The organism is Shewanella sp. SM95, from assembly GCF_025653595.1.
Lineage (GTDB): Bacteria > Pseudomonadota > Gammaproteobacteria > Enterobacterales > Shewanellaceae > Shewanella > Shewanella oncorhynchi.
On the sequence record NZ_JAKKSE010000014.1, the window covers coordinates 57,672 to 115,342 of the forward strand.

57 protein-coding genes (2 of these 57 cut by a window edge) are annotated in these 57,671 nt (G+C 45.9%); 32 read left to right on the forward strand and 25 right to left on the reverse strand.

What is annotated here, in order from left to right; translation table 11 throughout:
• Together L5M29_RS15175 and L5M29_RS15180 are read right to left on the reverse strand one after the other, a co-directional pair.
• Positions 1–118 carry the start of a DUF4145 domain-containing protein gene (locus L5M29_RS15175; RefSeq protein WP_263168533.1) on the reverse strand. It extends 1,361 nt beyond the left edge of the window, so only the first 118 of its 1,479 coding nucleotides appear in the window; the start codon lies at positions 116–118; its stop codon lies off the left edge, out of view.
• Positions 119–151: 33 nt separating this feature from the next.
• Entirely contained in the window at positions 152–859 is a 708-nt protein-coding gene (locus L5M29_RS15180; RefSeq protein WP_105250588.1) for a hypothetical protein, read from the reverse strand.
• A gap of 190 nt (positions 860–1,049) precedes the next feature.
• Here L5M29_RS15180 and L5M29_RS15185 point away from each other — a divergent pair, with 190 nt between their 5' ends.
• Together L5M29_RS15185 and L5M29_RS15190 are read left to right on the forward strand one after the other, a co-directional pair.
• Complete coding sequence (locus tag L5M29_RS15185; RefSeq protein WP_263168535.1) at positions 1,050–1,580, forward strand: DUF2780 domain-containing protein; 531 nt, start codon at positions 1,050–1,052, stop codon at positions 1,578–1,580.
• Positions 1,581–1,680: 100 nt separating this feature from the next.
• Positions 1,681–2,142, forward strand: a complete 462-nt coding sequence (locus tag L5M29_RS15190) for a TerB family tellurite resistance protein (RefSeq protein WP_263168537.1) — start codon at positions 1,681–1,683, stop codon at positions 2,140–2,142.
• Between the two features lie 177 nt (positions 2,143–2,319).
• Here L5M29_RS15190 and L5M29_RS15195 read toward each other — a convergent pair whose 3' ends face one another.
• Both L5M29_RS15195 and yjeH read right to left on the reverse strand, forming a co-directional pair.
• The gene (locus L5M29_RS15195; RefSeq protein ID WP_173248173.1) at positions 2,320–3,144 is read right to left on the reverse strand and encodes an HDOD domain-containing protein; all 825 of its coding nucleotides are present in this window, start codon (positions 3,142–3,144) and stop codon (positions 2,320–2,322) included.
• A gap of 288 nt (positions 3,145–3,432) precedes the next feature.
• A complete protein-coding gene (yjeH, locus tag L5M29_RS15200; protein ID WP_113940284.1) occupies positions 3,433–4,695 on the reverse strand; it encodes an L-methionine/branched-chain amino acid transporter in 1,263 nt (420 codons plus the stop codon).
• 251 nt (positions 4,696–4,946) lie between these two features.
• Between yjeH and L5M29_RS15205 the strand changes: the two genes are divergently transcribed.
• Positions 4,947–5,378: an Lrp/AsnC family transcriptional regulator gene (locus L5M29_RS15205; RefSeq protein ID WP_006079646.1), complete on the forward strand. Its 432-nt coding sequence runs from the start codon at positions 4,947–4,949 to the stop codon at positions 5,376–5,378.
• A 269-nt stretch (positions 5,379–5,647) separates the two neighbouring features.
• Here L5M29_RS15205 and nrfD read toward each other — a convergent pair whose 3' ends face one another.
• The 4 genes from nrfD to L5M29_RS15225 all read right to left on the reverse strand — a co-directional run bounded on the left by nrfD (position 5,648) and on the right by L5M29_RS15225 (position 8,294).
• Entirely contained in the window at positions 5,648–6,589 is a 942-nt protein-coding gene (nrfD, locus tag L5M29_RS15210) for a cytochrome c nitrite reductase subunit NrfD (RefSeq protein WP_105250593.1), read from the reverse strand.
• Complete coding sequence (locus tag L5M29_RS15215) at positions 6,586–7,272, reverse strand: 4Fe-4S dicluster domain-containing protein (RefSeq protein ID WP_105250594.1); 687 nt, start codon at positions 7,270–7,272, stop codon at positions 6,586–6,588. The genes nrfD and L5M29_RS15215 overlap by 4 nt, the downstream gene beginning before the upstream one ends.
• A 4-nt stretch (positions 7,273–7,276) precedes the next feature.
• A complete protein-coding gene (locus L5M29_RS15220) occupies positions 7,277–7,741 on the reverse strand; it encodes a cytochrome c3 family protein (protein WP_263168539.1) in 465 nt (154 codons plus the stop codon).
• 76 nt (positions 7,742–7,817) lie between these two features.
• The gene (locus L5M29_RS15225; protein WP_105250596.1) at positions 7,818–8,294 is read right to left on the reverse strand and encodes a DUF2726 domain-containing protein; all 477 of its coding nucleotides are present in this window, start codon (positions 8,292–8,294) and stop codon (positions 7,818–7,820) included.
• Positions 8,295–8,703: 409 nt separating this feature from the next.
• Here L5M29_RS15225 and L5M29_RS15230 point away from each other — a divergent pair, with 409 nt between their 5' ends.
• The 5 genes from L5M29_RS15230 to menE all read left to right on the forward strand — a co-directional run bounded on the left by L5M29_RS15230 (position 8,704) and on the right by menE (position 14,899).
• Entirely contained in the window at positions 8,704–9,672 is a 969-nt protein-coding gene (locus L5M29_RS15230) for a LysR family transcriptional regulator (RefSeq protein WP_105250597.1), read from the forward strand.
• 185 nt (positions 9,673–9,857) lie between these two features.
• Positions 9,858–11,579 (forward strand): 2-succinyl-5-enolpyruvyl-6-hydroxy-3-cyclohexene-1-carboxylic-acid synthase, encoded by a 1,722-nt coding sequence (menD, locus tag L5M29_RS15235; protein WP_263168541.1) that lies wholly within the window; start codon positions 9,858–9,860, stop codon positions 11,577–11,579.
• Positions 11,579–12,367: a 2-succinyl-6-hydroxy-2,4-cyclohexadiene-1-carboxylate synthase gene (menH, locus tag L5M29_RS15240; RefSeq protein ID WP_263168544.1), complete on the forward strand. Its 789-nt coding sequence runs from the start codon at positions 11,579–11,581 to the stop codon at positions 12,365–12,367. The genes menD and menH overlap by 1 nt, the downstream gene beginning before the upstream one ends.
• A gap of 26 nt (positions 12,368–12,393) precedes the next feature.
• Positions 12,394–13,494: an o-succinylbenzoate synthase gene (gene menC / locus L5M29_RS15245; protein WP_263168545.1), complete on the forward strand. Its 1,101-nt coding sequence runs from the start codon at positions 12,394–12,396 to the stop codon at positions 13,492–13,494.
• Entirely contained in the window at positions 13,457–14,899 is a 1,443-nt protein-coding gene (menE, locus tag L5M29_RS15250) for an o-succinylbenzoate--CoA ligase (protein WP_411569044.1), read from the forward strand. The genes menC and menE overlap by 38 nt, the downstream gene beginning before the upstream one ends.
• A gap of 100 nt (positions 14,900–14,999) precedes the next feature.
• Here the strand turns inward: menE and rpoH are convergent, their stop codons facing one another.
• The 4 genes from rpoH to ftsY all read right to left on the reverse strand — a co-directional run bounded on the left by rpoH (position 15,000) and on the right by ftsY (position 19,375).
• Positions 15,000–15,857 carry an RNA polymerase sigma factor RpoH gene (gene rpoH / locus L5M29_RS15255; RefSeq protein ID WP_006079635.1) on the reverse strand — a complete coding sequence of 286 codons (858 nt, stop codon included), beginning with the start codon at positions 15,855–15,857 and terminating at the stop codon, positions 15,000–15,002.
• Between the two features lie 225 nt (positions 15,858–16,082).
• Entirely contained in the window at positions 16,083–17,048 is a 966-nt protein-coding gene (gene ftsX, locus L5M29_RS15260; protein ID WP_113940269.1) for a permease-like cell division protein FtsX, read from the reverse strand.
• Complete coding sequence (ftsE, locus tag L5M29_RS15265) at positions 17,045–17,761, reverse strand: cell division ATP-binding protein FtsE (RefSeq protein ID WP_105250626.1); 717 nt, start codon at positions 17,759–17,761, stop codon at positions 17,045–17,047. The genes ftsX and ftsE overlap by 4 nt, the downstream gene beginning before the upstream one ends.
• A gap of 3 nt (positions 17,762–17,764) precedes the next feature.
• Positions 17,765–19,375: a signal recognition particle-docking protein FtsY gene (gene ftsY, locus L5M29_RS15270; protein WP_263168551.1), complete on the reverse strand. Its 1,611-nt coding sequence runs from the start codon at positions 19,373–19,375 to the stop codon at positions 17,765–17,767.
• A 213-nt stretch (positions 19,376–19,588) separates the two neighbouring features.
• On the opposite strand from ftsY, the gene rsmD reads away from it, so the two are divergent.
• Together rsmD and L5M29_RS15280 are read left to right on the forward strand one after the other, a co-directional pair.
• Entirely contained in the window at positions 19,589–20,257 is a 669-nt protein-coding gene (gene rsmD, locus L5M29_RS15275; RefSeq protein ID WP_263168554.1) for a 16S rRNA (guanine(966)-N(2))-methyltransferase RsmD, read from the forward strand.
• Positions 20,232–20,516 (forward strand): DUF1145 domain-containing protein, encoded by a 285-nt coding sequence (locus L5M29_RS15280; protein WP_263168555.1) that lies wholly within the window; start codon positions 20,232–20,234, stop codon positions 20,514–20,516. The genes rsmD and L5M29_RS15280 overlap by 26 nt, the downstream gene beginning before the upstream one ends.
• Before the next feature lie 78 nt (positions 20,517–20,594).
• On the opposite strand, the gene L5M29_RS15285 is transcribed toward L5M29_RS15280, so the two are convergent.
• The gene (locus tag L5M29_RS15285; RefSeq protein ID WP_105250630.1) at positions 20,595–21,158 is read right to left on the reverse strand and encodes a NapC/NirT family cytochrome c; all 564 of its coding nucleotides are present in this window, start codon (positions 21,156–21,158) and stop codon (positions 20,595–20,597) included.
• Between the two features lie 434 nt (positions 21,159–21,592).
• Between L5M29_RS15285 and L5M29_RS15290 the strand changes: the two genes are divergently transcribed.
• The 7 genes from L5M29_RS15290 (at position 21,593) to L5M29_RS15320 (ending at position 29,695) form a co-directional block, all read left to right on the forward strand.
• Complete coding sequence (locus L5M29_RS15290) at positions 21,593–21,955, forward strand: hypothetical protein (protein ID WP_198572390.1); 363 nt, start codon at positions 21,593–21,595, stop codon at positions 21,953–21,955.
• Between the two features lie 100 nt (positions 21,956–22,055).
• Positions 22,056–22,511, forward strand: a complete 456-nt coding sequence (locus tag L5M29_RS15295) for a DUF2057 family protein (RefSeq protein ID WP_198572391.1) — start codon at positions 22,056–22,058, stop codon at positions 22,509–22,511.
• Between the two features lie 109 nt (positions 22,512–22,620).
• Entirely contained in the window at positions 22,621–23,058 is a 438-nt protein-coding gene (locus L5M29_RS15300; RefSeq protein ID WP_263168558.1) for a hypothetical protein, read from the forward strand.
• 278 nt (positions 23,059–23,336) lie between these two features.
• Positions 23,337–23,597: a heavy metal-binding domain-containing protein gene (locus L5M29_RS15305; RefSeq protein WP_198572393.1), complete on the forward strand. Its 261-nt coding sequence runs from the start codon at positions 23,337–23,339 to the stop codon at positions 23,595–23,597.
• 21 nt (positions 23,598–23,618) lie between these two features.
• The gene (locus tag L5M29_RS15310; RefSeq protein WP_263168561.1) at positions 23,619–25,160 is read left to right on the forward strand and encodes an efflux RND transporter periplasmic adaptor subunit; all 1,542 of its coding nucleotides are present in this window, start codon (positions 23,619–23,621) and stop codon (positions 25,158–25,160) included.
• Between the two features lie 9 nt (positions 25,161–25,169).
• Positions 25,170–28,310 (forward strand): efflux RND transporter permease subunit, encoded by a 3,141-nt coding sequence (locus L5M29_RS15315; RefSeq protein WP_263147443.1) that lies wholly within the window; start codon positions 25,170–25,172, stop codon positions 28,308–28,310.
• A 218-nt stretch (positions 28,311–28,528) separates the two neighbouring features.
• The gene (locus tag L5M29_RS15320) at positions 28,529–29,695 is read left to right on the forward strand and encodes a ribonuclease T2 (RefSeq protein ID WP_263147440.1); all 1,167 of its coding nucleotides are present in this window, start codon (positions 28,529–28,531) and stop codon (positions 29,693–29,695) included.
• A 76-nt stretch (positions 29,696–29,771) separates the two neighbouring features.
• On the opposite strand, the gene L5M29_RS15325 is transcribed toward L5M29_RS15320, so the two are convergent.
• The 3 genes from L5M29_RS15325 to plsB all read right to left on the reverse strand — a co-directional run bounded on the left by L5M29_RS15325 (position 29,772) and on the right by plsB (position 34,373).
• Positions 29,772–30,545: a VOC family protein gene (locus L5M29_RS15325; RefSeq protein ID WP_263168563.1), complete on the reverse strand. Its 774-nt coding sequence runs from the start codon at positions 30,543–30,545 to the stop codon at positions 29,772–29,774.
• Between the two features lie 148 nt (positions 30,546–30,693).
• Entirely contained in the window at positions 30,694–31,950 is a 1,257-nt protein-coding gene (mtr, locus tag L5M29_RS15330) for a tryptophan permease (protein ID WP_263168567.1), read from the reverse strand.
• Complete coding sequence (gene plsB / locus L5M29_RS15335; protein WP_263168569.1) at positions 31,950–34,373, reverse strand: glycerol-3-phosphate 1-O-acyltransferase PlsB; 2,424 nt, start codon at positions 34,371–34,373, stop codon at positions 31,950–31,952. Before plsB ends, mtr begins: the two co-directional genes overlap by 1 nt.
• A gap of 160 nt (positions 34,374–34,533) precedes the next feature.
• Between plsB and lexA the strand changes: the two genes are divergently transcribed.
• The 6 genes from lexA to L5M29_RS15365 all read left to right on the forward strand — a co-directional run bounded on the left by lexA (position 34,534) and on the right by L5M29_RS15365 (position 40,656).
• A complete protein-coding gene (gene lexA / locus L5M29_RS15340) occupies positions 34,534–35,154 on the forward strand; it encodes a transcriptional repressor LexA (protein WP_105250639.1) in 621 nt (206 codons plus the stop codon).
• Entirely contained in the window at positions 35,151–35,663 is a 513-nt protein-coding gene (locus L5M29_RS15345) for a cell division inhibitor SulA (protein WP_212599505.1), read from the forward strand. Before lexA ends, L5M29_RS15345 begins: the two co-directional genes overlap by 4 nt.
• Positions 35,664–36,066: 403 nt before the next feature.
• Complete coding sequence (gene coxB / locus L5M29_RS15350) at positions 36,067–37,599, forward strand: cytochrome c oxidase subunit II (RefSeq protein ID WP_263168572.1); 1,533 nt, start codon at positions 36,067–36,069, stop codon at positions 37,597–37,599.
• A gap of 9 nt (positions 37,600–37,608) precedes the next feature.
• Positions 37,609–39,201 carry a cytochrome c oxidase subunit I gene (gene ctaD / locus L5M29_RS15355; RefSeq protein WP_105250642.1) on the forward strand — a complete coding sequence of 531 codons (1,593 nt, stop codon included), beginning with the start codon at positions 37,609–37,611 and terminating at the stop codon, positions 39,199–39,201.
• Position 39,202: 1 nt separating this feature from the next.
• The gene (locus tag L5M29_RS15360) at positions 39,203–39,784 is read left to right on the forward strand and encodes a cytochrome c oxidase assembly protein (protein WP_198572399.1); all 582 of its coding nucleotides are present in this window, start codon (positions 39,203–39,205) and stop codon (positions 39,782–39,784) included.
• On the forward strand, positions 39,781–40,656 hold the full coding sequence (locus L5M29_RS15365) for a cytochrome c oxidase subunit 3 (protein ID WP_131524824.1): 876 nt from the start codon (positions 39,781–39,783) through the stop codon (positions 40,654–40,656). Before L5M29_RS15360 ends, L5M29_RS15365 begins: the two co-directional genes overlap by 4 nt.
• 4 nt (positions 40,657–40,660) lie before the next feature.
• Here the strand turns inward: L5M29_RS15365 and L5M29_RS15370 are convergent, their stop codons facing one another.
• Complete coding sequence (locus tag L5M29_RS15370) at positions 40,661–40,879, reverse strand: DUF2909 family protein (RefSeq protein ID WP_105250645.1); 219 nt, start codon at positions 40,877–40,879, stop codon at positions 40,661–40,663.
• Here L5M29_RS15370 and L5M29_RS15375 point away from each other — a divergent pair.
• From L5M29_RS15375 to L5M29_RS15395, 5 genes are all read left to right on the forward strand, one after another.
• Positions 40,878–41,642 carry an SURF1 family protein gene (locus tag L5M29_RS15375; RefSeq protein WP_263162685.1) on the forward strand — a complete coding sequence of 255 codons (765 nt, stop codon included), beginning with the start codon at positions 40,878–40,880 and terminating at the stop codon, positions 41,640–41,642. The two genes, L5M29_RS15370 and L5M29_RS15375, sit on opposite strands and share 2 nt — an antisense overlap.
• A 90-nt stretch (positions 41,643–41,732) precedes the next feature.
• On the forward strand, positions 41,733–42,278 hold the full coding sequence (locus L5M29_RS15380) for a hypothetical protein (RefSeq protein WP_263168575.1): 546 nt from the start codon (positions 41,733–41,735) through the stop codon (positions 42,276–42,278).
• On the forward strand, positions 42,278–43,255 hold the full coding sequence (locus L5M29_RS15385; protein ID WP_263168576.1) for a COX15/CtaA family protein: 978 nt from the start codon (positions 42,278–42,280) through the stop codon (positions 43,253–43,255). The genes L5M29_RS15380 and L5M29_RS15385 overlap by 1 nt, the downstream gene beginning before the upstream one ends.
• 14 nt (positions 43,256–43,269) lie before the next feature.
• Positions 43,270–44,175, forward strand: a complete 906-nt coding sequence (gene cyoE / locus L5M29_RS15390) for a heme o synthase (RefSeq protein WP_105250648.1) — start codon at positions 43,270–43,272, stop codon at positions 44,173–44,175.
• 47 nt (positions 44,176–44,222) lie between these two features.
• Positions 44,223–44,855, forward strand: a complete 633-nt coding sequence (locus L5M29_RS15395; protein WP_173497969.1) for an SCO family protein — start codon at positions 44,223–44,225, stop codon at positions 44,853–44,855.
• On the opposite strand, the gene L5M29_RS15400 is transcribed toward L5M29_RS15395, so the two are convergent.
• The gene (locus L5M29_RS15400) at positions 44,856–45,902 is read right to left on the reverse strand and encodes a polysaccharide deacetylase family protein (protein ID WP_168827212.1); all 1,047 of its coding nucleotides are present in this window, start codon (positions 45,900–45,902) and stop codon (positions 44,856–44,858) included.
• 22 nt (positions 45,903–45,924) lie between these two features.
• Here L5M29_RS15400 and L5M29_RS15405 point away from each other — a divergent pair, with 22 nt between their 5' ends.
• Together L5M29_RS15405 and L5M29_RS15410 are read left to right on the forward strand one after the other, a co-directional pair.
• Entirely contained in the window at positions 45,925–47,292 is a 1,368-nt protein-coding gene (locus L5M29_RS15405; protein WP_263168578.1) for an MATE family efflux transporter, read from the forward strand.
• Positions 47,293–47,372: 80 nt separating this feature from the next.
• On the forward strand, positions 47,373–49,310 hold the full coding sequence (locus L5M29_RS15410; protein WP_263168581.1) for an alpha/beta hydrolase family protein: 1,938 nt from the start codon (positions 47,373–47,375) through the stop codon (positions 49,308–49,310).
• Positions 49,311–49,393: 83 nt separating this feature from the next.
• Here the strand turns inward: L5M29_RS15410 and nfuA are convergent, their stop codons facing one another.
• From nfuA to L5M29_RS15445, 7 genes are all read right to left on the reverse strand, one after another.
• Positions 49,394–49,972 (reverse strand): Fe-S biogenesis protein NfuA, encoded by a 579-nt coding sequence (gene nfuA, locus L5M29_RS15415; RefSeq protein ID WP_006079591.1) that lies wholly within the window; start codon positions 49,970–49,972, stop codon positions 49,394–49,396.
• 239 nt (positions 49,973–50,211) lie between these two features.
• The gene (gene urdA, locus L5M29_RS15420; protein WP_263168583.1) at positions 50,212–51,960 is read right to left on the reverse strand and encodes a urocanate reductase; all 1,749 of its coding nucleotides are present in this window, start codon (positions 51,958–51,960) and stop codon (positions 50,212–50,214) included.
• A gap of 92 nt (positions 51,961–52,052) precedes the next feature.
• On the reverse strand, positions 52,053–52,817 hold the full coding sequence (locus L5M29_RS15425; RefSeq protein WP_212599498.1) for an outer membrane protein OmpK: 765 nt from the start codon (positions 52,815–52,817) through the stop codon (positions 52,053–52,055).
• 174 nt (positions 52,818–52,991) lie between these two features.
• Complete coding sequence (locus L5M29_RS15430) at positions 52,992–54,236, reverse strand: sensor histidine kinase (RefSeq protein ID WP_263168585.1); 1,245 nt, start codon at positions 54,234–54,236, stop codon at positions 52,992–52,994.
• Positions 54,223–54,900, reverse strand: coding sequence for a response regulator transcription factor (locus L5M29_RS15435; RefSeq protein ID WP_131524844.1), 678 nt, complete (start codon positions 54,898–54,900; stop codon positions 54,223–54,225). Before L5M29_RS15435 ends, L5M29_RS15430 begins: the two co-directional genes overlap by 14 nt.
• Positions 54,901–54,902: 2 nt before the next feature.
• Positions 54,903–55,649: a helix-turn-helix transcriptional regulator gene (locus L5M29_RS15440; RefSeq protein ID WP_263168589.1), complete on the reverse strand. Its 747-nt coding sequence runs from the start codon at positions 55,647–55,649 to the stop codon at positions 54,903–54,905.
• A gap of 178 nt (positions 55,650–55,827) precedes the next feature.
• Positions 55,828–56,610: a ComF family protein gene (locus L5M29_RS15445; RefSeq protein ID WP_263168591.1), complete on the reverse strand. Its 783-nt coding sequence runs from the start codon at positions 56,608–56,610 to the stop codon at positions 55,828–55,830.
• 32 nt (positions 56,611–56,642) lie between these two features.
• Between L5M29_RS15445 and bioH the strand changes: the two genes are divergently transcribed.
• On the forward strand, positions 56,643–57,437 hold the full coding sequence (gene bioH, locus L5M29_RS15450; RefSeq protein ID WP_263168594.1) for a pimeloyl-ACP methyl ester esterase BioH: 795 nt from the start codon (positions 56,643–56,645) through the stop codon (positions 57,435–57,437).
• A 61-nt stretch (positions 57,438–57,498) separates the two neighbouring features.
• Positions 57,499–57,671, forward strand: partial view of a hypothetical protein gene (locus tag L5M29_RS15455; protein ID WP_173248241.1) — the 5' end (the start) only. It continues 385 nt past the right edge of the window; 173 of the gene's 558 nt are visible here — the first part of the coding sequence; it begins with the start codon at positions 57,499–57,501; its stop codon lies off the right edge, out of view.

Consider the following 57,671-nt stretch of genomic DNA (forward strand, 5'->3'; position numbering starts at 1 on the left):
GCAGCGACTGTGTCGGTACATCCTGCACATAGCTTTTCGCCTTGAGGTAATCATCACTCAAGGAGACCGAAAAATCGTGGATAAACTCACTATCCTTAATGACTGTTTTCGTCCCCATGAGTGATTCCCTGCAGGCTGAATTGATGTTGCACTATTCGACGCTTGGTTTTTTCGACACCATATATAAGCGGAACAAAGCGACGTTAACGAATAATCCAATAAAAGACATAAAAGTATCCGCTAACATTTGCACAGGTAATCCGCCCATGGACGCTAACCCAGAAAGCTGGCTACCTATGACAGAGAGTGGTAAATATAACATCAATAATGCAATGGTTTTCAGTACGATAGGACCACTAAAACTAAAACTACCCTTAATCGCTTCTAGCGGTGTTAAGCGCTCAACCACAACCATAAAGTTCACATAGGCTAAACGTGCAAAGAGATAGAAGCTAATTACCAATCCTACCAGCCACACAGGACCGAAGGCGGCAAACAGCATCACTGGTGCTAAAATCGCTAGACCAGAAAACACCCCAGCCAATAATAATGGTGGAACAAAAGGTAAACTCGCCTTCAACACCACTCCCGCTGAAGGACTATGCCCTTGTGAGCGCAGTTCTAAAAACAGAGTCAAAGCGGCAATTAATACCGAAAAAGTAAGTAGTAACAGCATCATGGCGATCATATGCGGTGCGCCAAACTGTGGGTTTTCTAGATCAACTTTACTCATCTCTATACCAAGCCATAACTGGATCCCCACTTGGATCAAGAGTAATGGGATCGTCAGCATAGCGAGTTGCGCCAGATGATTACGGAAGAAGTTATAGGCTTCTGACAAAATTGCGGATAGTGACATGCGACTTTCCAAATAATTGAAATGAATTAACACTTAGAATTGCCGCTAAGGATACCGAAAATCCCTTGGCAATGCACAGTAGAAATCACCAGTGTGAACCGTAAATCACAGAAAACTACTGCAACAAAAGTGACAAACCCGCTAAACTGTCCAGCGAACTCGTGCGCAAACCATCAAAGGACGCTTCCATATGAAACACACTCTGACCTTCTCTATCCTCCTCAGCACTTGTATTTTAGCGGCGCCCGCCAGTGCAGGCTGGTTAGATAACTTGGCAGGAACTCAAGCCAAAACTGAAAAAACGACCACTACGGCAGCGGCAACTCAGTCGAATGATTTAGTTGGCAGCGTAATGTCACAATTGGGTTTAAACCAAACTCAAGCCGAAGGTGGCTTAGGCAGTTTATTAGGCTTAGCGCAATCAAGCCTAGGAACAACCGACTACTCAAAACTGGCTGCCAGCATTCCTAATGCCGATAGTTTGCTAGCCGCTGCGCCTAAATTGGACTCAAAATCGGGTGTTTCTGGCTTATTATCCAAAGCGGGTGATTTAGGTTCATCACTGCAAGGCAGTGCTATGGTATTAGACGCCTTTGAAAAATTGGGTATTTCTAAAGATCTAGCAATGCCAATGATCAACATAGCTAAGTCTTACTTAGATACCAATGGCACTGAAGGCACCTCAGACTTACTGGTGAAAGGCCTGAACTCGCTACTGTAATTCAGTCTTACCTCACCCTAAGCAATACAAGGTTTAGGGTGAACTTTCACTTCCCAATCGACTCTACTTTATATTCCCTCCAGCATGAGAACCGCCAAATATGATTGCGAAATTAAGACGATTTTTTGAAGCTCATACTCAAGCAGTCTCCCCTGAAGACAAGGCACATCAACTTAAACTGGCCGCAGCGAGTATGTTACTTGAAGTCGTGTTTGCCGATGAGACCTTAACGGCAGAGGAAGAAGCCTTATTACCTAAGCTGCTAACCGATACCTTATCAATGTCAGAAGTAGACGCTAATATACTGATTGATGAAGCTAAAAGCGTACAAGGCAGCGCGACCTCACTCTTTGAATTCACCTCAGCCATTAACGCTGAATTTAGCCTAGCGCAAAAGCAGCAATTGTTGCTCGCAATGTGGCAACTGGCCTACGCCGATGGCCAGCTATCCCAATATGAAGACCAGATCATTCGACGCACTGCTGATTTGTTGCACCTCAAACACAGCGAGTTGATCCAAATGCGTAATCTTGCCATAGCTGCAACCCAACAAACTGGCTAGCCACATCCGCTATTCAGTCAAAGTGCAAATCAACAAAAGCCCATAAAAAAGCGTGAATGCGAAACACCCGTTTCCCATTCACGCGATTGTCTTCTTAAGACTAAATTGATATCGCTCTTTGGCTAAAAATATTTTTACTGCAGCCCTACTCACCAAAACACTAAGCGAAACAAAATTCTAAGCTAACGCTTTACCGATCTCATATCCCGAACCGTGTAATTCAGTCAACTTAGTCCTTAGCCCGCCCATCTCCATCTTCAATCCTTTCTTAGTCGCTAATTGAGATAACCAACTGGTTTTTTCATCATCCTCAATCGTATCCCACTCATCTAGAACTTTGTAAGATAAGCATAATAACGCAGCAAGTTTTGAAAATGGGTTTGAATCCTTAGGGTGGTCTTGATACAAAATGCCTTGCACTAACGCTGGTGTAAACTTCCAATTTTTCGCTAGTAATGCGCCAATATCAGGGGAATCATATCCAAGTAACTCGCGCTCAAACTGATGCTTATCTTTACCCTGCGCCACAGCTTCGGCAATTTTCGCCGCATCTTCAGGCGATACTGCCGCAATCAATAGATCGCCAATACGATGTAAAATACCGCAAGTAAAAGCCTCTTCTGGGACTGCGCCACAACGCTTTGCCATTTCTTGGCTATAAAGCGCAATCTCAAAGGTTTGCCCCCAAAACTGGGCTAAATCTATTCCTTCACACTTAGGGACTGCACCAATCACCGCCGATGCGAGCACTAAGGTTCGTAGGGTTTGCATCCCAAGACGCACAACAGCTTCATCGATAGTGCCAACCTCTCGACTACGTCCATAGTGGGCACAATTAGCAAGGCGTAACACCCTAGCGCTGATTAAGGGATCGTGTGAAACTTTAGTGGCAATGCTTTTTACTGTCGCATTGTCATCATTGACCGCATCTAACAATTCACTGATCGCCTTAGGTAACCTAGGTAACTCATCGACACGATTGAGCAACGCAGCTGAATCCATATTTATTCTCCTTCCGTATGAATGATCAAAATATAGAACACAAGTTATCGCCTCGCTCACCGAGATACATTAAATATCAGTAATGTGCAGTCCTTCGGCAACAAAGCTTGGCGGCCATCAGACTTAAGGTTTACCTCTGTATTTCATTCAATTTAATCGCACTCAATCATATCCAGTTTCGAAATCCACTAAGCCACACAAAAAAGCCCCAAACTCTTATGACAATAAAGAGTTCGGGGCTTTTTTAATTAACCCATCATGTTGATTTAGCCCCAGAGGGTGCGAATATTACTCAGGTAACGCCAAACTTTGTTTGCGACTAATATGGGTCTTTTGCCACCACAAAAATGGTGCGACCACTAAGATCAACACAAGCACATAGGACATACTTGCACCTAGGGCAAAACCTAATACTAAGCAAAACGCACAACCCAGCGCCACCAGCGGCCAATTGTGCCGTGGTAATAACTTAGCGGCAGCGAGCATAGCCATCAAATAGATCACCACAAATACGCCGTTGCTCCATGCGATAAGGTGCTCTAGCTCTTGCCCGGTAAGGTAAGTCAGTACAATCACGCTTGCCATCACAGATAACAGCGCAGCAAGTGCTCGAATGGGCACACCGTGGGCATTCTTAACGGCAAAGAAGCGCGGTAAAATGCCTTCACAACTAAAACTCCAGACCAGACGTGCCGCACTGGCCGCATACACGTTAACGGTTGCCAATCCACTTGCAATACCTAACACACCAATCACTTGTGCGCCGTAACCACCGAGTAGTTGGTCAAACACGCCGATCATGGCGACACTTTTATCTGTCGGCACTAATAGCAATAAAAGTGTACAAGCCACATAAATCACGCCCACCAGCACTGTGCCCATCATCATAGCGGGGATCATATCCTGCTGCGGACGACGAAAATCATCGGCAAGATGGGTCATAGCTTCTATACCCAAGAAACTCCAAAAAGCGATGCCAGCGGCAATCATCACGGTCGGCATTTCAGGCATACCATGGCTAGCAAGTGTCGTGAGATGACCTTGCTGAAAACTACTCGCACCAAACAAGACCACAACAACGGCGACTATGCAAAGTGTCAGGCCAAATTGCAGCTTAGCCGACACTTGGATGCCTCTTAAATTAATCAGAAACAAGCCAAAAATCACGAGTATTTCAACACCAACCTTGGACCAACCCGATATCGGGATTAAGGCATTCACAAACTGAAAGGTCATCAAAATCGCGGCCGGTGCCCCCATGGGCACAACCAGTAAAAAGATCAGTCCAATTGTTCGACCAGCAGTGCGACCAAAGGCTTTTTCGACAAAGTAAGCGGGGCCTGCGGCATGGGGAAATACACTCGCTAAACGACCAAAGACAAGTGCCACTGGAATAATGGCCAAGGTTAACAAGATCCATGCGACTAAGGCGCCAGAATGCGCTTTTTCAATAGTCATCTGAGGCAAAATAAATACCCCTGTACCGAGCAAAGTGGTCGCCATTAAACCCGCACCTTGCCAACGACCTATAGTTCCGCTATTTGAATTCATCTGTTAATATTCTGTGGTTTTTGAGCTGTCAGTATAATGAGATTTCGCCCTACAATCTGCCGTTAATTTCAGTGTTCTCCACGTCCAATACCGGCAAAATCGCGGCAAATAACGTTATTTCCATCAAAATGACGGCCAGCTTAAATTTTGGTAAAATTTTAAGCAAAAATACTCAGCAAATTCTGTGGTTATTCAAACCAATGGCAAAATAACACACAGATTCAATATAGCCATTTTCACTGGAGTCACCCTTGGATAAATTCGATACGGCCATCATTCATAGTTTGCGTCAGGATGCGCGCCAGAGCGTGTCGAATATCGCCGAACAGGTAAATCTATCCCGTAGTGCGGTTGCCGAGCGCATAAAAAAGCTCGAACAAACTGGAGTGATCCGTGGCTATCAAGTGCTCTTGAGTGAGTCGCAAAAAGAAGGAGTATCGGCTTATTTCGAAATCCAGCATCAATGTCCACGTTGCGCCGACGTGGTACACGTATTCCAAGCGATCCCCGAAGTAATTACCTGCCGTGGTATTTCTGGTGATATGGATTTACTCGTGTACGTGCATGCGCCCTCGATGCGCCGCCTGCATGAGATCCGTGAGTATATCGACACTCACACTGACATCATCAAGATCAAAACCCATGTGGTAATGAGTGAATGGATTAATAACCTCGGCGAGTAAATCGTGCCTCCCTAAAACAAGAAACGCCACCCTTAGGAATAAGGTGGCGAGGCCCGTTTGGAGGCAGGGCAAAATATTGAAGTGTAAAATATGGCATCCTTGCCCAGCGACCTCCCTGTTACACAACCAACCGCGGCTAGACTTAACCCTTGAGAGCTCAGCCAGCGCCGCAAGGGCCTCATCTACAATGTTTTCCTTTGACATTGTTTCCGCGATCCGTCGATTCCATTGATTATTATGATTTTTTCGTCATTAATTAACGGTACGCCTTAAGCAATCGTCATTTGTCCTGTATAGAGTATGAAGTTACGTAGCAGTAATACCCCGATCAAGCTCAAGCAAGCCGTCCCCGCCACATAGGCCCATTTCCGTTTAGATGTCGCCGTCATAAACAGATTCATCGCCAATGGTCCAGACAAACCGAGTCCAATAATACCAAGCCAGAAAATCCATCCCCAGAAGCCATACCCTAAGGCATTAAAGGCGGCTATTTTACTCTGCCCACCTGTTAGCACTAAGCCCATAAAGAAGGTAAAAATCAGCACGATTTCAACTAAAATCAGTGGGATTTCAACCTTGTGGATAAAGTGCACCTCTTTGTCATTAGGTTTGCCATTCATCAACACGCCACCGAGTAAAGATGATGCCGCACCGGAAGACAAACCAGATGCCAAAAACAGCAGAGGTAACACAGGATTTTTAAGCATGGGATAGCCTGGCAAGGCCGAGAGCAGGAAGCCTGTATACGCGCCCAATGCCAAGGATAGAATCACGAGCAATCCTGTAATTGTCGCTTCAAATCGAGCCAATAATGCGGTCAACTTAAGCACAATAGGAAAGCGTGTTTCACACCAAGCATCAACAGGTTTACGGAAAGTCAAACCAATCCACATAAACATAAACACTTGGTAAATCAGCAGAATAAGCACGCCCATCGACATGACAGATTTAGGGTTGTAGAACACCAAAATCTTCCAAAAATCGAGAGGTTTAGTTAAGTCTGCGACCAATATCCCTAACCCGGCCATCACAGCGACAGGCGCGACAATACAAGCGGCTCGCACAAAACCAGACTGATAGGCGTTTTGCTTCAAAACAAAATGTTTCAACAGTACGGCGAAGAACATGGCTCCCGCAGATACACCCGCTAAAAACAGGTAAATTGCAATCGGCCAATGCCACACTAAGGTATCAAAATGTAGGGCACTCATAGTATCACCTCCCCTGATTTTGCAACGATACGGAACAATTTAGGTCTCGTTCCAAGATCAACCTTAGTGCGCTGGGTTGGATTAGACCGCAGAACTTGAACAACCTCAGAAGTCGGATCTTTTAAATTACCGAACACGAGTGCCTTTGTTGGACAAGCAGCAACACAGGCAGGTTGTTTACCTTGAGCTAGGTTAGTTTCTCGGCAGAAATCACACTTATCCGCCGCATGGGTGACAGGATTAATAAAACGGACTTGATAAGGACAAGCTGCAATACAGTATTGGCAACCTACGCATTTCCATGCATCGACAGAAACGATACCCGTTTCTTTATCAATAAATGCAGCTCCAGTTGGACATACATTTACACAGGGCGCGTCTTCACAATGCTGACAAGACTTGCGACTAAAGTGATAAAACTGATTAGGGTATTCGCCAAAGGGACCCGCTTGCTTAATTTGAAGCCTAGACACACCTTCGGGTACATTATTCACTTCACGACAAGCCACCTCACACGCTTGGCAACCTATACACTTAGTTTCATCATGAATAAGTGCATATTTGACATCAGGTTCTGCTTTAACACTATCCGATGCATTCACTGTGGCGAGTAATGATGCACCTGTAGCGCCGGCAAATAAGGCACAGGTGCCTTTTAGAAATCTTCTTTTTGAATTTTCCATAACCTTACTCCTGCTTGCCAGTGTGGCAACTGCGACATAGCTCACTGCGAACCTTCGGCGTCATATCCGCCATTGGATCCGTTGGGCTATGTAATTTATGGCAGGCGGCACAAGGCACTTTTTGAGCATGTACGTTATGCGTCCAATCTGCACCACTGAGTTTTTTCTTGGTATGACATTTCTGACACACTCTCAGCTGAACCGTCAGATCCGACGATTCTTCCATACCAAAGACCACCATATCATTCGGTTTCTTAGGGTGATCGCCCTTTTCTCCATGACAGGAAGAACAGCTCATTTTCATCGCATCTTGACCATGATGCCCTAACATTTGACCATTACGCTTGTGACACTTCATACAAGCATCACTGTTAATTTGATTGGCTGGCTCAGCACTCATTGCAGAAAAGCTTAAAAGCAACGCAGCAGCACCTAAGCGTAACGACCACAGCCATTGTCTTTTGGACATAGGAAGTCCTCACATTTATCCGTAGGAAGGTAAAGAAGGGGTCGAGTTCGGATAATTCCGAACCCGACGGTCAAGATCACACAGCCAAGGCTTGCTTAAGACTCTGAGTATCCCACTGTTTATGCTGGTTCATTTCAATGAAACTGATATTGAACTTGCTAAACAGTTTTTTCAGTGGTGAGTTAGTTTCTTTGCCAAAATCACTGATAACCATTTTCACTTCAGATGAATCATGGTCGATCAATACATAATCGAGTCGGCATTCATGATTTAATTCCGTATCATGTTTGTCCATCTCAAATACAGTGTCTAATGGCACGTTACAACAAACATCGTATTTACCTTCAACAACTGTTTTTAATGATTTAAAAAAATTGAAGCTTTGTTTATCAAACAATACTGGTTTAAGTTTCATCTCATGATGTGCGGCTTCATCAGGACCTGCTTTAAAAAACTTAATGCAAGTCATGACAAACATCACAAACACGAATGGTACTGCTACGAATAGTACGAAGTACATAAACGCATAGCTGAGAATGACTGAAGTATTCATACACGCCTCCAAAAACTAATTTATTTTTTGTTATCTCCTTTAAAGCAACTTTAGTATTATTTGAAAACACTTATCTTTTCTTGACACATGTCACACTTGCAAATAACAACTTAAATATAAACAATGATTTACATGGCGCGTCACATTGCAAAATTATGTAAATCTTAAATACAAATATTGATACTTGATAATTCAGTATTTGCATTTTAAATATGCAAATATCAGTTTTTGAAATTTTAAATTTTATGAAAAACCATTTTAAATATTAAAAATAAAACAAAAAAACCTTTGATACACATAGATAAAATCTAGATCCAAAACTTGGGATTAGTTTCACATTAAAATTATTAATTAGCACCATAATTAGGCATTGATTTAAGTATTTGCTCAATATTAAGGAATATAAAAAATGCACATTAGTAACATGGATGGCCTCGATATTCTGAGTTTAAAAATACTTGTTTCATTATATGAGAACAAGTCAGCAACCTATGTATCGAAAGCGCTAGACATTCCAGCCCCTAAAATCAGCCGTAGCCTTAAAAATCTACGGGAAATTTTTGGTGATGAGTTATTTATTCGTCGTAAATATGGCTTATTCCCAAATGAGTTTGCTACTCATTTATATCCAATTGCAAAAGAAGCAATTGAGTGTACTGATAAGTTTCAAAAAGCCAGAATAGCAAACACTCGCCAAGTTAAGACACATGTCGAAATTGCAGCGCCAGGATTAATTGCCTACACCTTTCCTAAAGCCTTGATGCAGGCTATTAAAGAAGAGCAAAAACCCATGCACATTAATATAAACCCTTGGTCTATGCATACGACTCAAGACATTATTAATGGTGATACAACCCTAGGTATTTGTTGCAATAAAAGTGCTGCCGATGTTGCCGCCTTCGGCGATAAACTGCTAACGACTGAATTGCAACGTATGGACAAACTCTACCTGATTGCTAGCAGACATCATCCTATTTTTAAACGGGAAATCACCCTAGAAACGATTGCGGAATACCCCTATGTCAATACGGATCTTGGTAATCCCAGCACCAAATTGAGTCCATACCAAGAGTTTTGCATAACGAATGGCATTAAACTCAATACTGAAATTACCATTACCAGTATTTCAAGTTTGTTTGAATATCTAGGCGAAAGTAATGCAGTCTCCCTATTGCCTTATCGGATAGTTTACGAAATGGTGAGTGATATTCCTGAACTGCATACGTGTCAACTATCGCAGTATGAAGCAGAACGTTTATATGCAGATACAGAAACGCCAACGATTTTCTTAGTGCAAAAAAATCAGCCTAATGCAATCAATGAGGACTTGAAATGGTTAAGCGGAGAGATTAAAAAAATCGTCGATCGTATTATCTAGCCAAGCAATAGCTCAACATATCCAAACAACAAACCACCGATACACGAGGTGATAGGCATCCTCTGCCTTAGCTTAGGCTCCACCTCAGCCCCCATGCGATCCACTCGAGAATTGTTAAACCAAGCATACATCTTGGAGCATAAACACGTTACACTAAGCCCATCTTTATCCTAATAGATTCAGCTATGCGGACCGAAAATACAGCCACTCTTAATCTTATTTGGGGCGCCCTTATTCTTGAGGAGTTAGCACGTCTTGGCGTGCAACATGTGTGTATGGCGCCGGGCTCGCGCTCAACACCGTTAACCCTCGCCGCCGCCCAGCAAACTAAACTCCAGCGTCACTTACATTTCGACGAGCGTGGGCTCGGCTTTATGGCCTTAGGTCTAGCCAAAGCCAGCCGCGCACCGGTCGCCATCATTACGACCTCAGGCACAGCAGTCGCCAACTTGTACCCCGCCATTGTGGAGGCGTGGCTGACCCATGTACCTTTAATCGTCTTAAGTGGCGATCGTCCGCCAGAATTACTCGGCTGCGGTGCTAATCAAGCCATAGTCCAACAGGGAATTTTTGCGAATTACGCCACCCAAGTGAATTTGCCAACACCGGATACACATATCGCACCGCAGGCGTTGCTTACCACAGTGGATGAAGCGGTGGCGAATCAAACTCGCCCAGTGCACATCAACTGCATGTACCGTGAGCCCTTGTATCCGAGTGAACTCAGTGGCGCGATTCTCGATGCCGAATCACCTTACCTCAAACCATTGCAAACTTGGCTACAGCTCGCACGTCCGTATACCCAATACGGCAAGAGCAAACAGGTGAGCAGCCCAAGTGACGATGCCATTATGCGGTTCGTCCACGGTAAAGGGGTGATCGTTGTCGGTACTCTCACGCCTGAACAAGATCCACAACAGCTCATTGCCCTATCGCAAAAAATCGGCTGGCCATTACTTACCGATGCCCAGTCGCAACTGCGTCAGCATCCCGCGGCAATAGGTAATATTGATCAACTGTTGCAACATCCAAAGGCGCGCAATCTATTGCAGGAAGCGGATCGTGTACTCGTATTCGGCGGCCGTTTATTATCAAAACGCTTGATAGGTTATCTCGCCGAGCAAAATTGGCACAGCTATTGGCAGGTTTTACCAGAACAAGACAGGCTTGACCCTAGCCACAATGCTAAACACATTTGGCACGCGAATGCACAGCAGTTTGCAGCCTTAAATTGGTATCGCTCATCCTCGGCAAACTGGGCGAATACCCTAATCACCTATAACGATGAATTGCATAACTTATTTGTGCGCAATATCGACCAAGGGGAGTTTGGTGAAGCACAAGTTGTGCGCGCCATCGCCAATACTCGTCCGCTAGAACAGCAGCTTTTTATCGGCAACAGCCTGCCTGTACGCTTGTACGACATGTATGCCCCTGTCAGTTGTTGTACGGCAACCACTTATACTAATCGTGGCGCATCGGGTATTGACGGATTACTCGCCACCGCCTGCGGTATTGCGGCCCATGAAGGCAAACCCACGAGTTTAATCATCGGTGATTTATCACAACTGCACGATCTTAACTCGCTGGCCATCGCTAAAGGCTTAACCAGCCCGCTAGTGATCGTGATCCTCAATAACGATGGCGGTAACATCTTCAACTTATTGCCCGTTCCCAATGAACAAGTCCGTAGCGATTATTATCGACTCAGCCACGGTTTAGAATTTGGCTACGCCGCAGCTATGTTTAATTTGCCCTATAATCAAGTGGATAATTTAGCCGATTTTCAAGATAGCTATAATGAAGCGCTGGATTTTCAGGGGGCTTCGATCATTGAAGTCAATGTAAGTCAAACACAAGCCAGCGACCAAATCGCCGAGCTCAACTTGTGGGTGAAACAAAGCTAATGCCAACCATGGCCCGTTACGGTAATTCTTCACTACCGACCTTAGTGCTACTGCATGGATTTTTAGGCACTAAGGCCGACTGGTTGCCGTTAATGCCTGCGCTAAGCCAGCACTTTCACTGTATTTGCTTAGACCTGCCGGGCCATGGGGATAACCAAAGGGAGTTGAAGCCAACCGAATTAGATGGATTTAACCAATGTGTTGAAGATGTGTTGGCACACCTGAATGGCCTTCATATTGGTCAATTCCATCTCTACGGTTATTCTCTCGGTGGTCGTATTGCTCTGCACCTTGCCAAAGCCTATCCAGAAAGACTACTGAGCCTAAACCTCGAATCCTGCCATCCTGGACTTACAGACCCGCAAGAAAAACTTGCCAGAATCAAAAATGATACCCAGTGGGCCGAGCGTTTACTGCATCTGAATAGCAAAGACTTTTTAAGCTTGTGGTATCAGCAGCCCGTATTTGCCGATATGACGGCTACCAAACGAAAAACCTTAATAGAGCATCGTTCTGCAGCATTAGATCTGCATCCTAAACTGCGGCTTAAAGAGGTATTCATAGCCACCTCACTCGCACACCAAGCATCGATGTGGGATGTACCTTTGCAGCTTACCTGTGAGTGCCATTTCTTTGCGGGCAACCAAGATGCTAAGTTCCACGCCCTCGCCCAAGAGTGGCAATTACACGCGCCCATCCTCGTCCATAGTATTCACGGCGCCGGCCACAACATACACCAAGCCGCTCCCGAGGCATTAACCTCAAAAATAGTGAAGTTGCTAGGGTAATGACAGAATTAAAATGTAGGAAATATATGATATTAACTTCGCTTAACCTGTATCAATATCGACTACCGCTCGACGTATTATTGCCCGTCGGCAAGCAACGTATCGATCACAGAGCGGGATTAGTACTACAAGCCAGTGCTAATGTTGGTGGCGAGCATAGACAAGTCGAAGTTGAAATTGCCCCACTCTCTGGCATAGATGTCGATGAACAAGCCTTGATGGGGTTCAGCCGTGAAACACTCACTCAAGTGCAAACGGCTTTGACTGGATTATTACCCCAACTCTGCGGTCAGCATATTGATACATTGCTGGAATGCGCCGAGCAAAGCCCTTACCCTTCTTTGGCCTTTGGTTTAAGTCTGTTACATGCCAAGTTAATGGGCAAACTCGATGCCATCCGTCCACAAACGGCCACAGTCCCTTTGATTTATCATCCAACGGATGCCAGCAAAGACTTGCTCGATAGCAAAATTGCCGCCCTTGGCAGGAATGTTCGCTCGGTTAAAGTCAAAGTCGCGCAAACTTCAATCGAAGATGAACTAAGCCTGATTTATGGCATTTTACGTACCCGCCCCGATCTCAAATTGCGTTTGGATGCGAACCGAGGGTTTACACTTGAGCAAGCAATCGAATTTGCCGCTTGCTTACCCCTAGAGACCATAGAGTACATTGAGGAACCTTGCCTGAATCCTCATGATAATCATGAATTTTATCAAGCAATTGGTATACCCTACGCCCTCGATGAATCGCTCAACGATCCAGAATACCAGTTTGTAATGCAAAATGGTCTGACTGCGCTTGTCATCAAGCCTATGCTGCTCGGCAGTATCGAAAAGCTAGCTAATTTAATCGATACGGCGCAAAGCTATGGCGTACGTTGCATTATCAGTTCGAGTCTAGAGAGCAGTTTAGGCATTAATGATCTGACTCATTTAGCCGCGATTCTCACTTCGGATGAAATCCCTGGGCTCGATACCCTCAGCGCCTTTAGCCAAGATTTAATCATGTCATCGGGTAAAAAATACTGCCTCACACTCGCGCAACTTGAGCCAATTGCACTGCACGCCATTGATTCAATGCAACAAAATGATGATACAGCCAAAAGTGAGGGAAACGAGTTTGTCTAATGCCAGCCTATCAAAACCGCTTGCACTGTCACCCGTGCACCAAGCTGCGCTTGCGTTTCCACAGCAGACAGCCATCAAGTTGGCGGGGCAAGACATTAATTACTCAGAGCTTAGCCAGCGCGTTATCGCACTGGCTCAGCAGCTAAGCGCTGCGGGGGTCTCAAAGGGGGAACCGCTCGCCTGTATTGCTAGCAATAATCTCGAGATGATTTGTCTCTATTGGGCCTGCATCGATATAGGAGTAATCTTTTTTCCTATCTCGCCCCGTTTCCCCCTCGCGCAGATCCAAGACTTAATTAATGAACATCAGATCCGCTATGTTTGGAGTGCTGAGGTTTGTGAACTACAGAATTGTCATCACTTGCGCTTAAATTTTAATCGCATTAGCAGTGACTTAGCCCAGCCTGTCGACTTTACTCGTCCAGCTAATGTGATTTTAACTTCAGGCTCTAGTGGCTTTCCCAAAGCGGCGGTGCATTGCTTAGCGAATCATATTGCCAATGCCGAAGGTGCACGCAGCTTAATCCCACTCGAACAAGGTGATGCCTGGCTACTCTCCTTGCCCTTATTCCATATTGGCGGTCTTGCGATATTAAACCGCTGTGCCTTAGTCGGTGCCAGTGTTGTCATACCAGATCAAGCGCTTAGCCTTGGTCAGCAGATTGACCAAGAACAGTTGACTCACATATCTCTCGTTCCCACACAACTGAGCAAGTTACTCGCCGATACGAGCAGCAAGCTTAAAAGTATCAAAGCCTTATTACTTGGTGGCGGCGCAGTCTCAATCGACTTACTCCAACAACTTAAGCAACGCAATATCGCCAGTTACACCAGTTACGGCATGACGGAAATGGGCTCGCAGATCACCACAGGTCACGCTTTAAGCGACGGCAGCAGTGGCAAACTACTCCCCAAACGTGAGCTCAAAATCGAAGACGGTGTAATTTGGGTGCGCGGTGAATGCCTGTTTATGGGCTATCTCACCGCGGATGGAATACAAAAGTGCGTTGAACAAGACGGCTGGTTTTACACCAAAGACATGGGCGAATGGGACGAAAATGGTAATCTTCGCATTCTTGGCCGCGTCGATAATATGTTTATCTGCGGCGGCGAAAACATCCAGCCAGAAGAAATCGAAGCCGCGCTTAAACAGCACCCACAAATAGACGATGTAATCGTTTTCGCCATACCAGATGTACAATTTGGTAATCTCCCTGCCGCCATCATTCGCGGCAGTTTAACCCACCATCCAGAGTCGATTACAAATACGCTCGAACTGTTCCTTGCCAACAAAATCGCCCGCTTCAAACGCCCAAGACAGTATTATGTATGGCCAGAAAATCATGAGCAGGCAGGGCTGAAAGTAAATAGAAAAGCCTTGATAGCTCATCTTGTTAAACACTGATTTATCATCAACGTCATCAAGCCAAATTTCACCCATAAAAAAACCTGCCGCAGCAGGTTTTTTTATGGTTAAGTTACAATCATTTTACACGTGATGTGACTTAGGCTTCCATACAAGCTTTTAGCTTGTTCATGGCATTTTTCTCAAGTTGGCGAATACGTTCGGCCGACACTTGATAAGTCTCTGCAAGTTCTTGCAGTGTGGTTTTATCGTCATCTAACCAACGAGCGCGCAGAATATGCTGGCTACGTTCATCTAGGGTTTTGATGGCCGATAATAAACGACCTTGAGCATTGGATTCCCAGTTGTCGTTTTCAATATTTTCCGCTAAATCCGATGAATGATCTTCCAAATAATGGACTGGGGCAAAATCATGCTCCTCGTCTTGATCATTGGTTAAATCAAATGCCGGATCTTGCGCAGCCATACGTGATTCCATTTCGGTCACATCGGCCTTAGACACACCTAAATTCTCAGCCACCATAGTGACTTCTGCATCGCTAAACCAACCTAAGCGTTTTTTCGCTTTACGGATATTAAAGAACAACTTACGTTGTGCTTTAGTGGTCGCGACTTTAACAATGCGCCAGTTTTTCAGCACATATTCATGAATTTCAGCTTTGATCCAGTGCACAGCAAAAGACACAAGACGCACGCCAACATCGGGATCGAAGCGTTTAACCGCTTTCATCAAGCCTATGTTGCCCTCTTGGATCAGGTCTGCCTGTGGCAAACCATAGCCTGAATAGCCTTTAGCAACGTGCACTACAAAACGTAAGTGCGACATAATCAGTTGCTTCGCAGCTTGTAGATCACCAGTTTCCTGTAAACGCTTGGCTAACTCATACTCAGCCTCAGCGTCCAGCATGCTGATGCTAGTCACTGAATGGATATAAGCTTCTAGACTACTGGCGCCCTGTGGGACTGTCAGTGCCATTGATTGCGTTTGAAAGGTCATTCGCTCTCCTACATTTATCAGACTACTTAACGAGTGCATTCTTAGGTTCAACAACAAAATACCCTAAGAATAAGCTCACGAACTATCGGCTAATTGACAGAGTATGTCAACCTCAGCTCGTTTGCAGATACCCTTTTTACCTCGCTGAAGTAGACATTGCAAGTGAACAAAAGTTCATTACTCAGCATTTTTTTCGTCACTTTTTTTAGTTTAATCGACTGATTATTATGAAGGTTCAATCGACCGTAAATGCTGACGTACAGACAAATACGAACCTAACCAACCTAAAAATGAGGCGAGTCCAACCAATTGCAGCAGTTCAATAAAAGTGAGTGATTTCATTTCAAGCTGGCTGCCATACAAGCCTAAAAGTTCGGCAAGGGCGGAATCGAGATACCACACTAATAAGTTGATGATAAGCCAAGCCAATATGCCGCCAATCACCCCGTACCAAATCCCAGTGTAGAGAAATGGGCGCTGGATAAAGGCTTCGGTTGCCCCGACGAGCTTCATCACTTCAATTTCGCTGCGCCGATTCATAATCGCTAAGCGAATCGTATTACCTATCACTAAGACCACAGCCAGCACAAGTAATGCAGCAATCGCCATCACAGTACGTTCGAGTAGACGCACTACCGCCTGTAACCGTTCTAACCATTCGATATCTAAACGGCCAAAGCTAATCTCAGGCTCGCGCTCTAGTTTAGTTAAGAGTTCACGGGCGCCCACCGGCGTTGAGTAACGTGGCGTAGGCGTAACGGTAATGACCGCGGGCAAAGGATTTTTATCTAAATAGGCCAAGGCCTCACCAAACCCAGATAAGCGTTGGAATTCTTCTAGCGCTTGATTTTTATCAATATATTGCACTTTATCCACTTCGGGATATGTCCGAATGCGAGTCAGCAGGCTCTGAATCGTTTGTTCACTACGATTATCGTCGATAAACAAGGAGATCTCTGCCGCGCTGTTCCAGGAACTGGTAATGGTCTCGGCATTTTTAACTAACACTTGCAATGCTGCAGGCAGACTTAGGCTCACACCTAAGACAGCCATGGTCATCACAGAGGATATTGGGTTGCGCCAGAGCTCTCCCATGCTCGCCATTGCTTGCTGCGCATGGCGAATAAAAAACATCACAATCCGACCAGACAGAGGCAGCTTGCTGCGAGTTAATTTTGCGCTATCGCTCATTGCCCTTCACCTCTATTCGTCGGTGCACTGCGAGTGTGCACATTAGGATGCAACTCTTGTGCACCTAACATACGGCCCTGTTTGAGGGTAAAAGTGCGATATTTCATTCGTGCGATAAGACCTAAATCATGGGTGGCAATTAATACGCTGGTTCCCGCATCATTAAAGGTTTCAAACAGACGCAAAATATCCATAGATAATTTAGGATCTAAGTTACCCGTAGGCTCATCGGCGAGCAGTAAAGGCGGTTTATTCACAATCGCACGGGCAATGCCAACACGTTGCTGCTCACCGCCGGACAACATAATTGGATTATGCCGCTCCTTGCCATATAAACCTACCATATCGAGCGCACCCGCAACACGCTTACGGATTTCACCGTGTGAGAATCCCTCAATCACTAGCGGTAAAGCCACATTGTCGAACACACTTCGGTCCATCAATAGGTGATGGTTCTGGAAAATCATCCCGATATTGCGGCGCAAATAAGGCACATGTTTAGGGCTGACTTTGGCAATATCGTGACCGTTAATCGCGACGCGCCCCGTTGTTGCCCGCTCGATTACCGTGATTAATTTCAACAGCGTACTTTTACCCGCCCCCGAGTGGCCGGTTAAAAATGCCATTTCACCTTGCTGTAGATGAAAATTCACATCCTCCAGCGCCATTTGGCCGCCAGGATAAATCTTACTGACCTGCTGAAAATCAATCATAAATTAGCTATCCGCTTTTTCTTGAGTGAACAAGGCATCGATAAATTCTTTCGAATTGAAGGTACGCAAATCATCAATTTGCTCACCCACACCTATGTAACGGATCGGAATATTAAACTTATCAGCAATCGCAAATACCACGCCGCCCTTAGCCGTTCCATCTAACTTACTGATGGTAATACCCGTTACACCTACGGCTTCCTGGAATAATTGTGCTTGGCTAATCGCGTTTTGCCCTGTGCTCGCATCTAATGTCAGCATGACCTCATGTGGCGTATCTGGGTCGAGTTTCTTCATCACTCGCACGACTTTCTTCAATTCTTCCATCAAGTGCGCTTTGTTCTGTAAACGACCAGCAGTGTCGGCAATCAATACATCCACTTTACGCGCCTTGGCCGCTTGCAAAGCATCGAACAACACAGAGGCACTATCGGCACCAGTATGCTGGGCAATCACGGTAATATCATTACGTTGACCCCAAACCTGTAGCTGCTCAACCGCTGCAGCACGGAAGGTATCGCCCGCGGCTAACATCACTGACTTACCTTGGCTCTGATATTGTTTGGCTAATTTGCCAATAGTGGTGGTTTTACCCACGCCATTAACGCCAACCATTAAGATAACAAATGGGCCATTAGCATTGTCTGGCACTAACGGGATAGCGACAGGATCGAGTGTTTTTTGCAACTCATCCCGCAGTAATTCATATAAAGCTTCGGCATCTTTAAGCTGCTTACGTGAGGCATGCTCTGTCAAATTCTTGATTAATCGCGTAGTGGTTTCGACACCAACGTCAGCGATTAATAATTGCTCTTCGAGTTCTTCAAACAGATCGTCATCGATTTTCTTGCCGCGAAATAGGCCGATAAAACCACTGCCGATATTCTCGCTGGTACGCATTAAGCCACGTTTCAGGCGAGCAAAGAGCCCTTCCTTAACGGGTCTAGCCTGCGGCTCAGGTTGCAATTCAGCAACGGCTATAACAGCTTGCTCAGTTTCAGCTTGTTGCTGAACTAAAGCCTCTGCTTGCTCACGTGCTAGTGCTTCGCTAGCGAGTTGTTCTGCCGCTAAGGCTTCAGCGGCATGCTGTTCGGCGGCCAAACGGGCAAGTTCAGCTTGTTCCGCTGCGCGTAATTCTGCTTCTAGCTGAGCGGCAACTACACGCGAGGCCTCTGCTTGAGCTAATTGCTCTGCGGCGGCTTGCTCAACCGCTAACTGCTGTGCTGCCAATTGTTCTGCAATGCGTTGCTCTGCTTCTAACTGTGCTTCGGCTAACTTCTCTGCAGCATGCTTTTGTGCACTAAGTTGTTCAGCAGCCAAACGTGTCGCTTCAGCTTGCTGATTAGCAAAATGCAACGATTCGATTCGGGCATGCTCAAGGGCGAATTGCTCGGCTTCGGCTTTTGCATGTGTTTGTTCGGCCGCTAACTGTTCTGCAGCCTGTTTTTCAGCATGAGCTTCGGCCTCGATGACTCCTTGTGCCTCTACTTGTTCCTGCGCTAAACGCTGTGCTGCATCAGTATCTTGTGTTGGAGTAACAACTGGCGTTTCAGCGACGACCTCATCTTGTGACTTATCTTTACGAAACCAAGAGAAAAAACCTTTCTTTGCCATGTGTGATTCCAGCGCTCTACTTCAGTATTGAATTTTGAATAAGACCCTGATGTTATACCAGATTGCCTCGGCAATTACGCCCAAAAAGTCGGCAATTAGCTAAGCTCAGTTAGCCTTCTCACCTTTTAGTGAGACTTTGATATAAAATAGCGGCCTTTATTAAGGTGGCACAGTCTACCACTTTCTTTCTTCAGGCAAAATCACGGGGGCACTTTGGTTAATCATCGAACGGTCAAAAATAATGTGACCAAGGGTCAAACAGCCAAAAATAAACCCGGCAGTGGACAAGTGCGGATCATCGCAGGCCAATGGCGCTCGCGTCGTCTACCTATCCAAGATCTCGAAGGTTTACGCCCAACGACAGACAGGGTTCGCGAAACACTCTTTAACTGGCTGGCTAATAATTTAGTCAATGCACGAGTACTCGACTGTTTTGGCGGTAGCGGCGCTTTAGCTCTCGAAGCCTTGTCTCGCTATGCCAGTTTCGCCAAAATTATTGAGTTGCAACGCGGCGCAGCCATGCAATTAAAAGAAAATCTGCAAACCCTTAAATGCGATAAGGCCGAAGTGCTCAATGCTGATACGTTAGTGGTACTGCAAAGGGGCTGCGAGCAAGGTTTCGATGTGGTATTTATCGATCCCCCCTTTCGTAAGGGATTGGCAGAAAAGACGATTCAACTGCTAGATTCTCAAGGTTGGCTTAATGATGGTGCGCTGATTTATGTTGAAATCGAGTCTGAATTGCCGCAACTTGCTATCCCTTCGCGCTGGCACGCCTTAAAAGAAAAGAATGCAGGGCAAGTGAGCTACCGTTTATATCAATATCACTCAGAAACCACTGTTGAGCCCATCGAAGATGAAAACCATGCCCTTATTGATTAACTTAGGTAAAGCCATCACTCTGATTGCATGGTTGATGATGGCCTACAACTTAGTCATCCCCTTTGAAGGCAATGTGGCGATTACTTTAAATATCCTGTTTGCCATTACCTGCATGATGCATTGCTTCCAAGTCGCGATTTTCCACATGCTGTTTAAGACCTTACTACCATTAACGAAACAAGATTATCTACAAGTGTTTATCTTCGGAATTTTCAGCCTGTTAGCTTATCGACAACGGGTGATGACTCAAGCGAATTAACCGAGCACACAGACAGCAAAAAGCCCTCTATTGAGGGCTTTTTAATGGCTATCAATTAAGAAACTGAATCGCTAAACCTTATCCTTTTGGATATGGGTGTGCTACGCCTTTATGGCAGTCAACACAGGTCTTTCTCGCGTCAGGTTCTTTCTTGAAGTTATTTGAGTGCATTCTTACAGCCATTTTACTCATAGTTTCTGGCTGATTCTCGTAAATACGAGTGTGGCAATGCTGACAGTTAGCAGAATCGTTCGCACGGAAATAGTTCAGCGCTTTATCCGCTTGTTCTTTACGATTTTCATCTAACCAGGCTTGAGTGTTAAAGCCATCAATTGTCATGAAACCATATAAATCTTTAGATACGATGATTTTTTTGATCAAATAATCGACTGGACCATGGGGTAAGTGACAGTCTTGACACTGAACCGTAATCCCCGCTTTGCCGCCGCCATGGGCAGAAGCCAACACTTCATCCTTCAGCGAATGATTGCTATGGCAAGACATACAGAACTCATCTGTACTGGTCGCGTGTAATGTTTGTTGAGTGGTAAAGTATCCCACAACACCCACTACAATACCGACGACCAGTAGCGCCAGGATTGAATATTTCGCGCTAGGTTTAAATAGTGCACGCCAGTTCATCACTCTATCTCCAAAATTGTCAAAATTAGTTTTTATAAGACTAGTTTATGCTCTTTCATTTATTAGAAATTTGATTTTAAGCCGAAATTTGCTGATTAAATTAACCTTAAAAGCGCAAAATGAGACTTAGCTCTAACTATTTGGACGTCATTTGGTAAAAACCGCTAGCTGAACTGTGATGCACTTTAACTAAAGCTAATGCAATCACCCGATAATCGCAAGTTACCGATTATCGCGATGAGATTTCCCCTTTGAGAATCAATCACTATTGAAATCATTTCTAGAAAATAGAAATGTGATCCAGTCGATGTTTTGTTTAATTATTGAAGTAGGCGGAGAAATAAATCATTAAAAATTAAAATTTGAATCGTATATGAAACTTTATTGGGCTAACTAAGGTCTCTAAGGGTAAGCAATCAATTTTCAGAGTTATCATGGCTAAATTTTGGATCACCATAGCAGTGTTATTTTCGCTAATCGCCCAATCGGCGATAGTGAGTGCTATGCCAACTTCAGCCAACACCAATGGCCACAGCAGTCAAACCATGCTGATGATGGATGCAGAAATGAACTGCACCATGCCAGATTGTTCTGCATCCGATTGCTTGCAACACTGCCAAGATAGTATGACAAGTCATTGTCAAACCCATTGCCTATCATCACTTTACCTTGAGCCTGCAGTGCTAGAACTGGCCTTCGCCAACCCAGCAAGCAAGCGTATTGCCATACAAGGCTGGGCGATGCAAACTGCCGACCTCGGGCTCACCACACCGCCTCCTAACTCCAATTCACTGTAACGTCTTTCGTTTTTTACAACGTAAAACCGACTAAACACCTTTGATTGCGCCGCTGCATATTCGCACCGCAACGAGGTACAGAGAATTTTTGGAGTTTATTATGAAAACCACTTTATTGAACAAAAGCTTACTAGGCCTTACTTTCGTTATCGGTGCCTTATTAAGTAGCACCACAGTTACAGCCGCCAGCTTAAATAGCACAGATGCGCTCAGTGTTATCAGTATCAATGGTGTGCCAACCACGCCCTTTAAACCCATCCAACTCTCCGCAGGGAAAGTACTGCTCGAGCTAAAATATCAGGATATATTTGATTATCGCGCCGATGATAGTGGCAACTGGGTTAAATCAGCGCCGCTTTACTTAGTGCTGGATGTGAAGGCGAGTGATAGCTACCAAATCACCCAGCCCAAAATAATGACTGAAGCTGAAGCGCGTCAATTTATTAAATATCCAACGATTCAACTCAGTATTAATGGTGACAAAGCGGGCGAATATCCACTGCAAAGCCACAGCCAACTGATGGCGAAAATGTTAGTCAGCAACCCCGCTTTCTAATTTAGACGAGTTAAATATTTAATCTGAGGCATGTGCTGAAATGTGAGTTAAATCATTACAGCATAATGCCTCTATGCTAGACTCGAGCCGTTCATCATTTGGAATACTTATGCATCACACACTCAGTCGTTATTTTTTAGTCATATTCACTCTACTCGCACTCGTCGGGCAAAGTGTCGTGTCTAATGGTCACGCCATGGTGCCACACACTATGGATATGAGTGCGATGAATCATGAGGTTTCCTCCCAAATGCACCACGCTACAATGATGCAGATGGACACGGAGAACAGTTCTGACTCACATTCAATGGCCAACACGGATTGCTGCAACGATAAAATGCTTCCCGGCGCGAAACAGCATTGCTGTGATGGCACCACATCATGTTCAAATGATTGTGGTCATTGTTTGACGATTTCAGTCGCTGGCACTCTATTCAGCCCACACCTCTGGCCAAGTGTGAGCATGAGCGATACTGCAATGGCCACTCCTATGCCTCATTTCCACTCTATCTCTTTGTCTTCGGCCTTTAAACCACCGATAGCCTAGCTCTACTTTGTGCTTATTGGGCAAATAAACCCTTAAAAAAAGCCAAACGACCAAGCTAAAACGACAATGCTGTTAGCCCTAAGCTAACGCCCTATTTAGCCGTTTATTGTGGTGCCTTATCATTAAATCGTGCACCCGAGTCTAGCAAAACGTTGATTACTGAGCCGAATGCCAAATTGTGGCATCAATTCGTCTATCGAAGCGAACCGCTTTGATCCACTGTGCTCACTGACGTTTATGCGCTCGTATTCGGCCGTTAATCCGATGGAGTGAATAATATGAAAACACTAACTAATCTCGCCTTAATCACATTCTTGCTGACCAGCACAAGCGTGTTTGCGACGGCCGCGCCGCACGCACATCAACACGACAATGCCAATCCACAGGAACAAGCACATACCCATGTTTGCCCTATGCACCCTGAAGTGACTGGCAGCAAAGAGGATACTTGCCCTCAATGTGGTATGAACTTAGAGCCAAAGGCAATAGAAGCAAAACCGGCTGAAGGTGCGGCAAAAAACGCCCACAAACACCACTAAGCTAGGCTGGAGATGAGGCATATGAATTCATTTAAAACCGTAAAAAAGCAGACCCCTAAAGCCGTACTGATCTTGAGTAGCTTACTCTTAGGTACGCCTTGGTTGAGCCATGCCCAACTGGCGAGCACACAAGAGCCCGTGGCGACCGAAGCTGCAGTAAATTCTGCAACAGCGCCTAAAAATAATTCGTTAAATCAAGTAAAAACCTACACTTGCCCTATGCATCCCGAAGTGCTCAGCCATGAGCCTGGTCGCTGCCCTAAGTGCAATATGTTTTTAGTTGAGAAACAAGATACCGCAAACTCTGCGGCCGAGCATGCACAGCATCAAGTCGCAGATCACCAAGCCTCTGAGCATGGACAAATCTTGGCAGCGAAAGCTTCGAGCCAGGTATTCGATACCCCAACACCTAAGGCCGACAGCTTAGTTAAAGCCCAAAACCACGTGACAACAATCAAGTACGTTTGCCCTATGCATGCTCACATCATCAGCGATGTGCCCGGCACTTGCCCTATCTGCGGCATGAACTTAGAAAAAGTCGAAACGGGCGGCAATACCCAAGAAATCAATATCAATGTTTCCGGCAGTATGCAGCAAGCGCTGGCACTCAAAGTCGCCAAGGTTGAACGCGACACACTGTGGAAATTTGTCGAAACCGTCGGTCAAATCGATTACGACGAAAGCCAGATCACCCATATCCATGCCCGCGTCACTGGCTGGATTGAAAAGCTCATGGTCAAATCCGTGGGGGATACCGTCAAGAAAGACCAACTGATCTACGAGATCTACTCTCCCGATTTAATTAACGCCCAAGATGACTACCTGCTCGCCATGGACACCGCCAAAGCAAACGGCCAAGGCCGCTACAAAGATTTGGTGCGCAATGCGGGTTTACGCTTATCTTTCCTCGGTTTTAACGACAGACAAATCAAACAATTAGCCGAGTCACATCAAACCCAGTATCGCGTACCTTTCTACGCCAAAGAGGATGGCATAGTTAAAGCCCTCGACGTTCGTGATGGCATGTACATTCAGCCTTCGACCGAAGTCATGTCCCTAGTGGATCTCTCTAAGGTATGGGTGATTGCCGACGTATTCGAGAATGAGCAAAGCTGGATTGCTAAAGGTCAAAAGGCCGAAATTGCCGTTCCCGCCATGAATATCAGTGGCATCGAAGGCACGATCGATTATATCTACCCTGAGCTTGACCCAGTCACTCGCAGCCTGCGAGTACGAGTGGTTCTCAACAATGCCGACGTAGATTTAAGACCTAAAACCCTCGCGAAAGTCTCGCTATTCGGTGGCCCGAATAAAGATGTGCTCGTGATCCCGCAGGAAGCTTTAATTCAGACGGGTAAAGAAAACCGCGTGATCGTCAAACAAACCGATGACAGCTTTACCGCCAAGGCCGTCACAGTCGGCATGATGAGCCAAGGTAAAGCCGAGATTATTTCAGGCCTGAATGAAGGTGAACGTGTGGTGATTTCGGGGCAATTCTTACTCGACTCCGAAGCCAGTCTCAAGGGCAGCTTAATGCGTTTAAGCAGCGGTCATCAGCACTAGGAGCGCGTTATGTTGAAATATATTATCGAGGCGTCAATCAGGCAGCGATTGATGGTGTTGATTATCGCCATCATGATCACAGTTTGGGGCGTGCAGGAGCTGCGCAAAACGCCGCTTGATGCGCTGCCGGATTTATCCGACGTACAAGTGATCATTAAAACCCCTTACCCGGGCCAAGCGCCTAAATTGGTTGAAGAACAAGTGACTTATCCCTTGTCGACCGCCATGTTAGCCGTACCAGGCGCCAAAACCGTACGTGGTTATTCCATGTTCGGCGACTCCTATGTGTATGTGATTTTTGAAGATGGCACCGACATCTACTGGGCACGCTCGCGGGTGCTCGAGTACCTGAGTCAAATTAGCAGCCGTTTACCCCAGGGCGTACAACCTTCACTCGGTCCCGATGCATCCGGTGTCGGTTGGGTGTATGAATATGCGCTGGTCGATCGCTCTGGCAATTTAGATTTATCGCAACTCAAAAGTCTGCAGGATTGGTATCTCAAGCTAGAGCTGCAAAGCGTGGCAGGCGTGTCTGAAGTTGCCACCGTCGGCGGCATGGAGCAAACCTATCAGATAGTGCTTGAGCCCGATAAAATGGCGATCTATAAGCTCGATATCGCCAGCATTAAACAAGCGATCGATAAAGCTAATAGCGAAGCTGGCGGCTCAGTGATCGAAATGGCCGAAGCCGAATACATGGTGCGCGCCAAAGGCTATCGCCAGACGCTAGAGGATTTTCGTGAAATTCCCCTTGGTATCACCAGCCCTTCTGGTACAGGTTTATTACTCAAAGATGTCGCCACTGTGCGCAAAGGCCCAGCCTCACGCCGCGGTATAGCCGAACTCGACGGTGAAGGTGAAGTCGTTGGCGGAATTGTGGTGATGCGTTACGGCGAAAACGCCTTAGCGACGATAGATGCGGTGAAAGCTAAACTCGAAGAACTCAAAGCGGGCCTGCCCGATGGGGTTGAGATTATCCCAACCTATGACAGATCCCACTTGATTCTTAAGTCCGTCGACAACTTGTTTAGCAAGGTCGTCGAAGAAATGTTGGTGGTTGGCTTAGTCTGCTTACTGTTTTTGCTGCATGCGCGCTCCACACTCGTGGCCGTGATAACCCTGCCGCTATCCATCCTTATCGCTTTTATCGTGATGAATAAGATGGGTGTGAACGCCAATATCATGAGCCTTGGCGGCATCGCCATTGCTATCGGCGCCGTGGTGGATGGCGCGATTGTGATGATCGAAAACCTGCACAAGCATTTAGAACATTTCAAAGCCAAACATGATCGCGAGCCCGATACTAAGGAGCATTGGCGCATCGTCACCGAAGCGTCGATTGAAGTCGGCCCTGCGTTATTTTTCTCATTGATTATTATCACCTTAAGCTTTGTGCCTGTGTTCGCACTCGAAGCGCAGGAAGGTCGATTATTCGCGCCACTGGCCTACACTAAAACTTTCGCCATGGCAGCGGCGGCCTTTTTATCGATCACCTTAGTGCCGATTTTGATGGGTTACTTTATTCGCGGCAAAATTCCCAGCGAACGCAGCAATCCTCTCAGTCGCTTCTTGATCGCGCTTTACCAACCTTCGCTCAAACTGGTGCTTAAATTTCCTAAAGTCACCCTGATGTTAGCGTTAGTCGCGCTGGCCAGTGCTTGGTATCCCATGACCCGCATGGGTAGTGAGTTTATGCCCGCCCTTGAAGAAGGCGATTTGCTCTACATGCCAACGGCATTGCCCGGTATCAGTGCCAGTAAGGCCGCCGAAGTCTTGCAGCAAACCGACCGCTTGATTAAAACCGTGCCCGAAGTGGCCCGCGTGTTTGGCAAGGTAGGCCGCGCCGAAACCGCGACCGATCCCGCGCCGCTGACCATGCTTGAAACTACTATCATGCTCAAACCCCATGAGGAATGGCGTGAAGGCATGACCTTAGATGGCATCATTGCCCAACTACAGCAAACCGTCAAAGTACCAGGACTCACCAATGCTTGGGTACAACCCATCAAAACCCGTATTGACATGCTCTCGACGGGGATAAAAACCCCCGTCGGTATTAAGATCACCGGCGCCGATGTCAACGAGCTGCAAAATCTAGGGGCAGAAATAGAGGCCATCCTCAGTAGAGTGCCACACACTAAGTCAGCCTATGCTGAACGCAGTGGTGGCGGGCGTTATATCGATATCACCCCCAAACTCGATGTGGCCGCACGTTACGGTATGTCACTGCAAGATATTCAAGATGTCGTGCGTTACGCCATTGGCGGTATGGATATTGGCGAGTCGGTACAAGGGGCTGAGCGCTATCCCATCAACCTACGTTATCCCCGTGAGCTACGCGATAATATCGAAAAGCTGCGCGAACTCCCTGTGATCACTAAATCGGGAAATTATCTACCACTGCGAAATTTAGCGGATATAGAAATCACCGATGGCGCACCTATGCTCACCAGTGAAAACGGTCGCTTAATCTCTTGGGTGTTTATCGATATTGAAGGCACGTCTATCGGCGAATATATTACGACCGCCAAGAAAGCTTTAAATGCCGAACTCAAGGTGCCCCCGCGCTACAGCTACACTTTTGCAGGGCAGTACGAATATATGCAGCGGGTAGATGCAAAACTTAAGCAAGTGATCCCTATGGCATTAGCCGTCATCTTCATCCTGCTGATGATGACCTTTGGCTCCACCATTCAGGCCAGTATTATCATGCTCAGCCTCCCCTTCGCGTTGGTCGGCAGCACTTGGCTGTTATACCTACTGGATTACAACATCTCAGTGGCAGTCGCCGTCGGTATGATTGCCTTAGCGGGTGTAGCCGCCGAGTTTGGGGTAGTAATGCTGGTGTATCTCAATAACGCCATCAAGCACAGACAAGAGAAAGATAATTACCACAGCGTCAGCGACTTAAAAGAAGCGTTAATGGAAGGTGCCGTTATGCGGATCCGCCCCAAGGCCATGACAGTAGCGACCATCTTCTTCGGTCTACTCCCCATTATGTGGGGTGCAGGATCGGGTAACGATGTGATGCAGAAAATTGCCGCACCTATGGTCGGCGGCATGGTTACGGCCCCATTACTGTCACTGTTTGTACTACCCGCACTTTATCTACTGATTTACTCGCGTAAATTAAAGAAAGACGCGGCGTAATTGAGTGTACGGCGCTAGAACACCGATAAAAATCCCCTCAAACCATTAAAGTTTGAGGGGATTTTCTCATTCAATCAGATTAAAAATCTAATTTTACAACAGTGCCATATACCACTCTGGGTAAAATAAGCCTCTAAGTTTATAGCGCTTATGTGTACCATTGACTCAGTGCCACACAGAATTGACTCAATTCACTGCCGCAGGAAGGATTCCATCACATGACCAAGTCATTTTGTTTAACCATCAGCCGGATATGGCCGCAAGCACTTTCCCTTAAAACCCCATCACGCGCATTACTTGCCGCATTCGGTTTATGCGCTGCGCTCATCATTACAGCACCCGCCTTTGCCGCACCCGCAACCGGTGAATTCGTTGCCGACAAACGCTGTGAGCTATTTCAATCGAAAAATAAGCAGACGAATCCAGACCAATGGCAGAGCAATATTGGTGAGCGCTACCCTGTACTTGAAATCCTCGGCAATAGTGCTAAACCTGATTGGCTAAGAGTGCGCACCAATGCGGTGAAGTCTCCCATGCGTTGGATCAGCGGCGATTGTGGTCAATATCTATCTAATGTTGCTGACAGTAATTTATCAACACCTGCAACGGCGGCGGAACCGGCGCAAACCACCACGGCATCGGACATCAAAGCAAAAAGCCGAGATAGCCTTAAAGAGCATGGTACCCCAGAGAAACGCCAAGGAAATCAATGCCGAATCGGCGGTGAATTTGACGCCAACGTGCTGGCATTAAGCTGGCAAAGCACCTTTTGTGAACTCTATGGCCGCCGTAAAGCCGAATGTCGCGCCCTCAGCCAAACGCCAGAATCGAGCCAATGGCAACACTTCAGCCTGCACGGACTGTGGCCGAATAAACAACAATGCGGCACGCGATATGGCTATTGCAGCACAGTCAAACTGCAACCGAATGATTTCTGTACTTATCCAGAGTTTGAACTGAATCCATCGGTGCGCAAAAATTTAGAAGAAGTCATGCCAAGCGCCCAATATGGCACCTGTTTAGAACGCCACGAATGGTGGAAACACGGCACTTGCCGTAGCCAAGACCCTAACGAGTACTTTTTATTGGCAACCCAGCTGACCCAAGCGGTCAATGCCTCGGCATGGGTACAAAAATTTATTCATGACAACATAGGTAAGAGTGTCAGTAAAAGTGAGTTAAACCAAAGTTTTGATAGCAGCTTCGGTCAAGGCGCTCACACTAAAATGAGTCTTGAATGTGGCAAGGGATTACTGAGTGAAATCCGCATTAACTTGCCCGAAGTCATTAAAACTTCTGACTCCTTACCTAGCCTACTCGCCAAAGCCAATAAGGCCTCAAAAGGCTCCTGCCCTGAAACAATCATGATTGATAACGCTAATTAAACAAATAGTTAGACAAATAAAAACGGCGATTTAGCGTCGCCGTTTTTAACCTTAATGACAGCACTTAATATGCCAGTCACATCTGATTAAGCTTGATCACCGCAAAGGTAGCGCCTTGGGCGTCAGCAATGACAGAAAATCGTCCCACATCAGGGATATCACTAGGCGGTATGCACACTTGCGCGCCTAACGCTTGGGCTTTTTCTGCAAATGCATCGCAATCGGCTACTGCAAAATAAAGCAGCCAATGGGGAGAAATATCGCCCCATTCGGGCATTATCGTCATCATGCCGCCGATGGATTGACCATTAAGCTGCCATTCTGAGTATTCAATGTCAGGCATGTCACTCGGCATGTTGGTCCAAGGGAAGATTTTGCAGTAAAAGGCTTCTTCAGTACGCGGCTCTTTGCAAGCCAGCTCAACCCAGCAAAGGGTATTGAGTTCACCCTGACGGCGAGCACCTATGTGGTTCTTCGCTTGCCATAAAGCAAAGCGTGCGCCTTCAGGATCGCTCACCTGCGCCATCACGCCCGCATCACCCACAATATGCGGCCCCATGTGCACTTGGCCGCCCGCCGCTTGAATCTCTGCAATGCTGGCATCGATATCATCGACGGCAAAGTAGATACGCCAGTGGCTGGGGATATGTGCTTCTGACTCAGGGATTTGATACATGGCGCCTAAGTCATCTCCCGCTAAATTAAATAGCGAAAAGTGACCTTCAGGGATCGGCATTTCAACCGAGTTCCAACCAAATAACGCTTGGTAAAATGCTGTTGTTCCCTGCCAATCATGGCTTGCAAGTTCAACCCAACATGCATGTCCTTGTGCGTACTGAGTCATTTTCATTATCGGCTCCTTTGTTTTAACAATCATTCGAGTTAAGCCTGAGTTTGTATTTCTGTCCAGTATTCAGGTTAAAAAGATCTGTAAGACAAAACTCAACCGCTAAAGACAAAAAAGCCCTCACATGGAGGGCTTAAATCATCACAACAAATTAGGAATATTGCGGCAGTAAATTTGCCATCGCGAGCAGATGACATGCACCCGTGACTATGCCAAATAACACCACAAGAATAATCAGCGGTGTACCGCCTATCACTCTAAAACCTGTGCTATCGGGGAACAACTGCCGCGATTTATAGGCCATCAGCGCCGGGACAATTACCGCCCATACAGTTGCCGCTAATGCCGCAAAGCCAATCGCCACCAAGAAGCCATCGGGAAACAGTAATCCTAAAATCGTTGGCGGCACAAAGGTCACTAACGCGGTTTTCATTCGGCCAGAGCGTGAATCATCAAAACCAAACAAATCGGCGAGATAATCGAACAAACCTAAGGTCACCCCTAAGAAAGATGAAGCCACAGCCAAGTTGGCAAACAAGGTCAACATACTGTTTAACCAGCTACTCGCCATCACCTCAGACAAAGCGCCCACCAACACACCCATATTGCCGCCTTGGGCAATAATGTCGATAAACTGGCTGCGGGGAATATTGCCCATAGTTGCCGCTAACCAACAGGCATAAATCACCAGTGCGATAAAGGTGCCGACGAAAATCGCCTTGATAATGGTGGAGGAATCTTTGCCGTAATACTTCACTAAGCTGGGAACGTTACCATGGTAACCAAAACTGGCGAGACCAAAGGGCAGCGCCGCCCACAGATAAGGTGAAAAGCTGTTATTACCATCGGGTTCGAGCAACTTAGTCACATCAATTTCGATCAATAAATTGCCGATCGCGAGGAAGAAGGTAATGATCATACCGCCGAGCATAATCGTGGTAATGCGATCCACGGCCTTAGTGCTGATCAACACTATGCTCGCCAATACTATGGCAAACACTAGCCCTGCCACACTTTGCGGTAACTCAATTCCCATGCCCTGCAAGCTGTGATTCACAATCGAGCCACCGCCGCTGATATAGGCATAGGTCAAAATATACAGCACGAACGCGATGGAAACGCCGTTCACTATCCGCCAAAACTGCCCTAAGGTTTGCTTGCTTAAAGTATCGAAGCTAGCACCCGGTTCGAAATGCAAATTGGTTTCGAGTAGCAATAAGCCCGACATCAACATGCAAAACCAAATGCCCAATAACATTAAAATCGAATAGCCAAACCACATACCTGCACCGACCACGGGCAGAGAAAACATCCCAGCACCTACGGTCGTGCCAGCAATAATCATGGCGCCGCCGAGCAAGGACTTACCTGCGGGCTTATGCTTAGCCGCATTCATATGATTTGCCATTAAACTGTATGCTCCGCGGTGACACTCGCCACTATCGTTTGTTTCACTGACGGACGTAATAAGCTATTGGCTTGATCTCGTATGCGATTGATATTGGACTTATCTTGGTTATCCGCTAGATATCCCAATTCTTTGAGCTTAACGCTCAAGGTGCCGTAAAGTTTCTTATCGTAGAACTCTGGCGCAGTAATGCCATGCAAAGCGCCTAAACGCTGGGCAAGTAGATGACTCTCAGACTCAAGTTCTGAGCGCTCCATCTTAGGTCTGTTCGCTAACAGATTGAAGATAATGGCATAGCGTTGCAGAGTTTCGCTCACTGAACTGGCTAACAATAATAGTTGGCTAGTGTGTTCAGGCACGACAGTTAAGGTATCAGTCTCAACCACTAACCCTTGTTCAATGAAGAAATCCAGCACTTGATTGACATAGGCAGGTACATCCTTAATGCCCATGAAGAGTTCGGCTTTCAGCAGTGGATAAAAATCGGCAACGATTGACACAACTTGCTGACGCGGGATCTGCTCATTATGCGTTAAACAACTCGCAATTAATGACGGTACAATAAATAAGTGGATGATATTGTTACGATAGTAAGTCATAGACACTGCCTGACTCGTCTCGATAGACACAATTTCACCTAAAGGATCGGCGCAAACAACAAACTTGTTCAGCTCTAAACCTTGCTGCACTAAATGCTTACCATCACCTTCGGCAACCGAAGTATAAGTAGTGTAAGGCACTTTTTTGAGTAGAGTCAGATACAGATCAAGCTGACGTTCCAGCAGACTGCGCTCTAAGGCATTTTGATCTGTGGCCAACAACACTAAACTCGTCAAGGTCACCGAACTCGCCGCCGCCGCATCGTTAATATTCGTCATCACTCGATTCGCCAGCACGTTTACCGCTGGCGTTAACCAGCTTGGTTTTTGCTCAGGATCATCGGCCAACTCAGTACGCCAGTTTGGCGCGCGCTCATTTAAGAAGTTTTGCAGAGTAATCGGCTCGCCAAAGTTCACATAACCTTGGCCGAAATTACCAAGTTTGCGAATCGCACCAAACACCTGCCACACAGATTCTTTTTTCTTTTTCTTACCACTTAACTCTTTATGATACGTCGCCACTTCCATCACATGGTCATAGCCTAAATACACAGGCACTAGCGTGACTGGACGCTCGATACCGCGCAGCACACTGTTCATCGTCATGGCGATCATGCCAGTTTTCGGCGCCAACAGACGGCCAGTACGTGAACGGCCACCTTCGGAGAAGTATTCCACCGAATAACCTTTAGCAAACAGCTGATCTAAATACTCACGAAATACTGCGGTGTACAGCTTATTGCCATTAAAACTACGGCGGATAAAGAAGGCACCACCGCGACGGAACATAGGTCCCGCGGGCCAGAAATTGAGGTTAATGCCGGCAGCAATGTGCGGCGGAACCATGCCTTGATAATACAAAATATACGATAACAGCAGGTAATCCATGTGGCTGCGATGGCAAGGCACATAAACAATCTCGTGGCCATCGTGGTGTAACTGCCGAACTTGCTCGGCGCCTTTAATGTTGATCCCGCTGTAAAGCTTGTTCCACAGCCAAGTTAAAAAACGCTCGGCAATACGCACTAAACTGTCTGAGTAATCGGCAGCGATTTCATCGAGATACTCAATAGCCGTCTCGCGCGCTTGGGTCTCAGAAATCTTTTTACTGGCGGCTTCTTCTTGAATCGCTTTGCGCAGCGACTCAGATTTGAGTAACGAATGAAACAGTGCTTGGCGGTTTGGCAGCACAGGCCCTGTCATTACCTTACGTTGACGACGGAAATGCACGCGCGCAACCCGTGCTAACTTATGGGCAATCCCCATGTCGGTGCCATGTTCGTCAGCCATGTAACGCAGGGATACGGCATTCGAAAACTGCACGAAGTTATGTCGACCTAAGAACAGAATCATCAAGCACTTGCGCAACCAAGTCGGGTTTTCCCGCTCAAATACGGCCGCCTTCATAGTGTCGTCTTCTTTCCCTGGCGTGCGACCCCAATACAAGCTCACGGGCACCAGTTGAATATCCAATTCAGGACGTTCCTTATGCACGGCTAACAAACGCATAAAGCATTCGAGGAAAGGCTCATTACCAGCACGTTCGCCAAACAGTGGCTTACGTCCTTGAAGACAGACAACCCGAGGCGCAGTCACACCATTAGCCACTAGAGGCTCATAAGGGCTTGGTAAGCCTAACTTAGCCGTTATTTCGCTCAAAGCAGCGATGTCACTGAGGGATTCTGTTTTCATCACATAAACAAGGGGTCTGGAAGCATCCAGATTCAGATCGGCAAAGGGATCCTGAGGCACCACAATAGTGTGCACTAAGTGTTTTTGGATCCAACGTAATGATTTCAACCAAAGAGAGTCGTGTTTAGGCATTATTCTTATGCAATTAAGTGCGTTTACTAGCCCGATAGAATACCAGACTATGGGCAATATTCGCTAATTCTCTCCAACATAGCTAAAAAGTGGTTAATACTTGCGCTGCAAATAATACTGTATATACTAACAGTAACTGTATAGAAAAACAGGAAACACCATGAGACCTTTGACGCCACGCCAAGCTGAAATTTTAGAGCTAATTAAACGAAATATTGCCGATACTGGCATGCCACCCACTCGGGCAGAAATCGCAACCCGTTTAGGTTTTAAGAGCGCCAATGCGGCTGAAGAACATCTTAAAGCGTTGGCAAAAAAGGGCTGCATTGAGATCATGCCAGGCACATCTCGAGGCATTCGTCTGCCTGCGGAAATCGAAGATTTGACTGAAACAGGTTTACCGCTCATCGGCCAAGTGGCCGCGGGTGAACCTATCCTCGCCCAAGAACATGTTGAACAGTACTACCAAGTCGACCCAAGCATGTTTCATCCCGCCGCCGATTTTTTACTGCGAGTAAAGGGCGACAGCATGAAAAATATCGGTATTCTCGAAGGTGATTTGCTGGCAGTTCATAAAGTAGAACAAGCTAGAAATGGTCAAGTGGTTGTCGCTAGAGTCGATGACGATGTCACTGTTAAACGTTTCGAAAAAAAAGGTAATGTAGTCTATCTACATGCCGAAAATGAAGATTACTCCCCGATTAAAGTGGATTTAGGCTTCCAAAGTTTAACAATTGAAGGACTCGCCGTCGGTGTGATCCGTAATGGAGATTGGCTATGAATAAACTACTTGGCAATGCCCCCCGCCATCCGGGCTTGTGGCTCGATGAAGTCCGTGATGCCGACTATGACTGGCACCATGCGCCTATCGCCTGTATGCCAACCAAGACTCAAGGTCGCCAAGAATTAATTCATCTGAGTGCACAACTCGCTCAGTTAAGCCAACAGGGCCGTTGGTTAGTGCTCATCAACCCTCCAAGTATTGGCTACAAGCAAACACTCGCTAGCGCAGGTGTGCGTATGGATAGAGTTTTGCTGGTACATGCTAAAGATGAAGTCGAAACCCTGTGGGCGATGGAAAAAGCCCTAACAAGTGGTACGTCCAGTGCAGTCATTACTTGGACTCAATCATTAGATGCGCGGGATAATCGACGCCTACAAATCGTGGCTAAAAGTGCCCGAGCTATGGGTATAGTGCTTGAAGACGTAAACAGTCACTTACATGCCGACGTACGCATTGAGCAAGGCAATCTCTTCGGTCAGCAATCTTTTTTTAGCGCTGTACATTAAATATTCATTTAATTTTTTACCTTGAAAGCCGCCTCACCTATGAATGTGAGGCTTTTTTTTGGCAATTTTTCAGATAATTAGATAAATAAGTGATCTTGATCAATATTTAAACAGCAAGTATGGTTGGTTAAGTCGGTGGTGATATATCACCTTCCGTGGTCAATGAATCGAGTATTTATCGAACTCGAAGCGCCACTAAAAATAGAGAACAGATTTATTTCAGCAGTATGTGCCAGCGTGGCTAATTACCAGCAGTAACAATACTTGATTAAAAGTAACAGCCGCCAACGCACGTTGAAGTCAAAAAAGCTTTTTTGGGAACTGAAGAGTTTGCATAGAGTTGAGACTTACTGTGTTGCTCTTCTTTGTAGTTGCTATTCGCAATTGGCAGAGGAGAAGTCTTGTGAAGCAATTGTTGTATTGTTTACTCGTGGTGCTTTTCGCACCACCGTTGACCGCCGCGGACATGCGGTTCAACATGACCCCTGGCGTGACCGAGATCAGTGGCAAGGTTTATCACTTGCACATGACCATCTTGTATATCTGCTGCGCAATAGGCCTAGTGGTCTTTGGCGTCATGATTTACGCCATGATCAACCACAGAAAATCCAAAGGCGCTGTCGCGTCCCACTTTCACGAAAGCACTAAAGTTGAAATCGCTTGGACGATTCTGCCATTTATCATTTTGATCTTAATGGCGATTCCAGCGACAAAAACTTTAATCGCAATGGAAGATCCCAGCAACGCCGATCTCACCGTAAAAGTCACGGGGTCCCAATGGAAATGGCATTACAGCTATTTCGATCAAGATATTGATTTTTATAGCATACTGACAACACCCAGAGCACAAATTGAAGGCACCGAAACCAAGGGTGAAAACTATCTATTGGAAGTCGATAAACCGCTCGTTCTACCGATAAACCGCAAAATCCGCTTTCTGATGACTTCAGAGGATGTCATCCATTCTTGGTGGGTACCCGCCTTTGCAATTAAGAAAGATGCCAACCCTGGATTTATCAATGAGGCTTGGACTCGCATCGACAAACCCGGCATTTACCGTGGTCAATGCGCCGAGCTCTGCGGTAAAGACCATGGTTTTATGCCTATCGTAGTACAAGCGTTACCTGAAGCCGAGTTTGAGGCTTGGGTAACAGAGCAGAAACAAGCCGCAGGTGCTGCGGCTGAAGCCGCTCAAGCCGCTTTATCACAAACCCTAAGTAAAGAAGAGTTGATGACTCAAGGTGAACAAGTTTACCTCGGGCACTGCGCAGCCTGCCACCAGCCCAATGGTGAAGGGTTGCAAGGCGTATTTCCGCCCCTTAAAGGTAGCCCGATTGCAACGGGACCACTCAGCGGTCACCTTGAAATTGTGCTCAACGGTAAAACGGGTACTGCCATGCAAGCGTTTAGTAAGCAATTGACCGCACAAGAAATCGCGGCAGTGACTACCTACGAGCGGAATGCTTGGGGCAATAATACTGGCGATGCAGTGCAAGCCAAAGACGTCAACGAGTACATGAACGGCAATTCTGCACAAACATCCGCCGCGGTACCAAGCAGTACAACTCCGACACCCGCACCTGCAGACGTCTCAGCTGCAATCGATCCCGCAAGCCTCCCCACACTCAGCCATGACGCCCTCATGGCCGAAGGTGAAACTGTCTACGCGACCTTCTGTGCTGCCTGCCATCAAGTGACAGGTGCAGGAATACCACCCGCCTTCCCCGCGCTAGTGGGTAGTGCTATCGCCATTGGACCAGTCGCCAATCACATCGATATTGTGATGCACGGCAAAACGGGCACGGCTATGCAGGCATTTGGCAAACAGCTTAGCCCACAGCAACTTGCAGCAGTCATTACCTATGAACGCAATGCTTGGGATAACAATACCGGCGATACAGTGCAACCTGCTGATATCGCAAGTCATGGACAGTAGGGGATAATGATGAGCACTACGACTCAAGATCAAACCGCAGCCCATGATGACCATCATCATGGTGCGCCAAAGGGCATCATGCGCTGGCTGCTAACCACCAACCATAAAGACATAGGTACTTTGTATTTATGGTTCAGCTTCATTATGTTCTTAACCGGTGGCGCTATGGCCATGGTGATCCGCGCTGAACTCTTTCAACCTGGATTACAATTGGTCGAGCCCAACTTTTTCAACCAAATGACAACTGTTCATGGGCTGATCATGGTATTCGGTGCGGTAATGCCAGCCTTTACAGGGCTCGCTAACTGGCTGATCCCTATGATGATAGGGGCGCCCGATATGGCGCTGCCACGGATGAATAACTGGAGTTTTTGGATACTCCCCTTCGCCTTCACTATCCTTCTCAGTTCGCTATTTATGGAAGGTGGCGGACCTAACTTTGGTTGGACCTTCTACGCACCACTATCAACAACTTATAGTCCAGATAGCACGGCGCTCTTTGTATTTTCTATTCACATCATGGGGATAAGTTCGATCATGGGCGCAATCAACGTGATTGTGACCATAGTGAATTTACGCGCGCCAGGCATGACATGGATGAAGTTACCATTGTTTGTGTGGACTTGGCTTATCACGGCATTCCTACTGATCGCGGTTATGCCCGTACTCGCTGGCGCAGTGACTATGGTGCTGACAGATAAGTTTTTCGGCACGAGTTTCTTCGATGCGGCTGGCGGCGGCGATCCTGTGATGTTCCAGCATATTTTCTGGTTCTTCGGCCACCCTGAAGTCTACATCATGATCTTGCCGTCCTTTGGCATCATCTCTGCCATAGTCCCAGCCTTCAGTCGTAAACCCTTATTTGGCTATGCATCCATGGTTTATGCTACGGCTAGTATTGCAATTCTGTCGTTCCTCGTGTGGGCGCACCATATGTTCACCACAGGTATGCCTGTGTTTGCCGAGCTGTTCTTCATGTATTGCACTATGTTGATTGCAGTGCCAACTGGAGTGAAAGTGTTTAACTGGGTTGCCACTATGTGGCGCGGCTCACTCAGTTTCGAAACGCCCATGCTGTTTGCTGTAGCCTTTATCATACTCTTCACTATTGGCGGTTTTTCGGGATTAATGCTCGCCATTACACCCGCCGACTTCCAGTACCACGATACTTATTTTGTTGTGGCACATTTCCATTATGTGCTCGTGACTGGTGCGATTTTCTCCATCATGGCAGCGGCCTATTACTGGCTACCTAAGTGGACGGGACACATGTACAACGAACGACTGGGACAATGGCATTTCTGGTGCTCGGTGATTTCAGTCAATGTGCTATTTTTCCCGATGCATTTCCTTGGGCTGGCAGGAATGCCAAGGCGTATCCCTGACTACTCGATTCAATTTGCCGATGTTAATCAAATCGTCTCGATTGGTGGGTTCGCCTTCGGCTTATCGCAATTGATTTTCTTAGTTTTAGTAATTAAGTGCATCCGTGGCGGCGAAAAAGCCCCCGCTAAACCTTGGGAAGGTTCCGAGGGTTTAGAGTGGACATTGCCAAGCCCTGCGCCTTACCACTCCTTCACGACACCACCTGAGGTGAAATGAAATGGCAACCCAACACCAGCAAGATAAATCTAAGTCAAATCGTAAACTTATCAGCATGTTAGTTATCGGCTGTATTGGCATGTTTGGCTTTGGATTCGCGCTGGTGCCGCTCTACGATGTGTTGTGCGAGCAACTCGGTATCAATGGAAAACCCTCCAATACCGCGAGTAGTTATCAAGCAATCACAGTAGATACAAGCCGAATAGTGACTGTGGAATTTATTTCTCAGGTACAAACAGGCATGCCATGGACATTTGCGCCACAAACCAAACGGCTCGAAGTTCACCCTGGCGAGCTAATCCATACGGCATTTTTGGCGCGCAATATGTCCGCTAAAGCAACGATTGGCCAAGCGATACCTTCAGTTTCGCCCGGCCAAGGTGCAGCTTATTTTAATAAAACAGAATGCTTTTGCTTTAATCAACAACCCTTAGCGGCGGACACTAGCGCTGAGCTGCCGCTCATTTTCTATGTGGATCCTCAGTTACCTGAGTCTATCCACACTCTGACCCTCTCTTACACTCTCTACGACATTACCGACAAGCAGTTAGCGTCTGCCATAGAGCAAGGAGCTGCAAAATGACAACGAAACATCAGACTTACTACGTTCCATCCCAAAGTGTCTGGCCTATTATAGGTGCCATTGGCTTGTTCTTAATCGCCTCTGGTGCAGGCCTTTTCGTGCAGCAGTTGAAATCAGGTGCATCCGGTGGCGGTTATGTGCTGCTGGTTGGGATCGCTGTGATCCTATTCATGCTGGTGGGTTGGTTTAGAACCGTGATCCAAGAGTCGATGGCAGGGCTCTATTCTAGCCAAATGGATCGATCGTTTCGCCAAGGTATGAGCTGGTTTATTTTTTCGGAAGTCATGTTTTTCGGGGCTTTTTTCGGGGCACTATTTTATGCCCGCATGTTCGCAGTGCCTTGGCTCGGTGGCGCATCGAATAATGCCATGACCCACGAAGTGCTCTGGCCTCAGTTTGAAGCTATTTGGCCGCTCATAACTACGCCAGATGGCACTAAAACCCAAGCCATGCCATGGACTGGACTGCCATTAATCAACACTATCGTACTGCTAACCTCCTCAGTTACCTTACATTTCGCCCATGTCAGCCTAGAAAAAGGTAAACGTTCTGCCATTACTCTCTGGCTTGGTATCACCATACTCTTGGGTATGGGTTTCCTTGCCTTACAGGCAGAAGAATATATGCATGCCTACCGGGAAATGGGACTCACCCTGACCTCTGGGATTTATGGCAACACCTTCTTCCTGTTAACTGGCTTTCACGGCATGCATGTCACACTGGGGACTCTCTTTTTATTCGTGTTGTTTTTCAGAGTGTTGAAGGGGCACTTTAGCGCAGATAAACATTTTGCGTTCCAAGCAGGGAGTTGGTATTGGCACTTTGTGGATGTGGTCTGGCTGTGTTTGTTTATTTTCGTTTACGTTCTCTAGTGCTTTAGTAAGGCGTGGGATTGGGGCTAATTAACCCAGTCCCTAAGGCCACCAGCAATAACAAGATAACGAGCACGGAGAAAATCACTCGCCGCCCAAGATAACGGCTCATAGGCACTTTTTCATCACCTTTCACCATAATAAACAAGGCGCGACCTAGATTAAAAATGATGAATAGCAACAGCAGAACTAAGACCAACTTAAAAATGAACAGGCTATTCATACAATATCCTCATGTTCTGCTGAATAAATTAACGGTTTTTCTACTGATATTGACTGTGGCTGTATTAACTATATTGGTCAAGTTGGGTTTATGGCAGTTAGCCCGTGGTGAAGATAAAACGACGCTTTTAGCCCAAATGGAAGCAAGGCAAGCTTTGCTGCCATTAAGTTTTGAGCAGCTCCAACTCAAGGTCGGCAAAGAAGGCGTAACGGGTTATCGACTGCAAGTACGCGCCACTCCCGCAAGCTCACAAATCTGGCTGCTGGATAATCAAATCTATCAAGGTCAAGTGGGATATTTAGCCTTTCAACCCCTGCAAGTAGAAGTTGAAAAACCTTGGTTGCTGGTCGAATTAGGCTTTGTTGCCGCGGGTTCCCATCGTGATGAGTTGCCTCACATTACTCCCCTAAGCGGGGCATTAAATATCGAAGGCAGGCTTTATCAAAAGCAAATCAATCCTTTGAGCCAAGCTTTAATGGCAGAAACAGGGACAAGTATTCGCTTTCAAAATTTAAATATGCCCGAAATGGCTAAGGTATTAGGGCACCCAGTGTTACCTGTCGTGTTGCAACCAGAGCAATTACCTTCCCTCACATTGCCCCATCCTTGGCAACCTTTCCCACTGTCGGCACAAAAACATTGGGGCTATGCGTTGCAGTGGTTTTCGATGGCAGCCGTATTTGCAGGGCTAATGCTGTGGCAAGGGATTAAATATGTAAAACGCCATAGCGCCCAAACAGTCGCAAACTCAAGGAGCAAATAGGGAAATTAGTACCATACTTAGCAAGACACTAATAAAACTAAATAAATATAAAACAATAAATTAGGGATAATTTGAATGAGAGGAGCAAGCATGAACTCCCAGAACAAATCTAAACACAAAGCATTAGGGCTATTACTGCTGGCGTTTATTGCACCCGTAGTGATTGCTAAGCTAGTGCTGAGCCTCAATTTATACCATGGCGGTGCCACCAATCATGGCGAGCTGATCAGTCCCGAAACCAGTTATGCCAGCCTTGGGGTTGAAAATTCTAATCCCAAAGAATGGCAACTACTGTATTTATTGCCCGCCAAATGCAACGATACTTGCCGCGAACGCCTGTATATTTTGCGCCAAAGCCACACAGCGCTAGGGCCAGATCAGGCGCGAGTAGAACCGCTCATCCTCACCCATCCCGACAGCGATCTTAACGCCTTAAGCACCTTTAACTTCAATACTCGTCCCGCCAATGCAGGCTTAAGCAAATGGTTAGATGAACAGCAGCTAATCATAGTCGATCCCTTAGGCAGCTTAGTACTGCGCTATCCTCAAGTGCAGGGCAAAGAAGCACATTTAGCTCAAGGCAAGGCGCTGATTGCGGATCTGCGTAAGTTGTTAAAACTGTCGAGGGTAGATTGATGCAACTAACTTGGATCCTACGCTTAACCTTAGTCTTTACCCTATTGGTGATTTTAATGGGCGCTTACACCCGCCTATCGGATGCAGGACTCGGCTGCCCCGATTGGCCAGGCTGCTACGGCCATATTAAAGTGCCCACCCAAGACCATGAAATCGCCCATGCGCAAACTATATTCCCAGATCACGATATCAATCCAGAGAAAGCTTGGCTGGAAATGATCCACAGATATATCGCAGGCGGACTTGGCTTACTGGTGTTATTCATCTTAATTTTGTGCTTAAAAACACCGGAAGCACCCAAAAAGTTACCGGTCATCATAGTGCTGCTGATCCTCTTTCAAGGAGCGCTAGGCATGTGGACTGTGACCATGAAACTCATGCCAATAATTGTGATGTCGCATCTTATTGGTGGCTTTAGCCTAATCTCGCTGCTGTTACTCCTTTACCTGCGAACCCGACCTCGGCGTATATTTAATAGCGAAACCCATCCTCGACATCTCGCACCGTTAGCGTTGGTGAGCCTATTCGTCCTTGTGGGTCAGATTATGTTGGGGGCTTGGACATCATCGAATTACGCGGCGCTCGCCTGCACCTCTTTACCCATCTGTGAGGGAAATTGGGTAGATAACTTAGCAATAGCCGAGGCATTTTCACCGTTCCAAGGCCAACACCCTAGCTTCGAATTTGGTGTGCTCGATTACCCTGCACGAATGACTATCCACGTAGCCCACAGAATTGGCGCTATCGTCACTGCCAGCTTGTTACTCGTGCTCGCCTACCGATTATTTGTTGGCGCTACGGGACTTAAGGCTTTAAGCCTTTTATTAGTGGGGCTAGTCATACTTCAAGTGAGCTTAGGTATTTCTAACGTAGTGATGCATTTACCACTCGGTATTGCCGTGTCTCACAACGGTGGTGCGGCACTACTGCTAATGACCTTAGTCACAATCAACTATTTTTTATGGCGCAAAGCATAAGCGAGGGATCCAAGATGGCAAAACCACTCTCAATCACCAGTAGCCTGCCCACTTTCAGCGTAACATGGCGCGCCTATTTTGAAATGACCAAGCCTAAAGTGGTCGCACTCATGCTGCTCACTGTCCTCGTCGGCATGTGTCTGGCTGTGCCCCATGCGGTGCCCGTTCAACCTTTGCTCGCGGGTATGCTTGGAATTGCCATGATGGCGGGTTCTGCGGCGGCGTTGAATCATCTGATCGATCGCCGTATCGATGGCTTAATGGCGCGCACCTACAATCGCCCGCTACCCAAAGGGCGTATTTCTGCCACGCGCGCGTTAATTTTCGCCGCTAGCTTAGGTAGTTTTGGCTTTATCGTCTTATATTCCTTAGTCAATCCACTCACAGCTTGGTTGACCTTTGCCAGCCTGATTGGCTATGCCTTGGTTTATACTGCCTATTTGAAACGCGCAACATCACAAAATATTGTGATCGGTGGCCTTGCGGGAGCTATGCCACCCCTGCTGGGATGGACGGCAGTAACGAACGAATTTCACGGCCATGCGTTATTGCTAGTGATCATCATTTTTACGTGGACGCCGCCACATTTTTGGGCACTGGCCATTCACAGACGCGCCGAATATGCCAAAGTAGATATTCCCATGCTACCAGTCACCCACGGTGTCGAATTTACGAAAACCTGCATCTTGCTCTACACAGTATTGCTGGCGATTGCTTGCCTGTTACCTGTGCTGGTTGGTATGTGTGGGCCAGTGTATTTCGTCAGCTCGAGTTTACTCAGTACGGGATTTATCTATAAAGCATGGCAACTTAAATATCGGGATCATGATGGCTTAGCGATGCAAGTGTTCCGCTTCTCTATCTACCATTTAATGTTGTTATTTATGGCATTACTGCTAGACCACTATTTGTGGAACTAGTGTATGGAACGAGTTTGTCGCGCTAACCTGTATTTATGGAGCGAATAATGCAGAAAAGAATTTTAGTCATCGCCATTTTGTTGTTCGGTCTTGGCGGCCTATTTGCGGTGAAATTTAATCCCCCAAAACCTATCGAGTTAGAGAGCGGTTTTCTGTTTCCACAGGCCTATGAATTAGCGCCCTTTGAATTGGTTGATCAACACAAGCAAGCTTTTACCAATGCCAGTTTGCAGGGGAAATGGAGCTTATTTTTTATCGGTTTTACCTTTTGTCCCGACATTTGCCCTACGACCTTAAATAAACTTGCGGCGGCTTATCCCGATCTAAACAAAATAGCGCCATTGCAGGTAGTGTTTTTATCCGTCGATCCCAAACGGGACACACAGGATAAACTCCTGACCTATGTTAATTTTTTCAATCCAGAATTTAAAGCGGTCACGGGCGAGCAGACACAAATCTTCCCACTCACCCGCAGCTTAGGACTCACTTATGCCATGGTGGGTGAAGGAGAAAATTACCAAGTCGACCATAGTGCAGGTTATGTGTTGGTATCGCCGCAGGGAACGCGAGTTGCGGTATTTAAACCTACGGCAGCGTTAGGCAAACCGCCGCAGGTATTAAATGATAAATTAATTAGCGATTTTGAAAAAATAGTAGCGCAATACAAACCTAGCCGCTGATCACTCTTTAACCCAAGAGCCATCGTCCTTTGGCCTCACCCAAGGCTGAGAAAACCAATAGTAGCCATTGCGCGCCTTACTCGGCGCTGTGCAGTTATAACGCGAGCGCCCCGCAGGCAAGGCTAAATCCGCTTGAACACTAAACTCGTTTTCATTGAGCCAAGTCGGCTGTTTTGAGCCTTGACCTTGGATGTAACACATCACTTGCTTAGCAGAGATATCACTCATATCGAGGGTCACTTTAAGCTCTGGACGCCAATGACCACCCTTTAACTCAGGATCACTTGGGGTTTGTGCAATCACAGGCATATTTAAGCTGTATAACTTTGCCTTAAGGCTTTTTAGGTCAGCATATTGTCCAGCAACGGGGAAACGCGGCAGGGCCGTTAATGGCGAATAAGGCCCCGCGGCACCGGACTGTTGCCCAAAAGCGACAAAGCCGTTCTCAGTTAACATATCCTGCAACGCTTGATTGTACTCACCGTAGGGATACGCCAGCATTTTAAAATTGTGCCCAGTGGCATCTGCAATCGCTTTTTCTGTATCTAAGATATTGGCTTTTATCCGCGCTAACCACTGCGCCTGTGATTCGTTTTCTAAGGCGCGGATCAAATGTTCGTGCGCCCAACTGTGGTTAGCAATATCGGCGCCTTCCTTGGATAATGTGATGAGTTCATCCCAAGTCATCATCTCGGTAAACTTTTGTTTAATCGGCTCAATTGCCACAAACAAGGTGTAGGGGAATCCAAATTCCTTTAGGATAGGATGCGCCGTAGTCGCTATACTGCGATAACCATCATCGAAGGTAATTGCGATTGTTTTAGCGGGTAAATCTTGTTTTTGCTTGATCGCTTCAACCACTTTAGAAAGCGGGATCACCTTAAAGCCGTCATCGACGAGAAACTGCATTTGCTCACGAAATTGCGCGGGCGTAACGCTGGTTGCCGCCGGAGTGGTTTCTGACACATGGTGATATTGCAGAATGACCACGGCATGGGCAGAAAACGTCATTAGCCCTATGAGTGCCAACAGCACACGTTTAACCATAATGTGAACACCTCTGAAATTAATGAATACTGCTAAATCAACTTGGCTCGACCTCATGCTCAACGGCGCGAAAAATCGCCAGTTACTAGCGCTCGCCCTGCCGATGATACTCTCCAATATCACTATCCCGCTGTTGGGCTTAGTCGATACGGCTGTTATAGGTCATCTGAGTGAGGCCTATTATTTAGGGGGAGTCGCTGTCGGGTCAACGATTATCACATTAATCATTTGGTTATTGGGATTTTTGCGCATGGCGACGACAGGTTTAGTCGCGCAAGCCTTTGGTGCTGACGATCTTCACGCCCAGCACAAACTCTTAGTCCAAGGCGCTATGCTAGCGATGTTATTGGGCGCAGGCGTTATCGCACTGCAAGTCCCGATATTGAATTTAGCGTTAGGATTATCCGAAGCGAGTAGCGAGGTCGAACGTTATTGCCGCGAGTATTTTCAGGTACGGATTTGGTCAACACCCTTCGCCCTGCTCAATTTAGTGATGTTAGGTTGGCTCTTAGGGCGACAACAACCTAAAGCCGCCATGTGGCAGTTGATTTTAGCGAACCTTGCCAATATTATGCTCGATGTGGTGTTTGTCCTCGGCTTGGGTTGGGGCGTTAAAGGCGCTGCCCTCGCCTCAGTATTTGCCGATATCACCGCTTTCTCAGTCGCACTCACTATGGTGTTACAACAACTCAAGCGCGCACCCGAGTTTCACTTATCTCAGCTATTTCCCCATGTCACCTTAACGGGTTATGGCAAATTACTGAGGCTCAACACAGATATTTTTGTCCGTAGCCTCTGCTTGCAGGCAGCTTTTGCCTTTATGACATTCCATGGTGCAGGTCTAGGTGATAATACCGTTGCGGCCAATGCCGTGTTATTGAATTTACTGCTATTAATCTCCTACGCTCTAGATGGTATAGCCTATTATGCCGAGGCAGAAGTCGGCCGTGCCTATGGGCAAAAACAGGCAGAACAATTAAGGGAAGCTGTAATATTAGCTTGGTGCTGGTCGGCCATAACAGCGCTAGGATTCTGCGCTGTATTTAGTCTTTTTGGCAGTAATATTATCGCGTTATTGACCAGCATTAATGAGGTCAGAGCCACTGCGCAAACCTATCTTATCTGGCTAATATTCTTGCCTTTATGGTCATTTAGCTCGTATTTATTCGATGGTGTTTACATAGGTGCCGCTAAAGGAAAAGTGATGCGCAATAGCATGATACTCGCCACCTTTGGCGCGTTTTTCCCAACATGGTATTTACTGCAGCAGCTATTACTGCCAGAGCAAGGCAACCATGCCCTCTGGGCCGCGATGAGTGTCTTTATGATCGTCAGAAGCCTAACGCTCGCAGGGCATTATTATTTCAGTCAGGCCTTTTTACATAAATAAATCTGTAAAGACAGTAGTTTACTAATCTCAAAATCATTATTATGTTGATTTTACAAATGTAACAAAGATGTGAATCGATAATGAAAAGGATTTTACCGCTGCTATTCCTGTGGCTATGTAACTATACGGTTGCCAACACTGCGCCACAATTACCCGTTGAAGCCTTTGCAAGCATCCCAGATGTTAGCTCTGTGCAGCTCTCGCCTAATGGCAAAAAAATCGCTTCTGTTGTACGGGTCGATCAAGCCAAACTCAAAGGTACTGTCGTTAGTATCCAAGATATAGAAACAGGCGAAAAAAGCATTCCGCTGCACACGGATAACCAAAAATTTGTCATCCTGTCTCTGCAGTGGGCAAACGATAATATCTTACTGATCAGTGCTAAGTTTCCGGCTAACCGTTACGGTACACCTACAACCGAAACCCGCCTTGTTAAGTATGATTTGACCACGAAAAAGACCTCGAGTGTCCTTCCGCGCAGCGTCTTAGACCGTCTTAATTGGATCCCGCAACATCAGGGGCAAATTATCGATCTTATGCCAGATGATCCCGATAATATTTTACTGTCATTAGACGGAATGGGCGAAAACGTAGGCGAAGATAGTGTACTTAAAGTCAATTTAGCGCAGGGGAAATCCAGTTACACCCAAAATGCTAAAAAGAAGATTATAAGTTGGATTACCGACAGGCAGCACAAAGTCCGAATTTCTATCTACAACGATGATACTGAGTACCGCATTTATGAACAGGCCGAGCAAAAGAGTGATTCACGCTTACTTTGGACCTTTAAAGCTTTTTCTGAGGACACTGTTTGGCCATTAGGTTTTGATGCAGACCCTAATATCCTCTACGTTCGCGCCTATCACCAAGGCTTCGAAGCCATTTTTAAAGTGAACCTGACCGACCCTAATCTTACAAAAGAGTTGGTTTACGCCAATGAAGTAACTGACGTCGAAGGGGATTTACTCTACTCGCAATTAAAGAAAAAAGTCATTGGTATCAGTGAAGGCGACGGCGAGGAATACACCTTCTGGGAAACAGAATATGTCGGACTACAAAATGGTCTTAAGGCTGTATTACCCGATGCTCACAACTATATTACTCAATTCAGTGCAGATGAACGCCGCTACATAGTGTATTCCACCAGCTCGACCGAGCCTGGCACTTATTATTTCGGCGATAGGGACGAAAAAACGTTATATCCCATCGCGAACAGATACGGCAAGCTCAATAGTGAGCTACTCGCCAACACCCAACATCTAACTTACGAAGCAAGGGATAAGCTCAAAATCGATGCTTACCTAACAGTACCAAAGGGACTCGAAGCTAAACAGCTACCGACGATTATTTTCCCCCATGGCGGCCCGATCAGTTATGACAGTAACGACTTTGACTACTGGGCACAGTTTTTCGCTAATCGTGGTTATGCGGTATTTCGAATGAATTTCAGGGGGTCGGCAGGTTACGGCTATGAGTTTATGAAGGCTGGCCTAAAAAGCTGGGGACTCGAAATGCAAAACGATGTTGAAGATGGGACTCGTTACCTAATAGCGCAAGGGATTAGCGATCCCAAACGCATTTGTATTGCCGGTGCGAGTTATGGTGGTTACGCGGCCTTAATGGGGGCTGCTATGACTCCCGATCTTTACCGTTGCGCCATCAGTGTGGCTGGTGTGACCGATGTGGCCTACCTAGTAAAATCAAGCCGCAGACATACCAACTATGAAGTGGTTAAAGAGCAAATAGGAGATGATCTCGATGCCCTCTATGAGCGCTCACCTATCAGTAAAGCAGATAAAATTAACATCCCAGTATTACTGCTACATGGCGATAAGGACAGAGTCGTTAAGGTTCAACATAGCCGAGAAATGTATGACGAGCTCAAATCACTAAATAAACCAGTGGAGTATATTGAGTTGGAAAATGGTGATCATTACCTGAGCAATAACGACAACAGACTCGCGACGTTTAAAGCCTTAGATAAGTTCTTAGCTGATAATCTCAACCCTAAGTTATAACTTAACAACTGCACTTAAAGCGAAAGCCAAATATAAAAAACGCGACTCAAGGTCGCGTTTTTCATTCAGCTTAACAAACAAGATTAAGCGTAAGAATGTTCACCATGTTGGTGATCTGTCACGTCACGTACGCCAGTCAACTCACCTGGGAACATGTCTAACAATTGTTTTTCGATACCATCCTTTAGGGTGATATCAACTTGAGAACAACCGTTACAACCACCGCCGAACTGCAGTACAGCCACGCCTTCTTTGGTAATTTCAACCAGCATGATATTACCACCATGGCCAGCTAACTGAGGGTTGATTTCAGATTGGATCACGTATTCGATACGCTCGACTAAAGGTGCATCACCTGACACTTTACGCATTTTTGCGTTAGGTGCTTTCAGCGTGAGTTGTGAACCTAATTGGTCAGTCACAAAATCGATAGTCGCATCTTCAAGGAAAGGTGCACTCTTCTCATCGACCATAGCATTGAAACCAGTGAACTCGATTTCAATATCATCACTTTCCACTGCATCCGGTGGACAATAAGACACACCACACTCGGCTTGCGAGGTACCAGGACTGATCACAAATACGCGAATATGAGTGCCTTCAGGTTGATCTGCTAACAACTTAACAAAATGGGCTTGAGCCGCATCGGAAATGGTAATCATGAAAACCTGCTCCGTCAGGGGATACCTGAGTGTTTTAGTAAGAATTAGCCGTATGATACTCCGACTCACCTTCGCTTTGTAGTCCTTTGGATAGCAAGTTTATGGATTTTTGCCATAGCGATCACGATTTATTCATCATAAACAAGCTTTAAACGAATGTGTTGTACGCGAGTGAACAGCATCATTTACAAACAAAAGCGACCCAATTGGGTCGCTTTAAGCCAGACATAAAATACAAACTATTTAGCCGCTTCTTGTCCCGCGATACGACCAAAGACAATGATATCAGTGTAAGCATTACCACCGAGTCGATTGGTTCCATGGGTTAAACCAGTCACTTCACCCGCAGCAAACAAGCCCGGAATCACTTTTCCTTGTTCATCAAGTACACGAGTACGTGTATCAACCGCTAGTCCACCCATTGTATGGTGTACAGAAGGTGTCGCCTTTAAAATCCAATAAGGTCCTTTACTTAAATCAACCAATCCTGAGCGATGATTAAAGGCTTCATCCTTTCCTGTTGCGGCATAACGATTAACGTCTTTAATCGTTGATAACAACTTGTCTTCAGGAATATTAAAGACTTTAGCGGCTTCTTCTAGGGTGTCGACCTTATACATTAGCCCGTCTTTTGTGAATTCCTTCAGTTCACCTTGATGCATTTCAACAGTATGGGCAACATCTTCAATAGCTTGGTTCCAGAGCACATAAGTATAACGGCCTGGTTGGGCTAGAATGGCCTGTGAAATCACATCTCGGCGTTCCAATTCCTCAACAAAGCGCTCACCATTCTGGTTGATTAACACCGCACCAAAGAAGCGAGAGTCTGCAATCAAGGCAATCGCGCCCGAGGTTGGGCTACAAATAGGATATGACTGGATATATCCCATATTTTTAGCTACTGCATGTATTTTTTCTGCCATCACAATACCGTCACCAGTACCACCTGAATGACCAGTGCTGCCATAACGTTCATCTAACTCTGGGTTATATTTTTTACGCATTTCCATGTTAGACGAGAAGCCACCCGTGGCAATCACAACACCGCGTTTTGCATAGTAGGTTACCGTTTTGCCATTATGAATCGCTTCTACACCCACAATTCGGCCCGTTTGATCTTGAATTAACTTTTCAGCCTTAGTATTGGTATGAATTGGTAAGCCTACTTCTTCAGCTTTAATAGAAAACTTGCTGATCACCTCTGCTCCGGTATGACCTTTAGGGATTAGCGCTCGTTTCACGCTGTGTCCACCAAACTGAAATAATTGATCTGGGTAAAATTCTACTTTGACGTAATCCCTTAACCACTCAGCAGCATCAACCGCATTATCGACCATGGTCTTAACCATTTCAGGGTCACCTTTGAAATCGCCGCCTTTTAGCGTGTCGCTAATAAACAGCTCTTTGCTATCGGTCACTCCCATATTTTTTTGCACCCAACTACCAGCAACATTCATCTCAGCGCCAGAGATCAATGAGTTACCACCAATAATTGGCATTTTTTCAATAATAACGGCGGAGCGGCCTGCGGCCATAGCCTCTAAACCAGCACTAAAACCTGCACCACCCGAGCCAATAATCACCACATCATAGGTATATTCTGCTGGTGTTAATGCTTCATTTTTTTTAGCTGAAGCGACAGCAACTAACGTAACACCTGCGGCTTCAATACTTTTACCCACGGCTTCTTTAAGCGCTTTAGACGTTACGGTTGCGCCTGCAATACCGTCAACCTCAATAGAGTTATTATCAATAATCGCCTGTTTAACATCTTTAAATACGGCACCAGCAAGGACTTTATTTTCCTTTTGCTTTAGTACATCAATCGCCACAATGTGTCCGTCTTTGAATGTGGTTTCGACCTGCACTTCGCCATGCTTGCCTTGAGCGGTTCCCTGGCTTTTTACTATTTGATGGGTAACTTGGCAGCCGACAATAATTGCTGTTGCCGTGGCAGCAATACCAATAATGGATTTTTTATAATGCATTACAATTCCCTTATTATTTTTAATGAAAACTAGAACAGCACCAAATTAAATGAGATTCTACTTATCAAAAATTCAACCTATTTGATAAACCGTTAAAACTGATAACCAACAGATATACCGTATTCAATCCCATCATTATATTGCGAACCCCAGCTATCATAATGGGTGATATATAACTTTGAAAATATTGAATCTGTGAGGCTTGTTTGTAATGTTGTAATTATCTGATGGCCATAGCTGTCATATGAAAATAATGCTTGATGCGCTTCATCCCTATCAATTTGTGCTTCATAATTCAAACTTAAACTATGTTTTAACCCTAGCAACTCAAATGGGTACTTTGCATTTAAAACCACGGCATAACCTGACAGATCATTAAACTTCTCTGATGTGGGGGAAAAGCTACCAATGGTATAATTTAAACCGACACCATAGTTTAGTGATAAATTTTGAATTTTTGCATTATGGGTAATACCTAAGTAAAGATTATCTTCAACTAGCGTTTCACTCGCAGAGATAAAGTTCTGAGTCCAGAAGTTGAACTGCGACTCTCCCAGCTTATTTTCAAGTATCAATAATGACTTAATGGTAGTTTTACCATCAAGGTTCTTCTGATTTTCCGCGATTTCAGCAGGGTTTTCGAGCTTAAGATTAGCAAAGTAAGTACCCCAATCAGCAATACCTAAATGATTCAACTTTACAAAAGGTTGATTAAAAACACCCGGGTTATCATTTTTTGCGTCACTGGTATAAAACTTATAACCTAAATCCACGCTCGTTTTATTCACATCAGCATATACTGAACCACTAAAAATAATTGCACTGACTAAAATAGATGCCACACTTTTTTTACACATAGAGCCCCTCTCAACCATGTATTCTAGGAAGTATTTTAAAATACTTATCGACCAGTAAACTTTATATAATAAAGTTACTACGAATAGCATGATGACTATGTGATCTAAGCCCAACGGCGCTTTTGCATTTTAAAAGTGTGTGGTTTAATGCAGTAAATCTATAGTTCTCATTCTTTAGTTATTAGATATTACCAGCCTAGCAGTAAATAAATTATTTGCAGATGAGCTATTAAAAGTCCAATCCAGTTGATTCGCGAGACGTTTCACCAGTAAAAGCCCTAAACCAAATCCATGGCGGCCCTTACTATTGTAGGAATTGGTTATTGCTATACAACAAGCATCTTGAGTAATGCTAATATCCATCCCACCATGCTCAATACTATTCCTTAATAAATTGCTTAAGATTATTTTTAGCGGATGAAGCTGGACGGGCAAGCAAGTATCGTCACACAATAATTGAATTTTTTGCTCATAACCATGTACCCGTTGCTGCTCCTCGATAATACTGGCAAGTAAAGGCGATAATGCTACGTTTTCCTTTTCTAGGTTTGAACACTCTTTATTAGTTAACCATAGAAGGGTTTCAATGAGTGACTTCATTTGATTGGTCGCTTGGGAAGCATACAGAGTTGCCCCCGTAAGCTCACCTTGTTGTAATGCGAGGATTTCAAATGAAGATTGGCATATGGCGACTGGCGTACGTAACTCATGACTAGCAAAACGTAAAAAATTGAGTTCTCGCTGCTGAGCCTCCTGAAGTTGTAAAATCGAGTTATCTAAAGCATCAACAATAGCTTTTAATTCAGCATATTCTTGTTCTGGTAAACTCAGTTTTCCTCCTCCTTCCCAATCATGTTGTTTAATCGCATGACTAATTTGATGAACAGGCGTAATCACTTTACTTTGCATATAAAACGCTAAGCTTGCACTGGCACAAAAGGTTATCAAGACAAGCAGCAAGATCGCCGTCATATTTTTAGGGGCAAATTGCAAATCATGGGTAACACTAAACTGCAGCCAAACGTATAGCGGCTGGCCAGTTTGGGTGTAGTACACACTTAACGCGTTAACAATGGGACCTTCTGCATGCTCATAGTGAATTGTGCTCGCATCAGTTAAGACTTCATTGTTACTTAACTCACGAATTTGCAGCGGAATATCTCGCCAATGAGGATAGACAGTTAAGTTATCGGTTTTTAGAAGTGGTTGATGAAGTAATGATTGCTGAGTTGGCTCCGCCAGCTTCAGTAATGCTTCGGCCGCTTGCCCTGCATTGTGCATTGTGACTTCATGCATAGAAATCATACCTGCACACATCATGCAAAGCGGGATAAAACTATTTACACCTAAGGTTATTAATAGAAAAATAACTCCCCACACTTGATAACTACGCTTGAGGCTAAGTTTAGGCGCTTGCATTGATATCATCTCTAAGGCTTAAACCGACGCCACGAATCGTATGTAATATTTGCCGTTCAAAGGGGCGATCGATCACTCGGCGCAAAAGATGAATATGGCTGCGCAAGCTGTCACTATCAGGTGCGCTGTCGGGCCAAAGCATTCGCTCAATCTCTTCTCTACTCACCGTTTCTGGACTACGCCTAGCTAATAAAGCCAGGATCTGCCATCCGGTTTTAGACAAAGCCAGCAGTTGCCCTTGCCGATACACCATGTGGTTTGCAAAATCGATTTCTAGGTCGCCAATAGTCAACCTTTGGGGCGCGGGACGACGCTGAGCAACCACCTTCAATCGCGCGACCAGTTCCTCCATTGCAAATGGTTTTACTAAATAATCGTCCGCGCCCACAGCAAACCCACTCAAGCGATCATTCAGACTACTACGTGCAGTTAACATGATTACTGGTGAAGTAATGCACTGTGCTTTCCAGCGTTCACACGCTTCAATCCCATCACCATCCGGCAAATTTAGATCGAGAATAATAGCGTCGAACTGCTGCTGACTAATGAGCATATCCGCTTGTGCCAGGTTGAAAGCGTAATCACACTCTATACCACTCAATTCAAGATATTGAATGATGTTGTTAGAAAGAAGTCGATTATCTTCAACCAGTAATATCAACATTTTTAAATCAACTCATATTGATGGGCTAAATGGATTAAATTTGCTCTATTTGTAGCCCCAAATTTCTTACGCATGGATTCCATATGATATTCAACTCCTCTGACACTTATCGGGAGCTGAGTTGAAATTTCGTCGTTTTGAAGACCGTTTGCGACCATAAGTAGGATATCTCTCGCATTATCTTTAAGCAGAGAGCTTTGTAGAAATGGATTGAACAATTGCTTATTACATTCAAAAAGCTTGTTTTGGGCTTCCTTTAAAGTGTCTGCCAATCCCTCTAACACCACCTCCGAAGCACTAAGATGGCTAAGTAGTATAAACCGGCCTACCCAATGACGATTAGAGTGGCATGAGATGGGCCAGCTCAAAACACTTTGAATATTATGCTTACTAAACAGTAGGCTGGTCTTATCATTTTTTTCACTCGTGAATCTATACATATAAGATTTTGAAGTATCCAATGAAAAACCAAAATTGAAATCATGGGAGGCTATCTGATTTAAATAAAAACGCTGTAATTCAGCCATAACAGGGGAAGAAGCTATGCTGGCGATAGGTTTTCTTAGTGCCGTAGGAGAGAACAGATTGGTATCTTTTGGAAAGTGATAATTTTCATAGGCACAATGTGGAACTCCTTGAAACCAGAAACCACAAAAACCATGTAGCTTTAAAGAGTAGTTTATCGCCTGAATAACGTCCTTCAGCGTTGATGCCATATCTGCATTTGATCGCGCCAGTTTAGCGTCCATAAATACCCTCCAAACGAAATAATATAGGAAGGTATCTCAATACAAAAAATAAACAAAACCCATCAATACAGATACTTACACCTTGTCGCAAAAGTAAAACTTATTCATTTTTACGCAGTATTTTTGACATAATTTTGACATACACAAAGATATAATGGAGCAATGCTTTTAACCGTTTTTAAATGTCATCCAACAAGCCTGGCGCCTCAGCCCTTGCCAAACACCATACTTGAACATGCACATAACGCGCTTCGAATAAGCGAGCAATTTCAGAGACTGTAGTGCCAGTGGTCACCACATCATCCACCAATGCAACACGCTGGAACGCAAAATCATCCGCTAACATAAAGGCATCATGTAAGTTGCGTCGTCGCTGTGCACCCGAAAGCCCCGCCTGCGGTCGAGTGTCTTGTTGGCGCGTTAACCCTTCGCTCACTAACGGCAGTTGCAAGAGCTGTGATAACTCATGGGCAATTAACCACGCCTGATTAAATCCCCGTTGTTGCAAACGTTTTGGATGCAATGGAACTGGCACTATCGCTTGAGGCAGCGAGATTAATCCTTGCTGTTCTAATACCTTAAGTCGTGCCACTAAGGCGCGACACAGCACGGGCAAAGCGGCAAGTTGACCTTGATATTTAATCGCACCAACCCAAGCCCCCAAACCTTGATGATAACTACAAGGTGCAATGACTTTACGTGGCTGGCGCTTTTGGCATTCACCGCAATAATCGACTTCTATTTGCATCGACTTACCGCAACCTAAGCAAATAGGCCCATGATATAAGCCAGATTGAAGACAAACGGCGCAAATGCCAGTCTCGGGAAGTAATATAGATTGGTGGCACAGCAGGCAACGGTTAGGTAAACTGCCCGCCAACCACCTTGTACCGAGTTGATAGCCTAAACGCATTATCCGCAAAGCAGATTGCGGCCAAATCCTTTTGACAAAGTGCGGCATACATTCACCTAATCCATTTTTGAGGCACTCAAGTGAGCCAAGTGACATCCACAAACCAAGCAAATTTGCATATTGAAATCAGCGGCCAAGGGCCAGATCTGGTGATGCTTCACGGTTGGGGAGTGAATAGCGCTGTGTTTACGCCATTACATGAGTCACTGTCTCAGTATAGGGTGCACTATGTAGACTTGCCGGGCTTTGGCCATAGCCAAATGGTTGAAGGTGGCCTATCAACCTGGGTCGATACCTTAGTCGCTGCATTGCCTGAACACGCCATTTGGGCCGGCTGGTCACTCGGTGGGCTCGTTGCGACTCAGGCAGCGTTAAGTTATCCACAAAAAATCAAAGGCTTGATTACTATTGCCTCATCCCCTTGCTTTATGGCAAGGGAAGACGAAGCATGGCCGGGCATTCCGCCACAAGTCCTTCATCAATTTAGAGAACAACTCGGCCAAAATTTACCTAAAACTATAGAGAGATTTCTGGCGATTCAAGCCATGGGTAGCGAAACCGCCAAGGAAGACATCAAACAACTGCGCGATCTTGTCCTAGCACGTCCTTTACCCAATACCAGAGCCTTAACTCAAGGCCTAAATATGCTGACCGACGTCGACTTAAGGCAGCAACTGATAGAGTTGCAACAACCTTGGCTAAGGATCTGGGGCCGACTCGACGGGCTAGTGCCCAAACGCGTACCACCTAAAATGCCCATCACAGCTCAAAGTGAGGATGTGATGCTCGCCAAAGCCTCTCACGCGCCCTTTATTTCCCATCAGCAGGAGTTTTTGCAGGTATTTATGCCTTGGTTAACGTTACAGACACGTTAACGCTTTATCTTTGAGCGATTAATGACTAGTATTTAACCATTAATGTGCCAAGGAATTTTCCATGTTAGTTGTCAGTAACTACCCCCAAGTCCCGCTAGCGACCAGTAATGTCGCGACGGACTCGGCTCGGGTCGACAACCAACTGAAACCTGTAGTCATCCCACCACAAGCGGCAACTAAAGGTCACGAAGAACGCGCCTTTAATCCACAGAATGAACGCACTGCGGATCAAGC

Excerpts from the sequence above, each read along its gene's own strand:
- menC (WP_263168545.1), top strand. The coding sequence starts at position 12,394 with ATGATATTAACTTCGCTTAACCTGTATCAATATCGACTACCGCTCGAC.
- menH (WP_263168544.1), top strand. The coding sequence starts at position 11,579 with ATGCCAACCATGGCCCGTTACGGTAATTCTTCACTACCGACCTTAGTG.
- L5M29_RS15190 (WP_263168537.1), top strand. The coding sequence starts at position 1,681 with ATGATTGCGAAATTAAGACGATTTTTTGAAGCTCATACTCAAGCAGTC.
- L5M29_RS15425 (WP_212599498.1), bottom strand. The coding sequence starts at position 52,817 with ATGTGTAAAAAAAGTGTGGCATCTATTTTAGTCAGTGCAATTATTTTT.
- L5M29_RS15180 (WP_105250588.1), bottom strand. The coding sequence starts at position 859 with ATGTCACTATCCGCAATTTTGTCAGAAGCCTATAACTTCTTCCGTAAT.
- L5M29_RS15430 (WP_263168585.1), bottom strand. The coding sequence starts at position 54,236 with ATGCAAGCGCCTAAACTTAGCCTCAAGCGTAGTTATCAAGTGTGGGGA.
- ftsE (WP_105250626.1), bottom strand. The coding sequence starts at position 17,761 with ATGATTGATTTTCAGCAGGTCAGTAAGATTTATCCTGGCGGCCAAATG.
- lexA (WP_105250639.1), top strand. The coding sequence starts at position 34,534 with ATGAGACCTTTGACGCCACGCCAAGCTGAAATTTTAGAGCTAATTAAA.
- L5M29_RS15345 (WP_212599505.1), top strand. The coding sequence starts at position 35,151 with ATGAATAAACTACTTGGCAATGCCCCCCGCCATCCGGGCTTGTGGCTC.
- L5M29_RS15225 (WP_105250596.1), bottom strand. The coding sequence starts at position 8,294 with ATGAATACTTCAGTCATTCTCAGCTATGCGTTTATGTACTTCGTACTA.
- nrfD (WP_105250593.1), bottom strand. The coding sequence starts at position 6,589 with ATGAGTGCCCTACATTTTGATACCTTAGTGTGGCATTGGCCGATTGCA.
- L5M29_RS15295 (WP_198572391.1), top strand. The coding sequence starts at position 22,056 with ATGAAAACCACTTTATTGAACAAAAGCTTACTAGGCCTTACTTTCGTT.
- ctaD (WP_105250642.1), top strand. The coding sequence starts at position 37,609 with ATGAGCACTACGACTCAAGATCAAACCGCAGCCCATGATGACCATCAT.
- plsB (WP_263168569.1), bottom strand. The coding sequence starts at position 34,373 with ATGCCTAAACACGACTCTCTTTGGTTGAAATCATTACGTTGGATCCAA.
- L5M29_RS15400 (WP_168827212.1), bottom strand. The coding sequence starts at position 45,902 with ATGGTTAAACGTGTGCTGTTGGCACTCATAGGGCTAATGACGTTTTCT.
- L5M29_RS15315 (WP_263147443.1), top strand. The coding sequence starts at position 25,170 with ATGTTGAAATATATTATCGAGGCGTCAATCAGGCAGCGATTGATGGTG.
- L5M29_RS15445 (WP_263168591.1), bottom strand. The coding sequence starts at position 56,610 with ATGCCGCACTTTGTCAAAAGGATTTGGCCGCAATCTGCTTTGCGGATA.
- L5M29_RS15290 (WP_198572390.1), top strand. The coding sequence starts at position 21,593 with ATGGCTAAATTTTGGATCACCATAGCAGTGTTATTTTCGCTAATCGCC.
- L5M29_RS15280 (WP_263168555.1), top strand. The coding sequence starts at position 20,232 with ATGAAAACCATGCCCTTATTGATTAACTTAGGTAAAGCCATCACTCTG.
- nfuA (WP_006079591.1), bottom strand. The coding sequence starts at position 49,972 with ATGATTACCATTTCCGATGCGGCTCAAGCCCATTTTGTTAAGTTGTTA.
- mtr (WP_263168567.1), bottom strand. The coding sequence starts at position 31,950 with ATGGCAAATCATATGAATGCGGCTAAGCATAAGCCCGCAGGTAAGTCC.
- L5M29_RS15230 (WP_105250597.1), top strand. The coding sequence starts at position 8,704 with ATGCACATTAGTAACATGGATGGCCTCGATATTCTGAGTTTAAAAATA.
- urdA (WP_263168583.1), bottom strand. The coding sequence starts at position 51,960 with ATGCATTATAAAAAATCCATTATTGGTATTGCTGCCACGGCAACAGCA.
- L5M29_RS15405 (WP_263168578.1), top strand. The coding sequence starts at position 45,925 with ATGAATACTGCTAAATCAACTTGGCTCGACCTCATGCTCAACGGCGCG.
- L5M29_RS15320 (WP_263147440.1), top strand. The coding sequence starts at position 28,529 with ATGACCAAGTCATTTTGTTTAACCATCAGCCGGATATGGCCGCAAGCA.
- L5M29_RS15385 (WP_263168576.1), top strand. The coding sequence starts at position 42,278 with ATGCAACTAACTTGGATCCTACGCTTAACCTTAGTCTTTACCCTATTG.
- menD (WP_263168541.1), top strand. The coding sequence starts at position 9,858 with ATGCGGACCGAAAATACAGCCACTCTTAATCTTATTTGGGGCGCCCTT.
- L5M29_RS15410 (WP_263168581.1), top strand. The coding sequence starts at position 47,373 with ATGAAAAGGATTTTACCGCTGCTATTCCTGTGGCTATGTAACTATACG.
- L5M29_RS15195 (WP_173248173.1), bottom strand. The coding sequence starts at position 3,144 with ATGGATTCAGCTGCGTTGCTCAATCGTGTCGATGAGTTACCTAGGTTA.
- L5M29_RS15380 (WP_263168575.1), top strand. The coding sequence starts at position 41,733 with ATGAACTCCCAGAACAAATCTAAACACAAAGCATTAGGGCTATTACTG.
- rpoH (WP_006079635.1), bottom strand. The coding sequence starts at position 15,857 with ATGACCTTTCAAACGCAATCAATGGCACTGACAGTCCCACAGGGCGCC.
- L5M29_RS15285 (WP_105250630.1), bottom strand. The coding sequence starts at position 21,158 with ATGAACTGGCGTGCACTATTTAAACCTAGCGCGAAATATTCAATCCTG.
- ftsY (WP_263168551.1), bottom strand. The coding sequence starts at position 19,375 with ATGGCAAAGAAAGGTTTTTTCTCTTGGTTTCGTAAAGATAAGTCACAA.
- L5M29_RS15220 (WP_263168539.1), bottom strand. The coding sequence starts at position 7,741 with ATGTCCAAAAGACAATGGCTGTGGTCGTTACGCTTAGGTGCTGCTGCG.
- ftsX (WP_113940269.1), bottom strand. The coding sequence starts at position 17,048 with ATGAGCGATAGCGCAAAATTAACTCGCAGCAAGCTGCCTCTGTCTGGT.
- L5M29_RS15310 (WP_263168561.1), top strand. The coding sequence starts at position 23,619 with ATGAATTCATTTAAAACCGTAAAAAAGCAGACCCCTAAAGCCGTACTG.
- L5M29_RS15185 (WP_263168535.1), top strand. The coding sequence starts at position 1,050 with ATGAAACACACTCTGACCTTCTCTATCCTCCTCAGCACTTGTATTTTA.
- menE (WP_411569044.1), top strand. The coding sequence starts at position 13,457 with ATGATACAGCCAAAAGTGAGGGAAACGAGTTTGTCTAATGCCAGCCTA.
- L5M29_RS15395 (WP_173497969.1), top strand. The coding sequence starts at position 44,223 with ATGCAGAAAAGAATTTTAGTCATCGCCATTTTGTTGTTCGGTCTTGGC.
- L5M29_RS15370 (WP_105250645.1), bottom strand. The coding sequence starts at position 40,879 with ATGAATAGCCTGTTCATTTTTAAGTTGGTCTTAGTTCTGCTGTTGCTA.
- L5M29_RS15435 (WP_131524844.1), bottom strand. The coding sequence starts at position 54,900 with ATGTTGATATTACTGGTTGAAGATAATCGACTTCTTTCTAACAACATC.
- L5M29_RS15325 (WP_263168563.1), bottom strand. The coding sequence starts at position 30,545 with ATGAAAATGACTCAGTACGCACAAGGACATGCATGTTGGGTTGAACTT.
- L5M29_RS15360 (WP_198572399.1), top strand. The coding sequence starts at position 39,203 with ATGGCAACCCAACACCAGCAAGATAAATCTAAGTCAAATCGTAAACTT.
- yjeH (WP_113940284.1), bottom strand. The coding sequence starts at position 4,695 with ATGAATTCAAATAGCGGAACTATAGGTCGTTGGCAAGGTGCGGGTTTA.
- L5M29_RS15215 (WP_105250594.1), bottom strand. The coding sequence starts at position 7,272 with ATGGAAAATTCAAAAAGAAGATTTCTAAAAGGCACCTGTGCCTTATTT.
- L5M29_RS15440 (WP_263168589.1), bottom strand. The coding sequence starts at position 55,649 with ATGGACGCTAAACTGGCGCGATCAAATGCAGATATGGCATCAACGCTG.
- cyoE (WP_105250648.1), top strand. The coding sequence starts at position 43,270 with ATGGCAAAACCACTCTCAATCACCAGTAGCCTGCCCACTTTCAGCGTA.
- L5M29_RS15365 (WP_131524824.1), top strand. The coding sequence starts at position 39,781 with ATGACAACGAAACATCAGACTTACTACGTTCCATCCCAAAGTGTCTGG.
- L5M29_RS15300 (WP_263168558.1), top strand. The coding sequence starts at position 22,621 with ATGCATCACACACTCAGTCGTTATTTTTTAGTCATATTCACTCTACTC.
- L5M29_RS15305 (WP_198572393.1), top strand. The coding sequence starts at position 23,337 with ATGAAAACACTAACTAATCTCGCCTTAATCACATTCTTGCTGACCAGC.